Genomic DNA, 57671 nt, shown 5'->3' on the forward strand with positions numbered 1-57671 from the left:
GATCACCCGCGTGGTGCCGGTCATGGCCGCTCACCTCCTTCTCGGTGTTCCGTTGCCTCCAGTGAACCTGCGGTGGCGCGCCGGGGAGCCCTTGCTGATGGGGCCCTGATGTCCGATGCGCGCTTCTTGACGGGGCCTTGACGACGGGCATCGGGCGTCGGGCGTCGGGCGTCGGGGATCGGGTGTCGGGTGTCGGGCGTCGTGGGTCAGGGTCAGGGGTCGGGCGTCAACCGGGGCCGGGGACGAACCGCAGGAGCGGGTCGACGGCCTTGATGCCGAGGAAGGGCAGGATCAGCCCGCCCAGGCCGTAGGCACCCGACCAGTACCGCGCGCCGGACGGGCCGGGGCCGGTCCTTGACGGAAGCCCGGCGGGGACCGGCGCGGCGGCCGACGCAACCTTGGCGCGGAGCGGGGTGCGGCCGTCCGGGGCGGGGCGGGCCGCCTGCGGTGCGGCGTCAAGACCGCGTTCGGATCATGGTCGGCCGCGTCAGAGACCCGTCAAGACCGCGTCGCCCCGCCCGGTCCGGCGGTTTCCCTGGAAGCGGCTGAGAACCAGTCGAGAACCGGCAGTGCACCGCAGCGGCGTGAGGAAAAGGACATGAACGGCAACCACCGGAACGACGAGCGGACCCGGAACCGCGTGGTGGTCGGCGTCAGCGGCTCCCTGGGCAGCCTGGCCGCCCTCCACCGCGCCGTCGCCGTGGCCCACCGGACCGGGGCCGAGGTCGTTCCCGTGCTGGCCTGGCAGCCGCCGGGCGGCGAGTACGGCTACCGCCGCTCCCCCTGCCCGCCGCTGCTCGCGGCCGCCCGGGACGCGGCGGAGCTGCGCCTGCGCGATGCCCTGGACGCGGCCTTCGCCGGCGTCGACCCGGGCGTCCCGATGAACCCGCTGGTGGTGCGCGGCGAGACCGGCCCCGCGCTGGTCGGGAGCGCCGACCGCCCCGGGGACCTCCTCGTCGTGGGGCGCAGCGGAGGCCTGCTGCGCCGCCGCCTGCGCTCCTCGGTGACGGCGTACTGCGTGCGGAAGGCCGGCTGCCCCGTCCTCGCCGTTCCGAGGCCGGAGCTCCAGCACGACCTGGAGACCCTGCACCGGCGCATCCACTGGCACCTCCCGGTCGGACCCGCGCCCGAGCTGGTCCGCGCCGAGGGATAGCCCGCGCCGAGGGATGGTGCGCCGGGCGCCCGCGCCGCCGGGACGTATCGCGGCCGGCCCGGCCGGAGCGGGCCGTCGGAGCGTCGGCGCCAAAGGCGCGTCAGGGAGTCGTCAGGGGCCCGTCAGGGCCGGTGCGCCGGGCTTGCCCGGGCGTCGCGGGGTCGCGTTGGATGAGGGACATGAACCGCTCGACACGCCACCACGACCGCCCGCCGCATACGCGGCCGCCGGTCGTCGCTGTCGCGGTCACCGCCGCCGTCCGGTAGGTCCGAGCCTCCCCGCCCGGCCACCGGCCCGCGTGCCGCGCAGTGCCGTCCGCCTCCTCCGCCGCTTCGGGCGGGGGAGGCGCACGCGTCCTCCACCGTTCCGCCTTCCTCGCACCACCGGCCCCCCGCGGCGTGCTCCGGCACGCCGTGCGACACCCCGGTGGTGCCCGCCACCCTTGGATGGGTCATGTCCGACGCTGTTCTGTCCGCTCGCACCACCCTTGTCACCGGCGCCTCCTCCGGCATCGGCTGGGAGAGCGCCCGCCTGCTGGCCGGGCTCGGTGCCACCGTCCTGGTGCACGCCCGCACCGCCGCCGAGGCCGGGGGCGCCGTCGACCGGCTGGTCGCCGCCGGCGCCCGGCGCGACCAACTCGTCGAGCTGGCCGCCGACTTCACCCACCTCGCGGAGGTCGCGGCGCTGGCCGGCACGGTGGTCGGGCACTACCCGGCGCTGGACCTCCTGGTCAACAACGCGGCCGTGATGGCGCCCGAGCGCTGCACCCTCACCGACGACGGCAACGAGGTCTCGCTCCAGGTCAACTTCCTCGCCGCGCACCTGCTCGCCAAGCTGCTGCGCGCCCCGCTCTCGGCGGCCGGGGACGCTCGCATCATCAACGTCTCCTCGTCCCTGCACCGCACGGCCTCGATGAACTGGTCCGACCCGCACCGGGCGAAGCGGTACTCCCGGGTCGCGGCCTACGCCCAGTCGCAGCTGGCGCTCACCATGGCCACCGCCGACATGGCACCGGCCGGTTCGGGCATCACCGCGGTGAGCCTCAACCCGGGCCTGTGCGACACCGCGCTGCTCCCGCTGTACGGCCGGGTCGGCGGGCCGGCGGCCGAGGGTGCGGCCGCCGTGGTGCGGCTCTGCCTGCCGCAGGTCCCGCTGCTCAACGGCGAGTACTACGACGGCGGCGAGCTCGCCCCGACGGCGGCGGTCGCGCAGGAGGAGCGCTCGCAGAAGCGCCTCGCCAAGCTGGCCGACCAGCTCGTCGGCCAGGCCTGACCCACCCCGCACCGGCGGAACCGGCGTACCGGCGGAACTGCCAGAGAAGGAACGACATGTCCAAGCGTGCCCGCAAGAAGAAGACCCGGCGGAAGAAGAAGGCCAACCACGGCCGCAAGCCGAGCTGATGACCGGTGGCCCAACCCGATGACCCATGGCCGGGTGACCCGATGACCCACCCGGTGCCGCGTGCCACCGGCACCGGGTGAACCCCGACGGCCCCCGGAGGCCCTCGTCCGACTGTGGCGGACGGGCGGCCCCGGGGGCCTCGGCATGCCTCCCGGCCGAGGTCCGAGGTGTGAGGTCCGAGGTGTGAGGCCCGGGGGTCGGAGGGGGAGGGCCACGGCCGCAGCCAGGACGGGTCGATCCGCCGTGCGCCGCACGCTCGAAGCCGACCCGGCGCGGCCACGTCACCCGATCACCGAGTCCGGGGCCGGCTGCCGCCGCCGGCCCCGAATTCGGGCGCCAATGGTGCGTCAAGATCCCCGGGCGGGGCGTCAAGGAGGCGTCAGGAGCGGCCGGTCGCGGTGCCGCCGGGGCATAGCGTCAGCGGCGAGGAAACGGTTCGCCACCAGGGTTGACGACTGAACGGCGACCGTGCCGAAATCCCAGCCCCGACGGTTCCTTCGGGGCCGTTTCGGCGGCCAGTGAAAACAGGGTAGGGGGGCGCGCGGCGATGCCAACGGGTAGGTCGGGCCGATCGGTCGTCGTGGGGACGGGCTCGCCGGGGGTGGCGGGCTTCGAACCGGCCGTACCGACACCCGCGCCGCACGCCCCCCGTCACTGGACTCCTCGGGCGCGGGCCTCCCACGGCTGGCTCCGCCGGTCGTGGTGGAACACGCCGCGCCTGGTGCGCGGCCTCGCGGGGCTCTGCCTGGCGGCACTGGTCCTCGCCGGAGCGGTCGGCGCCACCGTCCTGGCCGGCGCCCGGGACGGCGCCGACGCGATCGGTCAGCACGCCGCCCCGCAGGTGGTGCGCTCGGCGGACCTCTCCTTCGCCCTGAACGACATGGACGCCCAGGCGGCCAATCTGCTGCTGTTCGGCGCCGATCCGGACTTCGCGGACGCCCGCGGGCAGGCCCTGGAAACGTACGAGCAGCGCCGTGCCCAGGCGGACACCGACCTTCAGCGGGTGGCCGAGGCGGTGGCGGGCGATCCGGCCGGGCAGCGGGCGGTGCAGACGGTGATCGGTGAACTCGGCCGCTACGAGGGCCGGGTGGCCCGGGCGCAGCTGCTGGAGGAGCAGGCCCACGCGCCGGCCGGCAAGCCGTCGGCGGAGGCGCTCACGGCGTACCGGGAGGCGACCGACCTGCTGCGGCAGCGGCTGCTGCCCGCGGTGGACGAGGTCACGGCGGCCAACGCGGCCACCGTGGAGCGGATCTACGCGGCGCAGCGGGGCGATCTGGGTGCCGGCCGGTGGTGGTTCCTGCTGACCGGCCTGCTCGCGCTCGTCGCTCTCGCCGCCTTGCAGCGTCTTCTGACGCTCCGTTACAAGCGGCTGGTGAACCTTCCGTTGGCCGTCGCCACCCTGCTGGCGCTGTTCGGCCTGCTCGCCGGAGCGGCCCTCGCCTCCCGGGCGGACCGCCAGTCGGTCGTCGCCAAGAGCAACTCCTACGACTCGGTGATCGCGCTCGGCCGGGCCCGGGCGGTGGCGTACGACCTGAACGCGGACGAGAGCCGCTACCTGACCGATCCGGCCCGGGCGGCCGCGTACGAGCAGAGCTTCTTCGACAGGACGCAGTCCTTCGCCCGCGTCGACGGCGCCACCCTTGCCACCTACAACGCGAAGCTCGCGGCCCTGGCGGACGCGCACCGGGCCGACCGCACCGGCGTCCCGTTCGGCGGGTTCCTGGGCGACGAGCTCCGCAACGTCACCTTCGCCGGCGAGCAGGACGCGGCGGAACGCGTGCTGACGGCGTTCCAGGCGTACCAGCGGGACGACCGCACGATCCGTGAACTGAACGCGCAGGGGCGGCTGAAGGAGGCGATCGGCTTCAACACCGGTCTCGCCGCCGGCCAGTCCAACGCCGATTTCGGCGTCCTGAGCGCGGCGCTCGACGACGTCCAGGCGATCAACCGGCGCGCGCTCGACCACGCGGTCGCGGCCACCGACGACGATCTCGACGCCGTCTGCGCCGCCGCCGGGGCGGTCACCCTGGCCCTGGCGGCGGCGCTGACCGTCCTGGGGGTCCGACCCCGGCTGCGGGAATTCGCCTGACGCGTCCGGTGGCGTACCCGGGCGGACCGGGGGCGCGCTGCCGGGGGTCGGCGCGGGGTTCGAAGTCCTTGTGAGGTCACGGGAGTTGCGTGGATCCGCCCGGCGCCGGACTCACCCGCCGAGGAGCACCACGACGAGTGCGGCGAGCACCATGACGCCGCCCAGCCCCAGGAAGGCGTACTCCAGCCGGCGGCGCTCGCGGCCGGCGACGAGGACCAGGCGAGGATCCGCCGGGTCGTAGCGGAGCGCGACGTAGGAGCCGTCGACGAGGGGCACCCGCCGGCTCGACGGCACCGGCGAGAACACCTCCACCACACGGCCGTCCTCGGTGGTGAACTGCAGCAGCGGACGGGAGACGGCCGAGCGGTCCTCCGGTGCGGGGAGGCGCTCGCGCACCAACGCCCGCACCGGCACGCCGACCCGGCGCAGCCGCTGGAGATCCCGCAGGCCCGCCACGCCGGCCAGGTGGGCGACGAGGCCGCCCAGCCCCGCGAACACCGCCAGGGCGGCGGCGATCCCGGTCGTCGTTCCCACGGTTCCTCCCGTCCCGGAACCCGTGCGCCGGATCCGCCGCTCGCGACCCTCCCAGTATCGCCGTCACGGAACGGGCCGGGCGTTACCCCGGCGTCAAGGTTCCGGCGGGAGGGCCGCGCCGCTCAGTGCCCGTCGACCCGCGCCGCTCAGTGCCCGTCGACCCGCGCCGCTCAGTGCCCGATGTCCGGGGGAGCGGGCACGGTGACGACCGGGCAGTGGGCGCGGTGCAGCAGCCCGTGCGGGACGGACCCGAGCCGCATGCCGGTGAACCCGCCGCGCCCGCGGCGCCCCACCACGACGCCGATCGCGTGCTCGGAGGCCCTGGCGAGCTCCTCGACGGGGTGGCCGAGGAGCACGGCACGGGTGAGCGTGAGGTCGGGGTACGCGGCCCGGCGGCCGGCCGTCGCCTCGTCCAGGAGTTGCCGCAGCTCCTCGTCGGCCGCGTCCTCGTCGACCTGGGCGCTCCGGCGCGACCGCCGGACCCGGACGGCGTGCAGCGCGGCCCGGTGCCGGGTGGCGAGGTCGAAGGCGAACTCCACCGCCGCCGCGGAGGACGGGCTGCCGTCCACGCCGACCACGACGTAGGGCTCCGCCGGCTCCTCCCGGGCGGCGTCCTCCGCTTCGCGGACCACCACCACCGGGCAGTGGGCCTGGGCGCTCACCGGGACGGTCACCGAGGAGGCGCTCAGCACCTCCTCCAGCCGGTTCAGCCCGCGCGAGCCCAGGACGACGAACGCGGCGTGCGCGGACTCCCGGCAGAGCGCCGGGGCGGCGACGTCCTCCGCGACGGCCGCGGTCACCGACAGGTCCGGGTGCCGTCGGAGGGCGAGGGCGGCGGCCTCGTCCAGCGCCCGCCGGCCGCGCTCGCGCAGCTCCTCGCGGTACTGCTCCGCCCCGAGCGCGCGCCGGTCCTGGGAGGTCGGCGGCAGGGCGTGGACCAGCCGCAGCGGCCGGCCGCCGAGGTCCGCCTCGTCGGCGGCCCAGGCCACCGGTGTGGCCCCCGGGGCGAGCGCGTCCACGCCGAGGACGATCGGACGGTTGCTGCTGGCGGACGTCATGGCTCCTCCACCGGATCCGGCGCCGGGGCTCAGCCCGGCACGACGGCGACCGCGCAACCGGCGTGCTGGACCACCGCCTGGCTGGTCGAGCCGAGCCTGCCGAGCGGTCCGCGCGGCTCGCCGTGCCGGCCGACGACGACCAGCCGCTGCGTCTGCGACCCGGCGACCAGCTCCCGGGCCGGGTTGGACCGGACCGAGGTCGCCGTGACGGTGACCTCCGGGTACCGTTCACGCCGGCCGGCCAGCACCTCGGCCAGCAGCCGCTCGTGCTCGTCGGCGATGTCCGCCTCCTCGTAGACCAGGGGGAGGTCGTGCGCGGGGCCGGCGACCAGCGGATAGGCCCAGGCGTGGACGGCGAGCAGCGGGAGGTTCCGCCGCCGCGCGGAGTCGAACGCGTAGTCCAGCACCTCGTCGTCGTGCCCCCTGCCCTGGACGCCCACCAGCACCCCGCCGGCTTCCGCCTTGGCGGGGTGCACCACGACGACCGGGCAGTCGGCGTGGGCGGCGGTCTGGAGGCCGGTCGAGCCGAGCAGCAGGCGCGGGAAGCCTCCCGAGCCGCGCGCGCCCAGGACCAGGAGCAGTGCGCCGCCGGAGGCCTCGGACAATGCCTGCCGCGGGTGGTCGTCCACCAGCTCGGTGGCGATGTCGAGGCCGGGGTGGCGGAGCAGCACCTGGGCACGTGCCGCGTCGAGCAGAACGGCGCCCGCCTCCTGGCTGAGCCGTGTCTCCTGGCCCGCGGGAGCGTGCGCCGCTTCACCGAACCAGGCGTGGACCAGGCGCAGCGGTGCCTCCCGCAGCCAGGCCTCGTCCGACGCCCAGTCCACGGCCTCCAGGCTCGACTGCGAAGCGGCGACACCCACGACGACGGGGTTTCTCATGGCCGGCTCCTCCTGACTGCGGGGCGGCATCGCGGGACGGCCCGGTGCTCGCACCGGGAACCGCGTCCGGGTCTGCGTCCAGGCCTGCGTCCAGGCTATGCCGCCACCCGCCCGACAGCAGGGCGAGCGGCCGGGCGCCCGGCTCGGGGCCGCGAACGCCGCCGGCCGGGGCCGGGACCGGAGCCGGGACCGGGGCCGGGTCAGGCGACGTTGAACGTGTCCGGGTCGGGGCCGATCCGGCCTCCTGCGTCGAGGGCGGCCACGGTCGCCAGGTCGTCGGCGTCCAGGGCGAAGGAGAACAGGTCGAGGTTCTCCCGCATCCGCTCGCGGGAGGCGGACTTCGGGATCACCACGTGGCCCTGCTGCACCTGCCAGCGGAGCACCACCTGCGCGGGGGACACGCCGTACTTGGCACCGATCGACGCGAAGGCGGGCTCGCGCAACAGGCCCTGGCCCCTGCCGAGCGGGCTCCACGCCTCGGTGACGATGCCGTGGGCCGCGTGGACGGCGCGCAGGGCGTGCTGCTGCAGCCGCGGGTGGAGCTCGACCTGGTTCACGGCGGGCACGGTACCGGTCGCCTCGAAGAGCCTGCGCAGGTGCGCGGGCTGGAAGTTGGACACGCCGACGGCGCGCGCCAGGCCGTCGGCGAGGATCCTCTCGAAGGCGCGCCAGGTGTCCACGTACCGGTCGAGGGCGGGGGCGGGCCAGTGGATCAGGTACAGGTCGACGTGGTCGAGCCCCAGCCTCGTCAGCGACGCGTCGAGGGCGCGCAGCGCGGGGTCGTACCCCTGGCTGTCGGTCCAGACCTTGGTGGTGACGAACAGCTCGCGGCGCGGCACCCCCGACGCCGCCAGGCCGCGCCCGACGCCGGACTCGTTGCCGTAGACACCGGCCGTGTCGACGCTCCGGTAGCCCGCCTCCAGGGCCGTCCCGACCACGGCCGCGGCGCTGCGGTCCGACACCTGCGACGTCCCGAAACCGACGGACGGCATGGTGACGCCGTTGTTGAGGGTGACGGTGGGAATCCTCGGCACGACTGATGGGTCCTCACGCTCGCTCCGGACGTCTTCGAGGGCTCAACGCGACGGGCTGGCAGGCGGGTTCCCGCGGCTGACCCCTATCTTCGGCCGGCCGAGGAGTGCCCTCGGGTAGGGGGTGTCCGGTCCGTGGTCGTCGCCGTTCCCGAGTCCATGATTCCCGCGAGCGCGGTGTCGGTGATGAGCACCGGCTATCACGCTCCGTCGTAGTGCGGACACGAAATTGACCTTGGTGGTCGGGTTGCGGCCTGGGTAACGTTTCGAACGCATGTGGTAACCGACTCGGATGGGGGATTCGAGTGACGAGCTGGGCCCGTGTGACGGTAGTCCCTGCGCGGAGAGAGTACGGGGCGGAGTACCGCCCGGCGGATCCGCCGGGCGAGGCCGAGGTGCCGGGGCTGGTCGCCCGTGAGCGGTCGAGCGCCGATCTGGCGGACCTCCTCGACCGGTCGTGCCGGGGCCGCGGCGGATTCGCCCTGGTCAGCGGCCCGGCGGGCAGCGGCAAATCGGCCCTGCTGCGCCAGGTCCTCGGCGAGGCCAGGGCGCGGGGCGCGCTGGTGCTGGAGGCCGCGGCGTGGTCCTTCGAGCGGGACCTCGACATGGGCGTGATGCGCCAGCTCTTCGCCCACCTGGTGCGCTCGCGCAGCGCCGAGGGCGTGCGCTGTCCGACGCAGGACGTCTCCGGGGCGGAGCTGGCTCATCGGCTCTGGTCCGACCTCCGGGAGCTCGCCGCCGAGCGGACGGTGGTCATCGCGGTGGACGACGTCCAGGACGCCGATCTCGCCTCGCTGCACTGCTTGTTGTACTTCGCCCGGCGCGCGGATTCGGCGCGGGTGACGGTGGTGCTGACGGAGGGGTACCACCCCCACTCGTCGCTGGGAGAACTGCGGGGCGAGCTGCCCCGGCTCCGGACGTTCCGCAGCATCGAGCTCAGAGCGCTGTCCCCGGCCGACGTCGAGCGGCTGCTGGCCGGGCGGGTCGGGGCGGAGCGGGCCCGGCAGCTCGTGACGGAGTGTCACGCCGCCACCGGTGGCAATCCGGCCCTGGTGAGGGCCGTGGCGGCGGACTGGGAGGCGCTCGACCCCGGCGCCGCCGCGCCGGGGCTCGGAGCGGCCTACCGCCGGGCCGCGGTCGGCGCCGTCCGGCGGAGCTGGCCCGGGGTCCTCCCCGTGGCGCGTGCGCTGGCCGTCCTGGGCGGTTCCCCCGCACCCGCCTCGCTCGCCCGGCTGGCGGGCGTGGACGAACGCACCGTCGCCCAGGCGCTGCGGACCCTGGAGGCGGCGGGGCTGACCGACGGCCGGGGCCTGCGCCGCGCCGAGGCGCGCGACGCGCTGCTGGACGACATGGACCCGGAGGAACGGGCGGACCTGCACTGCACGGCGGCCCAACTGCTCCACGAGGAGGGCGCGGAGGTCACCGCCGTCGCCGAGCACCTGCTGGAGGTGGGGGAGGGCTGCGGCGAAATGCTGCTGCGGCTGCTGGAGGAGGTGGTGGTGAAGGCGCTGGCGGCGGGTCGTACCGAGCTGGCGGCGGCCTGCCTGCGGCAGGCGGCCGCGGTCTGCCCCGATCCCGGCCGCAGGGCGCGGATCGTCTCCAAGCTGGCCCTGCTGGAATGGCGGCAGGATCCGGAGGTCGCCGCGCGCCACCTGCCGGCGCTCATCGCCGCCCAGGACCGGGGGCAGCTGGGCGGTAGGCACACCGCCCAGCTGCTCCGGGCGCTGCTGTGGCACGGCCGGTTCGAGCCGGTCGTCGAGATCCTCGGCGCGGCCCGACGGGCCGACGGAGGGGAGCCGGCACCGGAACTGCGGCTCGCCCGGCTCTGGTTGGCGCACTCCCACCCCTCGATGCAGGGGCAGCTGCCACCGGTCGAGCTGCACGACACGACCGCTCCCCCGATCGAGCGGGCCTCCGCCCTGCTGGTGGCGGTGCTGTCGGGCCGGGGCGACGAGGAGACCTGCGCCGCCGCCGAACGGCTGTTGGCCCTGTCGGTCGGCAGCGACGGGGAGCCGGAGGCGGCGCTCCGGGCCCTCCAGGTGCTCGTGTACCTGGAGCAGACGCCCAGGGCCCGGAACTGGGCGGCCCGGTTGACGGAGGTGCTCCCCGGCGTGTCCGGGCCCGTCGGGCGGGCGCTGGTGGCCGAGCTCCAGGCGGAGATCGCGCTGCGGTCGGGCGCGCTCGGCGCCGCCGGATCCTGCGCCCGGGCCGCGCTGGCCGCACTCCGGCCGGCCGCCTGGGGGATCGGGTACACCGTGCCGCTGGCCGTGCTGGTACGGGCCCTGACCGAGCGCGGGGAGTTGCTCCGGGCGGCGGAGCTGTTGGAGCTGCCGTTGCACCCGGCGAGCCTGCAGACCCGCTTCGGCCTCCCCTACCTGCACGCGCGCGGGCATCACCGCCTGGCCGGCGGGCACCCGCGCGAAGCCCTGGGCGACTTCCTGACCTGCGGTGAGCTGATGGTCGCCTGGGGCATCGACCACCCCGGGCTGGTGCCGTGGCGCAGCTCCGCGGCGCAGGCGTGCCTGGCGCTCGGGGATCCGTCCGCCGCCGCCCGCTACGCGGCCGGCCAGATCGCCCGGTGCGCGGACGGCCCCGCCCTGCGCCCGCGGGCGCTGGCGCTGCGGCTGCGCGCCGCGACGCTGCCGGCCGAGCAGCGCCTGCCGCTGCTGCGGGAGGCCGCAGAGCTGCTGCGCGACTGCGGGGACCGGCTGGAGCAGGCCCGCGCGGTGGCCGATCTCGCCGACGCGGAGCGGGCGACGGGCCACGGCGACCGTGCCGAGGCGTTCCGCCGCGAGGCGCTGGCGCTGGCCGAGGAGTGCGGTGCCGAACCCCTGGTGGCCCGGCTCGGGGCGGCGGAGCCGGTCGCCGGCGTCGTGTCCGGCGGTGCCGTGTCCGCTCCGGTCGGAACGGCTCCGGTCGCTACGGCTCCGGCCGCCCAGGCGGACGCGGACGCGCAGCTCAGCCGGGCCGAACAGCGGGTGGCGAGGCTGGCCGCCGAGGGCCGGTACAACCGCGAGATCGCGCTCGCCCTGAACGTCACCGTCAGCACGGTGGAGCAGCACCTCACGAGCGTCTACCGCAAGCTGCACGTCAAGCGTCGGGCTCAGCTCGCCGAGGTGCTCGACGCTCCCGGGCACCCCTAACGACCGGGTCGGGCGGACAGGTGACGCGGAGTCAACTCCCCTAGAAAAACAGGGGTTGTCGCCCCGAGCGGATCATTGTGAGACTGCTTGACGTCCGTCTGCGACGACGCGGTCGGCTTTCGGACGAGTGCGCGAGCCCGTGGGTGTGCCGGCGCACCGACCTCCGTCCCGATCCACTGCGGCCTTCGCCCGGTCGCGGTCGGTTCGGCCTGTCCACGCAAACCTCATGAGGGAGCACGGGTGCCCGAGACGAAGCGCCGGTGGGTCCGCCGGCGTGCCTGCGCTGCCGCGCGGCCACTGTTCTGTCCTCCCCGCGCCGGTGTCGGCGCCGAGCCGTACGACCGGCGGCGGGGAGCCGCCGTGTCGCAGCACGCACGGAGGGACCGGTGACGACGGTGCCCGCCACGACCCCGCCCGCCACGACCCCGCCCGCCGCCTGGGACGAGCCGATCGCCGTGATCGGGCTGAGCTGCCGCCTCCCCGGTGGCGCGAACGACCCGGCCGGGTTCTGGGAGTTGCTCGCCCGCGCCGGTGATGCCGTCGTCCCCGTGCCGGCCGGCCGTTGGGCGCCGGATGCCGGGCTCGCCGAGGCGAAGCGCCGCGCCGGACTGCTCGACGCGGTGGACGAGTACGACGCCGCGTTCATGGGTCTGTCACCCCGTGAGGCGGCGCTGGTCGACCCGCAGCAGCGGCTGGCCCTGGAACTGGCGTGGGAGGCCCTGGAGGACGCCGCGCTCGCGCCCGGCGGGCTGGCCGGTACCCGCGCCGGGGTCTTCGTCGGGGCGGTGGCCCCGGACCGCAAGGAGGCCGACGCCGCCGCGACCGACCCCGCCGCGACCGACCCCTACGCGGTCACCGGCGGTCTCACCGCGCTGACCGCCGGCCGGGTCGCCCACCTGCTCGGACTGGCGGGCCCCGCCCTGGTGGTGGACACGGCCTCGTCCTCCTCCCTGGTGGCGGTCCACCTCGCGTGCCAGAGCCTGCGGCTGGGCGAGAGCGCCGTCGCCCTCGCGGGCGGCGTGAACGTGCTGTCCTCCGGAGCCACCACCGCCGCCATGGACCGGCTCGGAACGCTGTCGCCGAACGGTCGGTGCAGGGCCTTCGACGAGTCCGCCGACGGCTACGTGCGGGGGGAGGGCGGCGGTTTCGTCGTCCTCAAGCGGCTCGGCGACGCGCGCCGTGACGGCGACCCGGTCCGGGCCCTGATCCGGGGCGGCGCCGTCAACCACGACGGCTCCGCCACCGGCCTGACCGCCCCGGACCCGGCGGCGCAACGGAGCCTCGTGCAGGACGCGTTGGCCGCCGCGCGGCTCCGGGCCGGCGAGCTCGACCACATCGAGGCGCACGGCACCGGCACCCCGGTCGGCGACCTCGCCGAGCTGACGGCGCTGAGCGCGGTCGTCGCGGACCGCCCGGCCGGTGCGGGCCCGCTGGTCCTGGGTTCGGTCAAGACCAACATCGGACACCTGGAGGCCGCCGCCGGAATCGCCGGGCTGATCAAGGTGGTGCTGTCGCTGGAGCACGAGCGGATTCCGCGCCACCTGCACCTGGCGTCCGCGCACCCCGCGCTCGCCGCGGCCGCCGGCCGGCTGGCGCTGCCGACCGAGGAACGGGCCTGGCCCCGGGGCGAGCGGGTGCGGCGCGCCGGGGTGAGCTCGTTCGGCCTCGCGGGCACCAACGCGCACCTGATCGTGGAGGAGGCCCCGCCGCCGGCGCCCACCCCCGGGCCGGGCGCCGGGACCCACCTGCTTCCGCTCTCCGCCCGCAGCCCGCAGGCCCTGGCCGAGTTGGCCGGCCGCCTTGCGCGGCGGTTGGCGGCCGCCCCCGAGCCCGCGCTCGCGGACGTCTGCCGTACCGCGGGGGAGGGCAGGACGCACTTCGCCCATCGCGCGGCCGTCCTGGCGGACTCCCCGGAGGACGCCCGCTTCCGGCTGCGCGCGCTCGCGGCGGGCCGGGCGGTGGACGACCTCCCCGGGTCGGCGCCGCAGCCGGGGGCGCCGCCCCGGGTGGCGGTGCTGTTCGGCGGGCAGGGGTCGCAGTACGCCGGGATGGGGCGCGGGCTGTACCTCACCGAGCCGGTCTTCCGGGCGGCGGTCGACGAGTGCGACGAACTGCTCGGCCCGCTGCCCGGGGGCCGGCGGCTGCGGTCGGTGCTCCACCCCGGGCCGGCGGAGACCGATGTGCTGGACCGGACGGAGGCGGCCCAGCCCGCGCTGTTCGCCGTCGAGTGGGCGCTGTGGCGGCTCTGGCACTCCTGGGGCCTGCGACCGGACGTGCTGCTCGGCCACGGGGTCGGGGAACTGGCCGCCGCCTGCGCGTCGGGGGCCATGACGCCCGGCGAGGGCATCCTGCTGGCCGCCGAACGCGGTCGGCTGATGCAGGCGCTCCCGCCCGGCGGGGCGATGCTCTCGGTGCGCGGGGAGCCCGCGCAGGTCGCCGCGGCCGGGGCCGCCGCGTCGGCGGGGGCGGTCGCCGTCGCGGCCCACCACCACGCGGGCGAGGTCGTGCTGTCGGGCCCGCGCGACGAGGTCGAACGGCTGGCCCGGACCCTGTCCGGCCGGGGGCTCGACTGCACCGCGCTGCCGGTCCCGCACGCCTTCCACTCGGCGCTCATGGAGCCGGCGCTGGACGCGATCGAGCAGGCCGCCGCCGCGATCGCGCCCGGTGTCCCGAGGACCACCATGGTCTCCACGCTGACCGGGGAGGTGGTCACGGCCCCGCTCGACGCCGCGTACTGGCGGCGGCAGGCCCGGGAGCCGGTCAGGTTCGCCGCCGCGCTGGGCACCGTCGAGCGGCTGGAGGCGACCGTGCTGCTGGAGGCGGGGCCGCACCCCGTCCTGCTCGACCTCGCCGCGCGGGCCGCGGACCGGCCCGAGCGGTTGCTGCGGCTGCCGAGCCTGCGCCGCGGGGCGTCCGACCGGGCCACCGCGCTGCGTGCGCTGGGCGGGCTGTACGCGGCGGGGGCGGAGATCGACTGGGCCCGGGTGGGTGCCGCGCACGGAGTCCGCCGCGGCGGACTCCCCGGCTACCCCTTCCGGCGCCGGCGCCCCGGGAGCGCGGCACCGGCCGACCCGGCGGCACCGGTGGAGCCGGTCGCCACGGCGCCGACGGCGGCCGCGCGGCCGATCGCCGCCGAGCCGGCGGGCCCGGCGGCACCGGTCGCCACCGAGCCACCCGGGCCGGAGCACCCCCTGCCCGACCCGGAGCACCCCCTGCTCGGGCTGGTGCGGAGCGAGGTCGCGGCGATGCTGGGCCACGCCCGGCCCGAGGCGATCGACCCCGGGCTCACCTTCAAGGAACTCGGCGTGGACTCGCTGATCGCCGTGGAACTCAGCCACCGCCTGTCCACCGCACTCGGGCGGCCGTTGCCCGCCACGCTCGTCTACGACCACCCGGTGCCGACGGCCCTGGCGCAGTGGCTGCACACCGAACCGGGCTCCCCCGACGGCACCGGCCTGCCCGGCCCGGAGCCGCAGGCCGACGTGGCGCCGCCGGCCGGCGTGGCGCCGCCCGAGGTCGGCTCCCACATCCTCGACGTCCTGCGCGCGGCCGACGCCGACGCGGTCTTCGCCTTCATCGACCACGAGTTCGGGCCGTCCGCGGGCTGAACGCCGCACCGCCCCCGTCCCTGCCGTGAGTGAGGTCTTCCGAATGGCTCAGCACGACGATCGGCTCCTCGACTACCTGAAGCGGGTCACCACCGATCTGCACAGCACCCGGCAGCGGCTGACCGCCGTGGAGGAGGGCCGGTCCGAACCGATCGCCATCGTCTCGATGGCCTGCCGGCTGCCCGGCGGCGCCGACACCCCCGAGGAGCTGTGGCGCCTCGTCGCCGAGGGGCGGGACGTCATCGCGGGCTATCCCGCGGACCGCGGCCACGACCGGGACCGCCACTTCCACCCCGACCCGGAGCACGAGGGCACCAGCTACGCCGCCGACGGCGGGTTCCTGGGCGATCCGTTCGGCTTCGACGCGGCGTTCTTCGGGATCAGCCCGCGCGAGGCGGCGGCCATGGACCCGCAGCAGCGGCTGCTGCTGGAGACCGCCTGGGAGGCGCTGGAGCGCGCGGCGATCGCGCCGCAGTCGCTCCGCGGCACCCGGACCGGGGTCTTCGCCGGTGTCATGAACTACGACCCCGCCGTCCGGATGGACGACGCCCCGACGGACCTGGGCGGCTACCTGCTCACCGGCACCGCCGCGAGCGTCGCCTCCGGCCGGATCGCCTACACGCTGGGTCTGGAGGGGCCGGCGATCACGGTCGACACCGCCTGCTCCTCCTCGCTGGTCGCCGTCCACCTCGCCTGCCAGGCGCTGCGCCAGGGCGAGTGCACGCTGGCCCTGGCCGGCGGCGCGACCGTGCTCGCCACCCCCGGTCCGCTGGTCGAGTTCAGCAGGCAGCGGGCGCTCTCCCCGGACGGCCGCTCCCGCGCCTTCGGTGCCGGGGCGAACGGCTTCGGCATGGCGGAGGGCGCCGGGCTGCTGCTCCTGGAGCGGCTGTCGGACGCGCGGCGGCACGGACACCCGGTGCTCGCGGTGATCCGGGGCAGCGCGGTCAACCAGGACGGCGCCAGCAACGGGCTGACCGCGCCCAACGGCCCGTCCCAGCAGCGGGTGATCCGGCAGGCCCTGGAGAACGCCGGACTGGCCGCCGCCGACGTGGACGCGGTCGAGGCGCACGGCACCGGCACCGCACTCGGCGACCCGATCGAGGCCCAGGCGCTGCAGGAGGTCTACGGCCGGGGGAGGTCCGCCGACGCACCGCTGTGGCTCGGGTCGCTGAAGTCCAACCTCGGCCACACCCAGGCGGCGGCCGGCGTGGCCGGAATCATCAAGCTGGTCATGGCACTGCGCGCCGAGCGGCTGCCGCGCACCCTGCACGTCGAGCAGCCCTCCCCGCACATCGACTGGTCGCGGGGCGCGGTGGCGCTGCTGGCCGACGAGGTCGCCTGGCGGCGCACCGAGGACCGGCCGCGCCGCGCCGCCGTCTCCGCGTTCGGGATCAGCGGCACCAACGCGCACGCCGTGCTGGAGGAGTCGCCCGCCGAACCGCCGTCCGCGTCGGCCGGGTCGCCCGCCGGTCCGGTGGCGGCGTCGGTGACCGGCGCGGGGCCGACCGCCTGGCCGGTCAGCGCCCGCAGCGCCGAGGCGCTGCGGGCCCAGGCCGGGCGGCTGCACCGGCGGCTGTCGGCCGCGCCCGGGTACGCGCCGGAGGAGGTGGCCCGCACGCTGGCCCTCGGCCGCGCCCACTTCGAGCACCGCGCGGTCGTCCTCGGCACCGGGCCGGCCGAGCTGCTGGCCGGGCTGGAGGCGCTGGAGCGCGGCCTCCCGTCCGACCGGCTGCTCCAGGGAGTGGTCGATCCCGCGCGGCCGGCGGACCCGGCCGGTGCGGCCGCGGCGCCGGCCGGGGAGCCGCTGCGGGCGCTCGCCGAGCGGTACGTCCGGGGCGCCGAGGTGAGCTGGCCGGGGGCGCCGGGCCCGGTGCCGCCGGTCGACCTGCCGACGTACGCCTTCCAGCGCGAGCGGTTCCAACCCCGCCCGCCCGCCCGGGAGTCCGCGTCCGCGACGCGTCCCGCCGCGGTCGACGCCGAGTTCTGGGAGGCGGTCGGCCGGGGTGACGTGGACGCCCTGGCCGGTGCGCTGGACGTCCGCGGGGACAGCACGCTCGGCGAGCTGCTCCCGGCGCTCTCCGCGTGGCAGCGCGGCCGGGAGTCCCGGGCGGTCATCGACGGGTGGCGCTACCGGGTCGCCTGGCGGCCGGTGGCGCCGCCCCCGGGCGACGCCCGTCTCGACGGCGTGTGGCTGGTGGTGCTGCCGTTCGGCGCGAGCGCCGTCCCGACCACCGGGGCGGCGGCCGACGCGGTGCGGGCGCTGACCGGGCACGGGGCCCGCGTCGTGCCCGTCGCGGTCGGCGCCGACACCGGGCGGGCCGCGGTCGCGGAGCGGCTGCGGGCGGCGTCGGCCGGTCCGGAGCACGGTCCCGTCGTGGGCGTGCTGTCCCTGCTGGCGCTCACCGGCGACGACGGCGACGACGGCGACGAGGCCCGCGACGGCGGCCCGGCCGAGGCCGGGGAGCCCGCCGCCACGGCCGGCACGCTGGCCCTGCTCCAGGCACTCGGGGACCTCGACCAGCAGGCACCCCTGTGGTGCGCGACCGGGGGCGCCGTCCAGGTCGGCCGCTCGGACGCGGTGACCCGGCCCGACCGGGCGCGGCTCTGGGGCCTGGGCCGGGTCGCGGCCCTGGAGCACCCGGGCCGCTGGGGCGGACTGGTCGACCTGCCCGCCGCGTCCGACGAGCGCGGCCGGGCCCGGCTCGCGGCCGTGCTGGCGGGGGCGACCGGTGAGGACCAGGTGGCCCTGCGCGCCGACGGGGTGTTCGCCCGCCGGCTGGTGCCCGCGCCGACCGCCGGGCCGGGGCCCGAACGCCCCTGGCGGTTCGACGGCACCGTCCTGATCACCGGCGGGACCGGCGCGGTCGGCGGGCAGCTCGCCCGTCGGCTCGCGGCCGGTGGCACCCGCCGGCTGGTGCTGGCCGGCCGGCGTGGCCCGGCCGCGCCTGGTGCGGCCGAACTCACCGCCGAACTCGCCGCCCTGGGCGCCGAGGCGACCGTCGCCGCCTGCGACGTCGCGGACCGCGCCGCGCTCGCCGCGCTGGTGGCCTCGCTGGAGGCGCGGGGCACCCCGGTGCGGGCCGTCTTCCACGCCGCCGGGGTCGGCGGCACCGTCCCGCTGGCGGACGCGACGCCGGAGCAGCTGGCCGCCACCCTGGACGCCAAGGCGCGCGGGGCCGTCCACCTGGACGAACTCTTCGGCGCCGAGCGGCCGCTGGACGCCTTCGTGGTGTTCTCCTCCGGCGCCGGAATCTGGGGCGGGCGGCGCCAGGGCCTCTACGCGGCCGCCAACGCCCACCTCGACGCCCTGGTGGAACGGCGCAGGTCGCGCGGTCTGCCGGGCACCGCCGTCGCCTGGGGCTTCTGGGCGGGGGAGGGCATGGTCACCGAGGTCGGCGCCGAGCAGCTGGGCCGTCAGGGCCTCGCGCCGATGGCACCCGAGCTCGCCCTCACCGCGCTCCAGCAGGCGGTCGCCGCGGACGAGGGCTGTCTGGTCGTCGCGGACGTCGACTGGCAGCGGTTCGCCCCGGTCTTCACCGCCGCGCGCCCCGGCCCGCTGCTCGCCGAGCTGCCGTGGACGCCGGCCGCCGCCGGGCCGGCGCCCGACGGCGGCCTCGGGGAGCGGCTGGCCGCGCTGTCCGCCACCGAGCGCGACGCGCTGCTGCTGGAACTGGTCCGGGCCGAGGCCGCGGCCGTCCTGCGGCACGGCGGTCCGGACGCGATCGATCCCGCGCGGGCCTTCGACGAGCTCGGCTTCGACTCGCTCACCGTCGTCGAGCTGAGCGACCGGCTGGTGCGGGCGACCGGACTCCGGCTGCCCACCACGGTGGTCTTCGACCACCCCTCGGCGGGCGCGCTGGCCCGGCACCTGGCGGCCGAGTTCGCCGGGGAGCAGCCGGCCGGTGCCACGGCGCCGCCGGAGCGCCGCTCGCAGGAGCCGGACGATCCGATCGCGATCGTGGCGATGAGCTGCCGCTACCCGGGCGGGGTGGAGGACCCGGAGGGCCTGTGGCGGCTGGTCGACACCGGTACCGACGCCGTCACCGGATTCCCGCAGGACCGCGGCTGGGACCTGGACGCGCTCTACGACCCGGACCCGGACCACGCGGGCACGAGCTACGTCAGGCACGGCGGCTTCCTCGCCGACGCGACGCGGTTCGACGCCGGCTTCTTCGGCCTGAGCCCCCGCGAGGCGGCGACGGTGGACCCGCAGCAGCGCCTCGTCCTGGAGACCGCCTGGGAGGCCTTCGAGCGGGCCGGCATCGACCCCCGGTCACTGCGCGGCAGCCGCACGGCCGTCTTCACCGGCGTGGCCGGGCAGGACTACGACGAGCGGCTGCGGGCGACCGACGGCGGCGCCGAGGGCTACCGCCTGACCGGGGTGTCCGCCTCGGTGGTCTCCGGACGGGTGGCCTACACGCTCGGCCTGGAGGGCCCCGCCGTCACGGTCGACACCGCCTGTTCCTCCTCGCTGGTGGCCCTGCACCTGGCCTGCCAGTCGCTGCGGCGGGGCGAGAGCACGCTGGCGCTGGCCGGCGGTGTCACGGTGATGTCGATGCCCACGCTGTTCCTGGAGTTCAGCAGGCAGCGCGGGCTGGCCGCGGACGGCCGCTGCCGCTCGTTCTCCGCCGAGGCCGACGGCACGGGCTGGGCCGAGGGCGCCGGGATGCTGCTGCTGGAGCGGCTGTCGGACGCGCGCCGCAACGGCCACCCGGTGCTCGCGGTGGTCCGCGGCAGCGCCGTCAACCAGGACGGCGCCAGCAACGGGCTCTCCGCCCCGAACGGCCGGTCCCAGCAGCGGGTCATCCGGGAGGCGCTCGCCGGGGCCGGGCTGCGCGCCGGCGACGTCGACGCGGTCGAGGCGCACGGCACCGCCACCCGGCTCGGCGACCCCGTCGAGGCGCAGGCGCTGCTGGCCGTCTACGGACGCGAACGCGCCGCGGACCGCCCGCTCTGGCTGGGCACCCTCAAGTCGAACATCGGTCACACCCAGGCCGCCGCCGGCGTGGCGGGCGTCATCAAGATGGTGCAGGCGATGCGCCACGAGGTGCTTCCGCGGACCCTGCACGCGCAACGGCCCACCCCGCACGTCGACTGGTCGGCCGGCGCCGTCCGGCTGCTCACCGAGCCCCGGCCCTGGCCGCGCGCCGACCGGCCGCGCCGCGCCGGAGTCTCCGGCTTCGGGATCAGCGGCACCAACGCCCATGTGCTGCTGGAGGAGCCCCCGCGGGCCACGACGGCCCCTGAGCCCCCGGCGGCGCCGTCGCCCGCCGAGCGGACCCGGGCCGCCTTCCCGGTCTCCGGGCGCGGCGAGGCCGCCCTCCAGGCGCAGGCCCGCCGGCTGCGCGACCACCTGGTAGCCCGCCCCGGGCTCGACCCGGCGGACGTGGCGTACACCCTGGCGAGCGCGCGCACGAGCTTCGAGCAGCGGGCGGTGGTGCTCGCCGACGACCGGGAGGCGCTGCTGCGCGGCCTGGCCGCCCTGGCCGACGGCGAGTCCGACCCCGGCCTGCTGCGGGGGACGGCCGCCCGGACCCCCAGGACGGCGGTGCTCTTCAGCGGACAGGGCAGCCAGCGGCTCGGCATGGGCGCCGGGCTGGCCGCGAGCCACCCGGTGTTCGCCGAGGCGCTGGACGCCGCCTGCGCCCAGCTGGACCGGCACCTCGACCGTCCGCTGCGCGAGGTGATGTTCGCGGGGCCCGGTACGGACGAGGCCCGGCTGCTGGACCGGACGGTCTACACCCAGGCGGCCCTGTTCGCCTTCGAGACCGCGCTGTTCCGGCTGCTGGAGAGCTGGGGGCTGGCACCGGACCACCTGATCGGCCACTCCGTCGGGGAGCTCGTCGCGGCCCACGCCGCAGGGGTCCTCTCGCTGCCCGACGCGGCCGCGCTGGTCGCGGCGCGCGGCCGCCTGATGCAGCAGCAGCCCGCCGGCGGCGTGATGGTCGCGGTCGAGGCCTCCGAGGCGGAGCTCGCGCCGACCCTGGCCGGCCGCGCCGGGCAGGTGTGCATCGCGGCGGTGAACGGCCCCCGGGCCGTGGTGCTCGCGGGCGACGAGGAGGCGGTGTTCGAGGCGGCCCGGCCGTGGCGCGAACTCGGACGGCGCACGACCCGGCTGCGGGTCAGCCACGCGTTCCACTCCCCGCACATGGAGGGGATGCTCGCCGAGTTCACCGAGGTGGCCCGCGGGCTCACCTGGTCGCCGCCGAGGATCCCGATCGTCTCCAACCTGACCGGCGGCCCGGTGACCGCGGCCGAGATCTGCTCCCCCGCGTACTGGGCGCGCCACGTCCGCGAGGCGGTGCGCTTCGCCGACGGCATGCGGTGGCTGGGCGAGCAGGGCGTGACGGCCTTCCTGGAGATCGGCCCGGACGGCGCCCTCACGGTGCTCGGCCGGGACTGCCTGCCGGAGAACAGCGGCGACCGGGCGCCCGTCCTGGTGCCGGCCGTGCGCGGACCGGTCGGCGAGGCCGCGGCGCTGGCCTCGGCCGTGGCCGAGCTGCACGTGCACGGCGTCGGCTGGGACTGGGCCTCGGTGCTCGGTGCCACCGGCGGGCGCGTCGTCGAGCTGCCGACCTACCCGTTCCAGCGGCAGCGGCACTGGGCCGAGGCCCGGCCGGTCGCCGCACCCGCCGCCGCAGCCGCGGGCGACGGCGCGGGGGCACTCGGCCTCGACCCGGCGGACCACCCGATGATGGGGCTCGCCGTCGAGGTCGTGGGCGGCGAGGGCTGGATGTTCACCAGCCGGCTCTCCCGGGCGGACCACCCCTGGCTCGCCGACCACGTGATCATGGAGACCGTGGTCGTGCCCGGCCTGGCGCTGCTGGAGCTGGCCCTGCGGGCCGGCCGGCAGATCGGCTGCGACCGGGTGGACGACCTCACCTTCGAGACGCCGGTGGAACTGCCCGAGCAGGGCGCCGTCTCCGTACAGGTCTGGGTCGGGGCAGCGGACCAGGAGGGCCGCCGGCAGCTCACCATCCACTCCCGCCGCGACACCGGGGCCGGCAGCCGCGCCACCGCCTGGACCCGCAACGCCAGCGGGGTCCTGGCCTCGGGCCCGGAGGAGCGCCCCGAGCTGCCCGACCTCGGCGTCTGGCCCCCGCGGGGCGCCGTCCCGGTCGACGTCGACGAGCTCTACACCCGGCTGTACCGGCGCGGCTACCACTTCGGCCCGGCCTTCCGCAGCCTGCGCCGGGCCTGGCGGCTGGGCGACGACTGGCTCACCGAGGTGCACCTCCCGGAGGAGTACCGCGCCGAGGCGGAACGCTTCGAGATCCACCCCGCCATGCTGGACTCGGCCGTGCACCGGCAACTGCTGGCGTTCGGCGAGGGCGAGAACGGCGACTCCGAGCACGCACCGATCCTGTTCTCGCTGGCCGGGGTCCGGAAGTTCACCCCGGGGCCGGGATCGCTGCGGGTCCGCCTCTCGCCGATCTCACCGGACGAGGTCACGCTCACCATCGCCGACCAGAGCGGGCGCCTCGCGCTGCGGGTGGAGTCCTTCGTCATGAAGGCCGTCTCCTCCGCACAGCTGCGCGCCACCAGCTCCGGCACCCGGGACGCCGCCCTGCACGTCGACTGGGTGCCGCTGCCCCGGCCGGGGGCCGAGCACGGACCGGACGCCGAGCCGCCGGTCCTGATCGGAGCGGACCAGGGCGCCGCCGCCGGGGGAGTCACGGCGCGGCGGTACGCCGACCTGGCCGGCCTCGCCGCCTCGCTGCCGCCGGGCGCGCCCGGGCCGCGGACGGTGCTCGCCGTGCTGGGCACCGCGACACCGGGCGCCGCCGAGGTCGACGACGTCCACACGGCCACCCGGCACGCCCTGGCCCTGCTCCAGGGGTGGCTGGCCGACGAGCGGTTCGCCGACTCGCGGCTGGTGCTGCTCACCCGGGGGGCCGTGGCGGCGGGCGGCGCCCCGACCGACCTCGCCCACGCCCCGGTCTGGGGACTGGTCAGGTCGGCCCAGACGGAGAACCCCGACCGGTTCGTCCTGGTGGACGTCGACGGGCACCCCGAGTCCTGGCGGGCGCTGCCCGCCGCCCTGGCCGCCGGCGAGCCGCAGCTGGCGCTGCGGGCCGGCGGGCTGCTCGTGCCGCGACTGGCCGGGGCGCCCCGGGCCCGACAGGCGGTCCGCGAGCCCGATCCCGCCGGAACGGTCCTGCTGACCGGCGCCACCGGCGGCCTGGGCCGGCTGCTGGCCCGGCACCTGGTGACCCGGCACGGCGCCCGCCACCTGCTGCTGGTCAGCCGGAGCGGGGCCCGGGCCCGGGGCGCCGACGAGCTGGTCGCCGAACTGGCGGCACTCGGCGCGACGGCCTCCGTCGAGGCCTGCGACGTCGCGGACCGCGCGGCACTGGCCGCCCTGCTGGACCGGATCCCCGCTGCGCGCCCGCTGACGGCGGTGGTGCACGCCGCCGGCGTCCTGGACGACGGCGTGATCACCGAGCTGACCCCGGACCGGCTGGCGGCGGTGCTGCGCCCCAAGGTGGACGCGGCGACCCACCTGCACGAACTGACGCAGGGCCTGGACCTCGCCGAGTTCGTCCTGTTCTCCTCGACCGCCGCCACCCTCGGCGGCCCCGGGCAGGGCAACTACGCCGCCGCCAACGCCTACCTGGACGCCCTGGCGGCGCACCGCAGGGCCTCGGGGCTGCCGGCCCTGTCGCTGGCCTGGGGGCCGTGGGCCGCGGCGGAGAGCATGACCGGCCACCTGGACGAGCTCGACCTGCGCCGGCTGCGCCGGATGGGCCTCGCCCCGCTCTCCGAGGAGCAGGGCCTGGCCCTGTTCGACGCGGCCCGCGAGAGCGAGCCCGCCGCACCCGTCCTGGCCCGGCTGGACACCGGTGAACTCCGCTCCGACCAGGGCGCGGACGTGCCGCCGCTGTACCGCAGCCTGGTGCGCACGAAGGGGGCGCCCGCCCGTCCCGCGGCGGCGCCGCGCCTTCGCGAGCGCCTCGGCGAGACGGGCGCCGGGGACCGCGAGCAGGCGGCGCTGGAGCTGGTCCGCGCCGAGGTGGCGACCGTGCTCGGCCACCCGTCACCGGACGTGGCCGACCCCGCGCACCCGTTCCTGGACCTCGGCTTCACCTCGCTGCTGGCCATCGAGCTGCGCAACCGGCTCAACACGGTGACCGGCCTGCGGCTGCCCGCGACGCTGGTGTTCGAGCACGCCACCCCGGCCGACCTGGCCCGGCACCTCAGCACCCGGCTCGCCCCCGAGAGCCCGGCGGAGCCGGCCGGCCCCTCGGCCCCCTCGGCCCCGGCGGGCCCTGCCGACCCCCGGCACCCCGAGCCCCCGGCAGGGGCCGTGCCCCCGGAGGCTTCCGGCCCTGCCCCCGCCGCCCGGCGGGACCGTCGACCGCTTCTCGAGCTGGAGCTGCTGCCATGACCGCCCGCCACGATCCAAGGGAGCACGATCCTGTGGAACTCGGGAACTTCCGGACCCGGATAGGCCCGGACGACGCCCTCGTCCGGGACCACCGCCTGCACGGCGTGCCGGCCATGCCCGCGGTGAGCGCCCTGGACGCGGTCCTCCGGGCCGCCGAACTGCGCGGCATCGCACCGGACCGGCTGGAGCTGCGCGAGGTGACCCTCGAACCCTCCCTCGCCCTCCCGGACGGTGCGGAGCGCCGGCTGGACTTCCGCACCGGGGCGGGGCCGCGGGGCGCCGTGCTGTCGGCGGTCGCGACCGGCGGCGCCGACCGCGCCGGGCGACCCGTCGTCCGCTGCACCCTCGTACCGGGTGAGGGGGGCACCGAACCGGAGCCGCTGGACCTCGCCGCGGTCCGCCGGGCCCTGGGCGGCGAGTCCGCGACGGCGGTCGACGCCGACTACGAGGCCGCGGACCGGGCCGGCGCCGAGTACACCGGTTCGCTGCGCGCGCAGGGGGTCGCGGCCCGGCTGGCGGACGGTGTGGTCGCCGAGCTCACGCTCGCCGCCGAGGCACGCGCCGACGCCGAGGACTTCCTGGTCCACCCGGCCTTCCTGGTCGCCGCCACGGTGATCGCCACCGGCCGGCTCGGCCACCCCGCGGCCGGGGCCCGCCTGACGGTCCGCCGGGTGCGTGCCCGGCGCGGCTGCGGCACGACGGTGCTGCTGGCGGCCCGGCCCGCGGCCGACGGCGCGGCCGTGGACGTGGTGCTCCACGACGGCGAGGGCAGGCCGGTGGTGGCCCTGGAGGGGCTGGCCGTCGAGCGCGAACCCGCCGTGGTGGCGCAGCCGCCCGCCCGCCGCCGTCCGGCCCGCCCGCTGGAGATCGCGGTGGTCGGCATGAGCGGCCGCTACCCGGGCGCGGCCGACCTCGACACCTTCTGGACCAACCTCCGGGAGGGCCGCGACGCGGTGACCGAGGTCCCCGCCGAGCGCTGGCGGCCGGGGGAGTACCCGGACGGCGGCCGGCCGACGGGCCGCTTCGGCGCCTTCCTGGACGAGGTCGACGCCTTCGACCCGATGTTCTTCCGGATCCCGCCCAGCCTGGCGCCGGTGCTGGACCCGCAGGAGCGGCTCTTCCTGCAGACCGCGTACGCGGCCGTCGAGCACGCCGGGTACCAGCCCGCCGACTTCGCCGCACCGCACGACCGGGTGGGTGTCTTCGCCGGCAGCACCTGGGCCGACTACCGCCTCCTCGGTGCGGAGGCCGCCCGCCGGGGCGAGGCCGTCACCGTCGCCTCGGTGCCCGCGTTCATCGCCAACCGGGTCTCCTACTACTTCGGCTTCACCGGGCCGAGCATGACGGTGGACACCGCCTGCTCCGCCTCGCTCACCGCACTCCACCTGGCCTGCCGCAGCCTTGCCGAGGGGGAGTGCGACGCGGCGCTCGTCGGCGGCGTCAACCTCATCCTGCACCCGGACAAGTTCCTGCTGCTCAACTACCTGAACATGGCCTCCAGCGACGGCCGGTGCCGCTCGTTCGGGGCCGGCGGCGACGGCTACGTCCCGGGGGAGGGGGTGGGCGCGCTCTTCCTCAAGCCCAGGGAGCAGGCGCTCGCCGACGGCGACACCGTCCACGGGGTGATCCTCGGGACGGCGGTGAGCCACGGCGGACGGGCCGCCGGCTTCACCGTCCCCAACCCCAACGCCCAGGCCGACGCGATCGGGCGGGCCCTGGAGCAGGCGGGCGTCGACCCGGACTCCATCGGCTACGTCGAGGGGCACGGAACCGGCACCGCGCTCGGCGACCCGGTGGAACTGGTCGGGCTGCACCAGGCGTTCGCGGGCCGCACCGAGCCGTGCGCGCTGGGTTCGGTGAAGTCCAACGTGGGCCACCTGGAGGCGGCGGCGGGCGTGGCGGCCGTCAGCAAGGTGCTCCTGCAACTGCGCCACGGCGCCATCCCCCGGTCACTGCACTCGACCGAGCTCAACCCCGAGATCGACTTCGCCGCCTCCCCGTTCCGGGTGCCGCAGGAGACGGAGCCGTGGCCCCGGCCCGGCGGCCCGGCGGGCGAGCTGCCGCGCCGGGCCGGCGTGAGCTCCTTCGGCGCCGGCGGCTCCAACGCGCACGTGGTGCTCCAGGAGCACGTCGAGCAGGAGCCCCCGACCGCCGCCGACGGGCCGGAGCTGCTGCCGCTGTCCGCCCGAACCCCCGAGCGGCTGCGGGCGTACGCGAACCGGATCGCCGAGCACCTGAGGGCGGACCGGCCGGGGCGCTTCCGGCACACGGCGCGGACGCTCCAGGCGGGCCGCCAGCCCTTCGAGGCCCGGCTGGCCCTGGTCGCGGCGAGCGCGGCCGAGGCGGTCGAGCAGCTCGACGCCTACCTGGCCGGCGGGAGCGCCGGCGCGCGGGTGCTGACCGGGACGGCCGGTCCGGCGCGGGACGCCGGAGCACTGACCGAGCGCTACCGCGCCGGTGACCTGCACGGTGCGGCCGAGCTCTGGGTCGCCGGCGCCACGCCCGACTGGACCGAGGTCAACGGCGGGCCCGAGCGGCGCGTGCCGCTGCCGGGATACCCGTTCGAACGCAAGCGATTCTGGATCGAGGAGCCTCCCGTGCACGAGACCCCGCCCCCGTCACCCGGCACGGCCCGGGCCGACTTCGATCCGGCGCCGACGCCGGTCGCCGACGAACTGGAGGACTTCTACCCGGACCTCGACCGCTTCGCGGCGGTCGGGGCGCTGCACCGGTTCCGCGACATGGGGCTGCCGGCCGCCGGCGGGTCCGAGCCGGAGCTGATCGCCCGGATGGGCGTGCTGCCCGGCTTCGCGCGGTTCGTCCGCGCGGCGTTCGCCGCCGTCGAGCGCCACGGCGGCATCCGCTCGGAGTCGGGTGTGCTCCGGGTCGTCGAGGAGGAGGCACAGACCCCCGGCGAGCTGCGCTCCCGGCTGCTGGAGCGCTTTCCCCAGGCCACGCCCTTCGTCCGGCTGGTCGACGTCTGCCTGGACGCCTACCCCCGGGTGCTGCGGGGCGAGCGCTCCGCGGCCGAGGTGCTGTTCCCCGGCGCGAGCATGGAGTTGATGGCGGGCATCTACCACGGGAACCGCGCCTACGACTTCTACAGCGACCTGCTCGCCCGCTGCGTCGACGCGTCGGTGGCGCGGCTGGAGCACGGCCGGGACCGGCCGGTGCGCGTGCTGGAGATCGGCGCCGGCACCGGCGGCACCTCCCGCGTCGTGCTGGAGCGGCTGGCCCGCAACGGCCGTCGGGTGGAGTTCCACTACACCGACGTCGGCGGCAGTTTCCTGGCCCACGGGCGCCGGGCCCTCGCCCGGGAGTTCCCGTTCGTCTCGTTCCGGCCCTTCGACCTGGAGCGCGACCCGGTCGCGCAGGGGTACGAGGCGGGGAGCCTGGACATCGTCCTCGCCGCGAACGCCGTGCACACCGTGAGCGACGTCGCCGCGGCCCTGGAGCGGATCCGGCTGCTGCTGGCCCCGACCGGGCGCCTGGTGCTGAGCGAGGCGACGGAGCTCCAGGCGGTGCTGGACCTGACGCTCGGTCTGCTCGACGGCTGGCACCGGTACCAGGACCCGGAGCGCCGCCTCCCCAACGCCCCGCTGCTCTCCGCCGAGGGCTGGCGGACGCAGCTCGAACGGGCGGGCTTCACGGGCGTGCGCGCCCACGGCCCCGGTCTGACCGCGGACCCGGCGCCGCGCCACCGGGTGATCGTCGCCGAGCCGGCGCCCGCGGGGCGTCCGCGGGCCGTGCCCGCAGCGGCCGCGCCGGGCACCACCGCCGCCGTCGCGGCAGCGCCCGCCCCGACGGCCGAGGCGGATGCGACGGCGCTCGAACGGCAGGTGCTGGAGATCGTCGCGGACGGCCTCGGCGCACTGCCGCAGGAGATCCGGGCGACGGCGTCCTTCGCCGAGTACGGCGTCGACTCGATCCTGGCCGTGCGGATGACCGACCAGGTCAACCGGCTGTTCGGGACCGACCTGCGGCCGACGGTGCTGTTCGACCACCCCTCCGTACGGGGGCTGACGGAGCATCTGATCTCCCTCGGTGCCCGCCCGACCACGCCGTCGCCGGTGGTGGCGGCCGCACCGGAAAGCACCCCGGCGGCCACTCCGGAGGCAGGCGCCCAGACCGATGCACGGACCGATGCGCAGACCGGCGCGCAGGCCGGGCCGGACCCCGCCGGGCGGCCCGCCGCCGCGCCGACGGCGCAGCGGGGACGGCCGGTCGACATCGCCGTGATCGGCATGTCCGGGCGCTTCCCCGGCGCCGACGACTACCGCGCGCTGTGGCGCAACCTGGCGGCCGGCCGCAACGCCGTGGGCGAGGTGCCCGCGGAGCGCTGGGACGTCGGGCGGCACTACCAGCCCTGGCCGCCCGCGCCCGACCGGACGTACTCCCGCTGGGGCGGCTACCTCGACGGCGTGGACCGCTTCGACCCGCTGTTCTTCAACATCGTCCCGGCCGAGGCGGACTTCATGGACCCGCAGCACCGGCTGTTCCTGGAGGAGAGCTGGAAGGCGGTGGAGGACGCCGGCATCGACGCCGCGACGCTGCGCCGCTCCCGGACCGGCGTCTTCGTCGGGGCGCCGTGGTCCGACTACCTCAACCTGATCCGCGAGCGCGGGCAGGCGGGCTCGCACCACGTCTTCACCGGCAACAGCCCGGCCATCCTGCCGGCCCGGGTCGCCTACCACCTCGACCTGACCGGCCCGAGCGTCGGCATCGACACCGCCTGCTCGTCGGCCCTGGTCGCACTGCAGCAGGCCTGCCGCAGCCTCGCGGCCGGTGAGTGCGAGCTGGCGGTGGCCGGTGGCGTGGCCGTCTTCGTCACCCCCGAGTACCACCGGCTGGCCTCCTCGCTCGGCATGCTCTCGCCGCAGGGGCAGTGCCGCGCCTTCGACCGGGACGCGGACGGCTTCGTGATCGCCGAGGGCGTCGGCGCCGTGGTGCTCAAGCCGCTGGACCGCGCGCTGGCCGACGGGGACCCGATCCACGGTGTGATCAAGGCCATCGGGGTCAACCAGGACGGGCGCACCAACGGCATCACCGCGCCCAGCGCCCGCTCGCAGACCGAACTGGAGCTGGAGGTCTACGCGTCGGCCGGCATCGACCCGGCCACCATCGGCTACGTCGAGACCCACGGGACCGGCACCAAGCTGGGCGACCCGATCGAGATCGAGGCGCTCACCGCCGCGTTCCGGCACCACGGCGTCCCGAACGGCAGGGTCGCGATCGGCTCGGTGAAGAGCAACCTCGGCCACACCTCGCACGCCGCCGGGATGGCGGGGCTGTTCAAGGTGCTGCTGGCGCTGGGGGAGCGGAGCATCCCGCCGTCGCTGCACTTCGACGCGCCCAACCCGCTGATCGGTCTCGCGGACACCCCGTTCTTCGTCAACACCGAGCTGCGCGAGTGGCGGGGCGCCGGGCGCCGGGCGGCGCTCAGCTCCTTCGGGTTCAGCGGTACCAACGCCCACCTGGTGGTCGAGGAGCACCCGGACACCCGGCCCGGGACCCGCACCCGTTCGCCGCGGGCGCTGATCGTCCTGTCCGCCCGCACGGAGGACAGCCTGCGCCGCCAGGCCTCCGAGCTGGCCGCCTTCCTGGCGGCGCGGCCCGGGACGAGCCCGCACGACGTCGCGGCCACGCTCCAGCTCGGACGCACCGCCTTCGAGCACCGGCTCGCGTTCACCGTCGGCTCGCCCGCGGAACTCGCCGAGCGGCTCGGCGCGATCGCTGCGGGCGGTCCGGTGCCCGCCCTGTACCGGGGGCAGGCCGACCCCGACGCGCGGCCGGCCGCACCGCTGCGGGCCGAGCCGGGATCGGACCTGGAGGGGCTGGCCACGGCCTGGACCTCCGGCGCCGCGGTGGACTTCTCGGGGCTGTACGAGGGCGGCGCGGTCCGACGGATCAACCTGCCCGGCTACGCGTTCGCCCGTGACCGCCACTGGCTGCCCGAGGTCGAGCCGGCCGAGCCGGCTCCGGCGGGGCCGACGGCGGCCCGGGAGGGCGCCGCGGACCGCCTCCGCGAGGTGGTGCGCGAGCAGGCCCGCGAGGCGGTGCGCGGCGCGGTGGCCGAGCAGCTCGGGGTGTCCGGTCCGGACGTCGACCCGGCGCTCGACCCGCTGGCCCTCGGCCTGGACCGGGTCGCCAGGGACCGCGCGGTCGCGGCCGTCAACCGCTCCCTCGGCATCGACCTCTCGACCGACGCCTTCGGCGTCCGCACCTCCGTCGCGTCGCTCGCCCGGCTGGCCGCCGAGGCGGCTCCGGTCTCCGCGCCGACTCCCGAGCCCGCGCCGGTCGCCGAGCCCGTCCTCGCGCCCGAGGCCGAGCCCGCGCCCGTCCTCGCGCCCGCGCCCGTCCCGGAGCCGATCGGCGACCTGCGGCAGCGGGCCGAGGAGTACCTGATCGGGCTGTTCGTCCAGGAGGCCCGGCTGCCCGCCGACCGGGTCCGCACCCGGGCGCCCTTCCAGGACTTCGGCATCGACTCGGTGCTGATCGCCAGGCTCAACTCCCGGCTGGAGGAGGACTTCGGAACGCTGCCGGCCACCGTCTTCTTCGAGTACCGGACGATCCGTGAACTGGCCGGCTTCCTGGCCGGCGAACGTGCCGAGCAGCTTGCCGCGCTGGCCGCCGAGCCGCTGCCCGCTCCCGAGCCGGTGCCCGCTCCCGAGCCGCGGCCCGCCCCCGAGTCGCCGGCCGCCCCCGAAGCGGTACCCGCCGTCGTCGCGCGGCCCTCGACGGTCGCCCGGCCCGCGGCGGCCGGGTCCGTCCCGCCCGCCGAGCGCGCGAGGGACCGGGACATCGCCGTCATCGGCATGTCCGGCCGGTACCCGATGGCCAACGACAACGACGAGTTCTGGGCCAACCTGGTCGCGGGCCGTGACTGCATCGTCGAGGTCCCCGCCGATCGCTGGGACCACAGCGCCTACCTCAGCGACGACCCCGACCTCCCCGGCACCACCTACGCCAAGTGGGGCGGATTCATCGACGACGTCGACAAGTTCGACGCCCGGTTCTTCAACATCCCGCCGGTCGAGGCGGAGGGCATGGACCCGCAGCAGCGGCTGTTCCTGGAGGCGGCCTGGGCCGCCCTGGAGGACGGCGGCTACACCCCCGAGCGGGCCCGGGCCGGTGCCCGGCGCCGCCGGACCAAGGACGTCGGCGTCTTCGCCGGGGTCAACTACGCGGAGTACCAACTCCTGGTGGACGTGCCGATCGCACCGTACTGGGCCGTGGCGAACCGGGTCTCCTACCACCTGGGGTTCAACGGCCCGAGCTTCGCGGTCGACACGGCCTGCTCCGCCTCGCTGACGGCCATCCACCTCGCCTGCCAGAGCCTGCGCAACGGCGAGTGCGGCTACGCCATCGCCGGCGGCGTCAACATCTCCATCCACCCGGGCAAGTTCCTGATGCTCGGCTCGGGGCGCTGGGCCTCGACCGACGGCCGCTGCCGCACCTTCGGCGCGGGCGGGGACGGCTACGTCCCGGGCGAGGGCGTGGTGGCGCTGGTGCTCAAGCCGCTGGCCGACGCCCGGGCGGACGGCGACCGGATCTACGGGGTGATCCGCTCCAGCGAGATCAACCACGACGGCCGCACCAACGGCTTCAGCGTGCCCAATCCGAACGCCCAGGCCGAGCTGATCCTCGAGGCGCTGGACAGCGCCGGAGTCGACGCCCGCCGGCTGAGCTACGTCGAGGCCCACGGCACCGGCACCTCGCTCGGCGACCCGATCGAGATCACCGGTCTGACCAAGGCGTACCGGCGGTTCACACCGGACCGCGGGTACTGCACGATCGGTTCGGCCAAGGGCAGCGTCGGCCACCTGGAGGCCGCCGCCGGGGCGGCCGGGCTGGTCAAGACCCTGCTGCAGCTGCAGCACGGGACGATCGCGCCGTCCCCGCACTCGGACCCGCCCAACCCCAACATCGACTTCGAGAACAGCCCGTTCCGGGTGGCCCGCGAGGCCATGCCCTGGGTGCGGCCCGCCGGTGCACCGCCCCGGCTGGCGGCGGTGAGCTCCTTCGGCGCGGGCGGCTCGAACGCCCATGTGATCGTGGAGGAGGAGGACGCCCCCCGGGCCGGCGCGGAGCGCGGCCCGGCCGGGCCGGAACTGGTCCTGCTGTCGGCGCGGCGTGCCGACCGGCTGGAGGAGCAGGCACGGCGGCTGCTCGGATTCCTGCGCTCGGAGCGCGGTGCGGGCGTCCCGCTGTCCGACGTGGCGTGGACCCTCCAGGTCGGGCGCGAGGTGTTCGAGCACCGGCTGGCGGTCGTGGCGTCCTCCACCGACGAACTCGCCCGCCGGCTGGAGGACTTCCTCGCCGGGAACGGCGGCGCCGGCCTGGTCGGCGGTACCGTCCGGACCCACGAGGTCGCGGGCGGTGAGTCGGAGTCCGACCGCGAGTACCTGGACCTGCTCCACCGGCGCGGCGACCTGGGCCGGGTCGCCGAGCTGTGGGCGGGCGGCTGGCTCGTCGACTGGGAGGCGCTGCGCGGTACGCGGCGCGGGCAGGTCGTCAGCCTGCCGGGCTACCCCTTCTCCCGCGACCGGCACTGGATCGTCCCCGAGGAGTACCGCCGGCCGCAGCCGGCCGTACCGGCGCCGGTCGCGGCCGCGTCGAGGCCGGTCGAGGTCCTGGCGGTCCCGGCGGCCCTGGCGGCTCCGGCGCCCGCCGTCCCCGCGGTGAGCGGCACCGACGAGGCGCGCGCCGCCGAGCTGGAGGAGGCGGTGCAGCGGATCTTCGCCGACCTCACCAAGCTGCCGGTCGAGGAGCTCGACGTCGAAGCCGACTTCCTGGACTTCGGATTCGACTCGGTGACCACCGTGCGGATGCTCAACCGGCTGATGAAGCAGTACGGCGTGCGCATCCCGGCCACCGCCGTCGACGACTACAACACGATCCGCGACTTCTCCCGGCACCTGCTGGAGAGCGGGCTGATCACCTCGACGGACCCGGCCGCCGCGTCGGCCGACGCGGCCCTGCCCACGCTCACCTCGGCCTCGTCCTCGGTGACGCTGAACCGGGTGCTCACCGAACCGGCCCGCGCCCCGCACAAGTTCACCCGCGACGAGCCCTTCCCCGCCGAGTCGGTGTTCATCACCGGCGCGACCGGCGTCCTCGGCGGCAAGCTGCTGCACGACCTGCTGAAGACCACCGGGGCGCGGATCACCTGCCTGGTCCGCGGCGGGGACACCGCCCAGGCGGCCAAGCGCCTGCGCCACTTCGTCGAGGTGTACGACCCGGAGGGCCGGCTCGCCGAGGAGTTCGACCGCCGTGTGACGCCGGTGCTGGGAGACGTGGGCGAGGACCGGTTCGGCCTCGACGAGGCCACCTGGTCCAGGCTGGCCGCGGAGACCGACGTCACGATCCACAACGCGGCCGTGACCGCGCTGGTGACCTTCTACGAGTCGCTGGCCCCGGTCAACGTCGACGGCACCGCCCGGGCCATCGACTTCGCCCTGGCGAGCCGGCACAAGTACCTGGTCTACGTGTCCAGCTTCGCGGCCCTTGGCGACTACCTGCTGGGCGATAACGTGCCCTACACCGAGCACGACCTCGAACTCGGCCAGGAGTACGACCACTTGCCCTACCAGGAGACCAAGTACCACTCCGAGAAGCTGGTGCGCGCCGCCTCCGAGCGGGGGCTGGTGTGGAACATCTTCCGGCCCGGCGACATCATGGGCGAGAGCGGAACCGGCCGCTACCCCTTCGCCGAGGTCAGCGTGAAGGGGGCGTTCTACGACTTCTTCAAGACCTTCATCGAGAGCGGCACCGGCCTGCTCACCCCGATCAACTGGGACATCACCCCGGTCGACTACGTCAGCGCCGGCATGCTCCACCTCGCGCTGAAGCGGCCCAGCTACGGCGAGACCTACCACCTGACCAACCCCGATCACCGCAGCCTGTTCGAGGCCCAGGACTACATCCGGGACTTCGGCTACGACATCCGCTTCGCCTCGATCGACGAGTTCGGCCGGATGGCGAGGGAGCGGGCGTTCCGCCACCGGGGGACGGACGAGCCGTACCGGAGCCAGACGCTGGAGATGATCCAGTACGCGATGGAGGTCTGGGGCAAGGAGCACTACGAGCTCAGCACCCACCCGGACTGCGCCTACACCCGCGCCATCCTGGCCGAGGCCGGCATCGACTGCCCGCCCATCGCCGAACTGATGCCGGTCTACCTGCGGCACTGCATCGAGGTCGGGTACCTCCGGGCGCCGGACCGGCCGGCCCGCGCCGCCGGCGGCACGGCGGCCGGGAGCGAGGTGGCCCGATGACCGTGGACGCCGTGGTCTTCCCCGGCCAGGGCGCGCAGCGCGCCGGCATGGGCGCCGACCTCCACCGGCGCTGGGAGGTGGCCCGGCGCACCTTCGAGGAGGCCTCGGACGCGGTGGGGGAGGACCTCGCCCGGATCTGCTTCGAGAAGGACGAGCGGCTCCACCTCACGGAGTTCACCCAGCCCTGCATCCTGACCGTGGAGACGGCTGCCTACCGGGTCGCGGCCGGGGAGTTCGGCTTCGCGCCCGGCCTCTTCGGCGGCCACAGCCTCGGCGAGTACACCGCGCTGGTGGCGGCCGGGGTCCTCCCCTTCGCGGACGCGGTGTCCCTGGTCCGCACCCGGGGCGCCCTGATGCAGCAGGCCGTGCCGCCCGGGACCGGCGCCATGGCGGCGCTGATCCTGACCGGCATCGAGGACGGCCCGGCGCCCGGCCTGGTCCGGGAGGCGGGCGCGGAGGTGGTGAACCACAACTCCCCGCACCAGGTGGTGATCGGGGGCACCGCCGAGAGCGTCGAGCGCGCCGGGGCGGTGCTGGCGCAGGCCCTGCCGGACCTCACGTTCGTCCGGCTCCGGGTCAGCGCGCCGTTCCACTCCAGCCTGATGCGCGGGGCGCAGGAGCGGTTCGCCGAGCCGCTCGCGCGGTGCGCCGTGCGGCTGCGGCCCGAACGCGCGACGTCGGTCACCTCCAACTACACCGGCGGCTTCCACCGGCCGGAGCTGCTCGTCGACCACCTGCGCAGGCAGGTGGCGGGGGCCGTGCGCTGGTCGGACAACATGCGGGCGCTGGCCGAGCGGGCGGACCGGATCTTCGAGATCGGCCCGGGCGCCCCGCTGACCAAGTTCTTCGCCGCGCTCGGGCACCCGGTGACCCCGCTGACCACCGCGGCCCACCTGGAGCAGCGGCTGCCGGGCCCCGCGCCGGTGGCGCCGGTACCGGTGGCGCCGGTACCGGTACCGGTACCAGTACCGCTGCCGACGCCGGTTCCGGCTGCCGAGCCGGCCCGCGCGGTCGCCGAGGCCCCGGCCGACGGGGCCGCCCGGCTGGGCGACCCCGCCTTCCTGCGGGACCGCGGGGTGCGCCTCGCCTACGCCGTGGGCGGGCTCCCCGAGGGCATCACCGGCCCCGAGCTGGTGATCGCCCTGGGCCGGGCCGGGCTGCTGGGCCACCTCGGCCTCGGCGGGCTCCGGCCCGACCGGGCGGCGCAGGACCTCCGCCGGGTGCGGGCCGCGCTCCCCGCCGGTGCCCCGTGGGGAGCCACGCTCACCCGCGATCCGGACCGGGACCGCACCGCGGAGTGGGTCGAGCTGCTCCTGACCCACGACGTCCCCGGGGTCGAGGCGATCGGGTTCACCACCCCCGAACCCGCGTTGGTCCGGCTGCGGCTGACCGGCCTGCGCCCGGGGCCGGACGGCAGCCCGGTGCCGGCCCGCCGGCTCCTGGTCCCGGTCTCCCACCCCGACACCGCGCGGCAGTTCATGGCGCCGGCCCCCGAGCCCGTGGTCCGGGCGCTGCGGGCGCAGGGCCTGATCACCGACGAGGAGGCCCGGCTCTCGGCGCGGCTGCCGATGGCGGACGACCTCTACGCGCTCCCGGAGCCGGCGGCGCCCCTGGGACTGCTCGGCCTGCTGCCCGCGCTGCGCCGCGTCCGGGCCGAGACCGCCGCCGGCCGGCCCGGCCTGCCGCGGGTCCGCCTCGGCGCGGCGGGCGGCCTCGGCACCGCCGAAGCCGTGGCGGCGGCCTTCGCCCTGGGCGCGGACTTCGTGCTGACCAGGTCCGTCAACCAGGCGACCGTCGAGGCCGCCACCAGCGCGCTGGTGAAGGACCTGCTGACCGCCGCCGAGGTCGGGGACTTCGCCACCGCCCCCGCCGAGGAGGCGCTGGACCAGGGCGGCCGGGTCACCGTGCTGCGCCGGGGCGGGTTCTTCGCGGCCCGCAGCGCCCGGCTCTACGAGCTGCTCCTGCACGGCGAGGGGATCGACGGCCTCGACCCGGCGGAGCGGGAGGTGCTGGAGAAGCAGTACTTCGGCCAGGGCCTCGACGACGTGTGGGCGCAGATCCGGTCGGACCCGGCGCGCTGGGGCGCGGCCGCGATCGCCCGCGCGGAACGGGACGCGGGGGAGCGGCCGGTCCTGCTGGTCCGCTGGTACCTGGCGGACACGCTCCGGCGGGCGATCGCGGGCGACCCGGCCGAGCGGCTCAACTTCCAGATCCGCAGCGGTCCGGCGGTCGCCGCCTTCAACCGCGAGGCGGCCGGCACCCCGCTGGAGCACTGGCACGGCCGTCGGGTCGACGCCGTGGCGCAGCGTCTGATGACCGGCGCGGCACGGGTGCTGTCGCAGCAGCAGTGGTACGGGGACCGGGCGTCCGCCCCGGCCTCCGCGACGGAGAAGGGAACGGATCCATGGCAGTGATCTCGAACGCCCTGGTGGTCGGGGCCGGCCCGGCCGGGCTGGCCGCCGCGGTGGCGCTGAGGCAGCGCGGCATCGCGGTGGACGTGGCCGAGTTGACGAGGGACCGCTCGGTGCCGGGCTCGGAGCTGCTCCTCAGCAGCCCGGCCCTGCGGGCCCTCGACAGCCTGGGCGTGGCCGACCGGGTGGCCGCGACGGGCGCGCCCATCAGCTCGGCGCGCACCTACGCCCCGGACGGCACCCTGGTGGCGGACATCGAGCTGCCCAGGGTCACCCGCCCGAGCCTGCCGCCCGCGGTCGGCATCGCCCGCCGGGCGCTCCACGACGCCCTCTACGACCGGGCCGTCGCGCTGGGCGCCGTGATCCGGCACGGCCGCACCGTGACGACGCTCGTCGAGGGCGCCGACGGCGTCGTCGCGTCGCTGTCCGACGGGACGGTGACCGAGTACGGGCTGGTGGTCGGCGCGGACGGCGTGCAGTCCAGGGTCCGCTCGCTGATCCTGCCGCAGGTGCAGCCGGAGTACACGGGGGAGATGGTCTGGCGGGCGCGGATCCCGCGCCGGGGCGAGGCGGTGCTGGAGGGCTACGCCGGCCCGCGCAACCACGCCGGCTACCTGACGGTCTCCGAGGACACCGCGTACGTCTTCTGCCTGGTGCCGGACGAGGACGCGGTCCGGCTGCCCGGCGACCGCTTCCCCGAGCTCCTGGCCGAGCAGCTGGCCGGGTTCACCGGAAGCATCGGCTGGGCCAGGGAGCGGCTCGGCGGACCGGAGTCCATCCACTACGCGCCGATCATGTCGCTGCTGCTGCCCGGACCGTGGCACGTCGGCCGGGTGCTGCTGATCGGGGACGCCGCGCACGCCACCCCGCCGCACATCGGTTACGGAGCCGGGCTTGCGATCGAGGACGGCGTGGTGCTCGCCGAGAGCCTGGACGGGCAGGCGACGGCGGAGGGCGGGCTCAAGGCGTTCACCGAGCGGCGGGCCGAGCGCTGCCGGACGGTGGTGGAGGCGGCCCTCACGATCTGCCGGTGGCAGCTCGGCCGGGAGCCGATGGGCGACTACAAGGGCACCCTGCTGAGGACCTGGGCCGCGCTCAACGAGCCCGTGTAGCACCGCGTACACCGGTCGTGGTCCGGCGCCGGCACCCGAGCCGGCGCCGGGCCGCACCGCGCGGGCACGGGGCACGGGGCACGGGGTACCGGGCACGGGACCGGGCCAACCGCGTGCGGGACCGGCTCAGGCCGAGCGGAGCACCGCCGACAGCTCCGAGTCCCGCTCCGCGACCTTGGCGAGCAAGCCGCAGAGGTGCTCCAGCTCGTCCTGGGTCAGCGCGTCGAAGGAGGACGGCGGCTCCCACAGCGACACCTGCACCCGGCCGAGCAGCTCGCGCCCCTCGGCGGTCAGGGCCACGGTCTTGACCCGCCGGTCGGTCGGGTGCGGTTCGCGCCGGGCCGCCCCGCGCCGCTCCAGCACGTCGATCACGCCGGTGAGGAACGAGGGGTTCCAGCGGAAGGTGTCCGCGAGCCCGCGCATGGTCTGGGGCCCGGCGGACAGCAGGAGCAGCGCCTTGAGGCCGGTGGGGGTCAGATCGAACTTCGCGCAGACGTCGTGGAGCCGGTCCCGACCCTCGCCGGCGATCATCAGCGTCAGGAGGGTGCGCCATGCCGTTTCTGCCGCAGAGTTCATGGACAAAGCGTATCGTACAGAATAGTTCAGTTCAGTGAATGATGTATTTGACAGAAGGAAAGTGTCTGCCCCAGGATGAGGCCCGTTGTGACCGGTGACTCCTAAGGAGCGGACCTTGACGGTCGATCAGCGGGACCGAAGCAATCCGTGGCTCGTCCTGGTGGTGCTGTGCCTCGGCTTCTTCATGATCATGCTCGACACGACGATCGTGAACGTCGCGCTGCCCTCGCTGGCGGGCGGGCTGGACACGTCGCTCGACCAGATCGTGTGGGTGGTCAACGCCTACCTGCTCGCCTACGCCACGCTGCTGATCCCGGCCGGACGGCTCGGCGACCTGTGGGGGCCGCGCAGCCTGTTCACGGCCGGCCTGGTGGTGTTCACCCTGGCCTCGGCGGCCTGCGGGCTGGCGCAGACCAGCACCGAACTCATCGCGGCCCGGGTGGCCCAGGGCGTCGGCGCGGCGCTGCTGACGCCGCAGACCCTCACCATCATCGCGACGGTCTTCCCGCCCGAGCGGCGCGGCCGGGCGATGGGGGTCTGGGGCAGCATCGTCGGCCTGGCCACGGTGGCCGGCCCGACCCTGGGCGGCCTGATGGTCCAGGTGGCGAGCTGGCGGTGGATCTTCTTCATCAACCTGCCGCTCGGGGTGCTCGCCCTGGTCGGGACCTTCCGCTACGTGCCGGACCTGCGGCCGGGGCGCAAGCACCGGTTCGACCTGATCGGCGTGGCCCTGTCGGCCGCGGGGCTCTTCCTGCTGGTCTTCGGGCTGCTGGAGGGGCAGCGCTACGACTGGGGCGCCTTCTGGGGGCCGATCACCATCACCGAGGTGCTCGGGCTCGGCGTGGCCCTGCTGATCGCGCTGGTGCTCTGGGAGCGGGTGCCGGACGAGCCGCTGGTGCCGCTCTCCCTCTTCCGGACCCGCAACTACTCGCTGATGGTCTGGATCAACGGGATCATCGCCTTCGGCATGCTCTCGCTCTACCTGCCGATCGTCCTCGCCCTGCAGTCCGGCGCCGGCATGAGTGCGCTCTCGGTCGGTCTCACCCTGGCCCCGATGTCCGTCGCGGCCTCTGCGATGGCGCCCTTCTCGGGCGGGCTGGCCGACCGCTACGGCCCCAAGTACATCGTCACCATCGGGCTGTGCCTGTTCACCGGCGGCCTCGGGCTGCTCTGGGTGGCCGTCGCCAACAACGCCGGCTGGGTCGGCTTCCTGGTGCCGACCGTCGTGGCCGGCCTCGGGCTGGGCACCAGCATGGCGCCGGTGGCCGGTGAGGCGATGCGCTCCGTCCAGCCCCAGCAGGCGGGCGCCGCGTCCGGCATGCTCAACACCGCGCGCCAGGTCGGTGGCCTGGTCGGCACCGCCGTGGTCGGGGCCGTGCTGCAGAGCCGCATCGCGGACGCCCTGGTGGACGAGGCCAACCGGACGGCGCCCGGGCTGGCCCTGCCGCAGCCGGTGCGGGACCAGTTCGTCCAGGCGTTCGTCGACTCCGGCGCCAAGGCGGGCCTGAACGTGACCCCCGGTCAGAACGGCGGGGTGAAGATCCCCTCCGGCCTGACGGCGGACCAGGTGGACACCTTCCGCGGCGCCGCCCACGACGTCTTCGTCCACGGCCTGGTCAACGCCGCCGGGCCGACCCTCGCCGTCCCCATCGGGGTGGTGCTCGTGGGTCTGATCAGCAGCTTCTTCACCACGGCCAAGAAGCCCGCCGCCGCCGCACCGGTCGTGGCGGTGCAGCCGGCAGCGCAGCGGGCCTCGTCCTGACCGGACCGCGCCCGCGCCGGCGGGCGTGACGGCGGCGGGCCGGCCGGCCCGCCGGGGGCACAGAGCCCCCGGCGTCCCGGCCGCCGCCGCGCGTCCCGGCGGGGTCGCGCGGTCGTTCCGCCGTTGTCCCGCTGCGGCCCCGTGGCCGTCAGCGGGTGCCGAAGTCGGCGTTCCAGGAGGCCGTTCCCGTCCGGGCCAGGCCGACCTCGGTGTAGTCGCCGAGCATGATGTTCAGGTGTCCGGACGACCTGATCCAGCCGTCGACGGCGGCGTCGATGTCGGTGGGCCCGTAGAAGGCGATCTCACCGAACGCCCGCCAGGCGTAGCCGAAGCCCCGCGCGATGTTCCCCGAGTCGCAGAAGTGGCCCGAGACGCGGCGCTGGTTCATCTGGTCGGCGTTGCACCTGGCGGCCTGGGCGAGCGTCTGGTTGAGCCGCACGGCCGGCTTGCCGTGCTGGGCGCGCACGGCGTTGAGCCGGTCCAGGAAGCGCTGCTCCACGGAGCTGCCCGTGCCCGTGCCGGGCCCGATCAGGTCGAACCGCTGGGACATGCTGCCGTCACAGTTCTCGACGGTGACCTCCCGGTCGAGGCCGTGGTACGTCAGGCAGCGGTTGTCGCGGGCGTTGTGGAGGTAGGTGCCGCCCTCGGCGGCGGACTCCAGGGTCCACTGCTGGTTGTCGCCCGCCCACCAGTGGATGAACTGGGTGGACCGGCCGTCGTTGGTGTCCATCTCCAGGACGCGCTCGGTGCCGTTGACGTTGCGGGCGAAGTCCACCCGGCCGCCCGGCTTGTTGGAGATCCAGAACGAGGTGGAGGCGTCCCGGTAGTTGCGGGCGATGATCCGGGAGGCCTCGCCGTCGGAGCTGGCCAGTGCGTGGTGGTTCTGGTGGTCCTGGATCGTGATCATCTGCTCGACCACGTCCGCCGTCGCGGCGTTCGCCGGCGCGGCGAGCAGCGTGAGGCCGCCCACGGATATCGCGGAGACGGCGAGCGCCAGCGCCGCGGTGCGGGTGCGGGCGCGGGCGCGGGGGTTCCGGGTGGAGGGGTGGGACACGGTGGTCTCCTGCTGTCGATTGCTGTCGGTGGACCGCGGCGCGGTTGCGGCTGCGGGTGACGGCAGGACACCAGGAGCGTGTCGACGATCGATCAGCAAGGCGTTGACGGCCGTGGTGCGGGCACCCGCCGGGTGTCGGGCCGCCCTCGTGCCGGGCGTCGTGGGCCGCCGACGCCGACGCCGACGGCCCGGCACCACGCGGGTGCCGGGCCGTCGGGAGGGCGCGACTTACTTGGGCATCTCGTTCCAGAGCTGCTGGGCGCTCTTGCCGGTGAGCTGGACCCAGATCCGGTCGTCGTAGTTCGTGGTGTTCAGCAGGTGCGCCAGGTCGGGCTTGCGATAGGTCTTCGAGACGTGGTCGATGAACCGGGCGGTCGCCTGGTAGCCGCTGTCGTAGCTGATGTCCGAGCCGAAGTGCTGGGCGCCGGTGCCCGGCTGGAAGTTGTAGTCGCGCACCCAGTCCGCCAGGCCCTCGCCCAGCCAGCCCGGGCGGGAGGTCGGGTTGCCCCAGACCGCGACGTGCACGGCCTCGTGCACCAGGAAGCCGGTGTCGCCCTTGTTGCTCCGGGTGTAGTCGATGTTGACGTGAATCTCCTTCACGCCGTCGTTGCGGACCGTGGTGTAGGCGGGGTTGAGCTTCAGGGTCGGGTCAAAGATGATCTTGAAGTAGGTGGGGGCGGCGAAGGCCCCCTTGGTGATCAGGTTCGAGATCGTCGGGTAGTAGTCCGCGACGGTCTGCTTCTGCTGCTCCAGCCACTGGCGGAGGTCCGGGGCCTGCGAGTAGTCCAGGTCGATGGTCGGGCGGCCGGCGCTCGGCGGGGTGGTGCCGGTGGCGCGGTCGAGGTTCCAGGACTGCGCCGGGTCCCCGGCGTCGCAGGAGGCGACCTTGGCGTTCAGGTCCGCGCCGCGGGCCAGGCAGAGGTTGCCGTCCGAGACGCTGTGCAGCAGCCAGGCCCGGCCGTTGCCCATCGAGGTGTTCTCCAGCCACCACTTCTGGTTGTCCGCGCCGATGTAGTTCCAGGCGCCGACGGTGTTCTTGCCCCGGTCGCGGTCGACCGCGTTGTTGGTGCCGGGCACCTTGACCGACCAGGCGCCGTTGCCCTCGTCCTTGACCGACCAGACCTGCTGGGCGGAGGACTCGTTCCAGTCGCGGACCACCACGTTGGAGCCGCTGTTCAGGCCGTCCCACTGGAGGGCGCCGCCCGCGTGGCTGGAGATCCGGTAGTCGGTGCCGCTGGACGGCAGCGGCTCGGCCGCGTTCGCGGTCCCGGCGCCGAAGGTCATCCCGGACACGACGGTCGCGGCGGACAGGGCGACGGCGGCGGCCGTACGACGGGTGATCATCTCGAAGGTCTCCTCTCGGGCGGCTCCCCCTGGAACCGGCCTGCCGCACATGCCACCGGGCGGCGGTGTACACGGCGTCGACGGGTCGTCAACGCGGGCGTCGAGGGGCCGTCGGCCGCACGCGCCCCGGGGGAGTGGCGGCCCGGCGGGCCCGGTAGCGTTCGGCAAGTCAGCGTTTATTCGCAGGTGAGAGGGTCGTGGACGCGACCGAGGGCCCGACCGGGGCCCGTGGCGGCGGGCGCGACGGCGAACGGGGTCGGGGAGGATCATGCGTGGCACCACGCTCGGGGACCGCTACCGGTTGGACGAGTGGCTCGGCGGTGGCTCGATGGGCGATGTCTGGCTCGCCGAGGACGAGGTGCTCGGCCGCCGGGTGGCCGTCAAGGTCCTGAAACCCGCGCTGCTGGACGAACCCGGCTTCGCGGAGCGCTTCCACGAGGAGGCCCGGGTGATGGCCCGGCTGCGGCACCCGGGCATCGTCGGCGTGCACGACTTCGGCTCCGGCCGCACGGACGGCGGCCAGTCCTGGACCACGGCCTGGGGGAACACCGGCCGCCCGATCGCGTACCTGGTCATGGAGCTGATCGACGGCGAGCCGCTGAGCAAGATCCTGGAACGGCGAGGTCTGCTCACCACCGAGGAGACGCTCGGGATGGCCCTCCAGGTGCTGGCGGCGCTCGACGCGGCGCACGGCGCCGGCGTCGTCCACCGGGACATCAAGCCGGCCAACCTGATGGTCCGCGAGGAGCACGTGGTCATCGCCGACTTCGGCATCGCCCGGCCCGGCTGCGACACCCGCCTCACCGTGCCCGGGATGGTGCTGGGCACCGCCGCGTACCAGGCGCCGGAGCAGGCGTCCACCGGCACCGTCGGCGCCTCGGCCGACCTGTACGCGCTCGGCGTCGTCCTCTACGAGTGCCTGTCCGGGCGGCTGCCGTTCCACGGGCAGACCGCGCTGGAGGTGATCCTCAAGCACCTGACCGAGCCCGCGCCACCACTGCCCGCGGACGTCCCGGCCCCGGTCCGGGCCCTGGTCGAACGGGCGATGGCGAAGGACCCGGCCGAGCGCTGGCCGGACGCCGCCACCATGGCGGCGGCCACCCGGGCGGCCCTCGACGGCGAACCGGTCGAGGGCCCGGCGGCGGGCACCGGGGGGCGTGCGGTGATCGTGGCCGCGGCGCGCCCGGTGGTCGTCACCGGGGCGACCGCGGTCACGCCCCGCCCCCCGGGCCGGTGGCGCGCGGCCCTCGGCGGCCGCCGTCGACGGACCCTGCTCGCGGCGGGGGCGGTGCTGCTCTGCTGCGTGATCACCGCCGGCGCGGCCACCGCGCTGCGCCTCCACGGGGACGGCGCCGCCGACGACGGCGGGTCGGCCGCCGGCGAGGCGCCGAAGCCCGTGCCCGGCCTGGCCGTCCCGCTCTCCGCCACGGCCGGTCAGGCCCCCGAGTCGGGCACGCCGTCCTCGCCCGGCGCCACGGCCTCCGGGTCGCCCGCACCGACCGCGCCGGGCGCCCCGGGCGTCCCGGTGGGCCCGGGCCAGAGCCCGGGCGCGGGTCCGGTGGTCGGACCCGGGGTCGGTGCCGGGGGCAGTACCGGGGGCGGGGTGCCGGGCACCCCCGACGCCCAGGGCGGCGCGTCGAACGCCCCCGGCCGACCGTCGACCGGCGCGCCGCCGCCCGGGGCGGCCTCGCCGTCGCCCGGCGACCCGGCCCCCGCCCCGGCCTACACGGCGGCTCCCCCGCCGACGCTCCCGCCCGCCTACCGCACGACACCGCCGCCGTCGTTCTCGCCCGCCCCGACCTACACGGCGGCTCCCCCGCCGATCTACACCGCTCCGCCGAAGTACACCACTCCGCCCTTCAAGCCGCCGACCGAGCCCGTCGCCCCGCTGCCGTCGCGCGCCAGGCTGAGCAACGGCGGGTCGGTGCTGTACGACCAGGGGGCGCTCAACCAGGACGGCAACCCCGTCGTCATGGCCCGCGACGACGGCAGCCCCGCCGCCGTCTGGACGCTGGGAGCGACCCAGAGCGGCGGGCGCTTCCTGTCCAACGGCGCCGCCCAGGACACCAGGGTGCTGACCCTCGACGAGACGACCTCCCGCGTGCAGCTGTGGCGCTCGCCGCCCTACGACCCGAACCAGATCTGGTCGCTCGTGCCGGTGGCCGGGGGCTACATGATCTACATCTCCAAGGACTCGTCGCGCTGCCTGTTCGCCGCAGGCTCCGCCGGGCCCGCCGCTGTCCGCCCCTGCGACGGCTCGCCCGAGCAGATCTGGACGGTCACCGCCGCCTGAGCGCCGACCCCTGGTCCCGACCCCCGACCCCCGGTCCCGGTCCCGGTCCCGGTCCCGTGACCGGGGGTCGGCCGTCGGCTCAGGCCGGGAGCCAGGAGGGCCAGCGCTGCGGGGGCGGGCCGGCGGGGTGGTCGCCGCCGAGCAGGGGCAGCAGGCGCTCGGCCTCGGGCGAGCCGATCGGGGCCAGGATGCCGTGCGCCTCCGCCCAGCAGGAGCGGGCCCGGGCCAGGTCCCCGGTCGGGCCCGGACCGCCGAAGCGGCGGTCCGCGAGGGCGTCGCCGAGCGCGGCCAGGGCCAGGCCGCGGCCGCGGTGGTCGCCGTCCAGGGTCAGCGCGTCGACCGCGCGGCCCGCCGCCTCGACCGCCTCCGCACCGCGCCCGGCCGCGCGCAGCGACTCGCCGAGCCCCAGCAGGACGCGGCCGGTCCGGCGGTGGTCGTACGGGTCGGTCAGGGCGAGCGCGGCCCGCTGGTGGGCGACCGCCTGGTCGTGGTCGCCGCGGTCGTGGGCGATCGTCCCGAGCGAGTCCCGGGCGCGTGCCTCCAGTTCACGGTCGGCCAGTTCATGGCTGACCAGCAACGACTGGTCGACCACCCGGTTCGCCGCGTCGAAGCGGCCCTGCCGGGCGAACGCCCCTGCCAGGTTGAGGAGTTCGGCGGCCAGTGCGCGCCGGTCGCCGACCCGCTCCCAGACCGAGACGGCGGCCGAGAAGCCGGTCACCGCCTCGTCGGGGCGGCCGATCTGGACGAAGCAGGCGGCCAGCGAGCCGTGGGCGAGGGCGAGCAGCGGCTGCGGGAGCCCGTGCGTGGTGCACAGGTCCCGGGCCCGGAGCAGCTCGGCGAGCGCCGAGGGCGCGGAGCCGACCTCGGTCAGCAGTCGGCCGAGCACCAGGCGGGCCCGGGCCTCCACCGTCCGGTCGCCCTGCTCCAGGGCGGCGTGCAGCAGGGCGTTGGCGGCGTGGCCGAGCGGGCGGGTGGCATGGCCGGAGTCGGCCAGCAGGCAGCAGCCGAGCAGCAGTTCGGCGAGCCGGTCGAGGGCCCCGGCGGTGGCGCCGACGGTGTGGGCGGCGGTGTGGGCGGCGGTGTGGGCGCCGGCGCCGGCGGGTCCGCCCGGCAGCTTGGCGCACTGGCTCACCAGCGCACCGACGCCCAGGTACTCCCCGACGGCGAGTCCGGACCGCGCCGCCGACGCCCCGAGCGCGGCCGAGACCCGCGCGTGGTAGTGGTCCGCCAGCCGGGTCAGGGCGCCCGCCGTTTCGTCGGTCCAGGCCGTCGCTCCGTCGGTCCCGGCCGCCGTTCCGTCGGTCCCGGCCGTCGCTCCGTCGGTCCCGGCCGTTGTTCCGTCGGTCCCGGCCGTCGGGTCGGCGTCCCCGCCGCCGTCCTGGCCGACCCGCTGGGCGAAGGCCCGCAGCAGGTCGTGGTAGCGGTAGTGGTCGGGGTGCGCCGAGATCTCCAGCATCGAGCAGTCCACCAGGCCCTCGGCGAGTTCCACGGCGGCCGGTTCGGGCAGGTCGAGCACGGCGGCGACCGCCGCCGGCGACAGGTCGGGCACCTCCGGGACGGCCAGCAGCCGGAAGGCGCGGGCCTGTGCGGAGTCCAGCTGGTCGTAGCCGAACCGGAAGGATGACTCGACGGCGAGGTCCCCGCTGCGCAGCGCGTCCAGCCGGTACCGGTCGCCGGTGAGCTTCGCCAGCAGCCGGGCGATGGTCCAGCCCGGGCGGCAGGCCAGCCGGGCGGCGAGGATCCGCACCGCCAGCGGCAACTGGCCACAGAGCCGGACGAGTTCGCGGGCCGCCTCCTCCTCGGCCGCCACCCGCTCGGCGCCGACCACCCGGGTGAGCAGGGTGACCGCCTCCTCGGCCGGGAGGACCGCGAGTTCGGCGAAGCGGGCGTTGGGCAGCGCTCCGAGCCGGGTCCGGCTGGTGACCAGGACGGAGCAACCCGCACTGCCCGGCAGCAGGGGCCGGATCTGCTCGGCGTCGCGCGCGTTGTCGAGCAGGACGAGGACGCGGCGGCCGGAGAGCAGCGAGCGGTAGCGGGCCGACCGCTCGGCCAGGCCCGCCGGGATCGCCTCCCCGACGACGCCGAAGGAGCGCAGGAAGACCGCCAGCGCCTCCTCCGGGCGGGTCGGGCGGCCGTCCGCGCCGTGCAGGTCGAGGTAGAGCTGGCCGTCCGGGAACTCGGCGGCGAGGCTGTGCGCGACATGGACGGCGAGCGCGGTCTTGCCGACCCCGCCCATGCCCGCGAGCGCCGCCACGGGCACACTGCCCGGCTCCCGCAGGGCGGCGCGCAGCGCCTCGGCCTCCGCCTGCCGGCCGGTGAAGTCCGCTGTGCTCGCCGGGAGTTGGGCCGGGACGAGGGTGGAGGCCGGGTCCGGCCCGGCCGGCGGATCGGCTGGCTCCGCGGGTGCCGGGAGGAGCGCCGGCCCGGTCGGTGCCGTCAGGGTGTCGTCCGCCGCGAGGATCCTGCCGTGCAGGTCGCGCAGGCCGGGGCCGGCGCCGACGCCCAGCTCGGCGCGGAGCCGGCGGTCCGCCGCCCGGAACGCCGCGAGCGCCTCGGCCTGCCGGCCGGAGCGGAAGAGCGCGAGCATCAGCAACTCGGAGAGCCGCTCGCGCAGCGGGTGCTCCTCGACGGCCGCGCTCAGCTCGGCGACCGCCTCGGCCCACCGGCCGCCGTCGACCTCCGCCTCCAGGCACGACTCGGTGACGGCGAGCCGCCGTTCGTCCCACTCCCGGCGCTGGCGCTGCGCGTAGGGGCCGGGCAGCCCGGACATCGGCTCACCGCGCCAGAGCGCCAGCGCCGCCCGAAGGGTGGCGGCGGCCTCGGGGTGGCGCCCGTCCGCGCGCCGGGCCCGGGCCTCGGCCAGCAGCGCCTCGCACCGCGCGGTGTCGAGGCCGCCGCCGCCCGTGAACAGGTACCCGCCGCTGACCGAGGTCAGCGCCTGCGCCCCGATGACCCGCCGCAGCCGGTGCACGTACGTCCGGACGACGCCGGTGGCCCTGGCCGGCGGCTCGTCGCCCCACAGGTCGTCGATCAGCTGGGCCCCCGAGACGTGCCGGCCCGACCGGAACAGCAGCGCGAGCAGCAGGCTCTGCTGCTGCGGCGAACCGAGCGACAGCTCCTCCTCGCCCCGCCATCCGCGCACCGGCCCGAGCACCGCGAACCGCAGCCCGTCCGATGCCTCGCCCTCGCCTGCCACGTCTTCCCCCTTCACCCGACGAAATACCCCCACCGGCATGATACCGACCGACGTTTCCCCTGCTCAGGCTACGTGCGGCAGCCCGGGGCCCGGTCTCCCGCCCGACCGGGCCGGAGGGTCAGCCGTGCTCCGCCGAGCCGGTGAGCCGGAGCTTGCGCTGAGCCCGCTGGTAGAAGGTGGTGCGGCCGAGCCGCACGACGCGTGCGGCGGCGGGCAGCATGGTCACCGCGACGACGTCGCCCGGTGAGACGTGGCCGACCAGCAGGCCGTCGGCCTCGACGGCGAGGTCCCCGCTGTGCGGCAGGACCTCCAGGTCGAGCCGCTCCCCGCTGGAGAGGAACACGGAGCGGTTGAACGCGGCGTGCGGGGCCACGGGCGTGATCAGCAGCCCCTCCGCGTTGGGGGAGACGATCGGGCCGCCGGCGGAGAAGCTGTACGCGGTGGAGCCGGTCGGTGTGGCGGCGACGACGGCGTCGGCGGTGTAGTCCACGAAGGGCTCGCCCTGGACCCGTACGGCGACCGCTGCGGACTTGTGCCCTGGGCTGCGCAGGAGCACGACGTCATTGAGCGCCGTCTGCTCGGTGGCCCCGAAGCGGGCGTGGACGCCCGAGCGGACCTCCACGGTGAAGCGCTGGGCGTCGATGGCGTCCAGCGCGGCGGGGAGTTCCGGGATGTCGACCTCGGCCAGGAAGCCCAGGCGCCCGACGTTGACGCCCAGGACGGGCGCGTGGCCCCCGGTCGCGAGCCGCATGGCGCGCAGCATGGTGCCGTCCCCGCCGAGGCTGATCAGCAGGTCGGCGTTGGCCGTCATCTCCTCGGCCTCGACCGGAACGGCCTGGCAGCCGATTCGTGCCACCTCGGCCGCCAGCCCCAGGACCTTCGTGCCCCGGGCCCGGCTCCACCGGACGACGGCGTCGACGGTGGGCGCGCAGGTGCGCTCGGGGTGGAGTACCAGCCCCACCGTGCCGATGAATCCCATCCGGGGCACCTCGATGTCGACCGGGTCGTTGTTCGCTCCCTCCAGTCATGCACATCCCGGGCCGGAACGCCTGGGCTGAGGGGTCCGACGGCGGCTCGGCGCGGGCTCTGCGCACGGGCCGGACGGTCGGGACCGGACGGTCGGTGTCTCCACCTTGTCGGCTTTTGTCATCCCAAAGCCCAGATCACGGCCTTGAGACAGCAGTGAGACGGTCTGGGTGGGCTTCGCCTTGGAATTGAAGGCCGTTCACGCGTCCTACGGTTGGAATCGCGCCGGACAAGCGATCCGGCGGTTGCACACGGTACGCGAGAACTCGGTGAACGCACGATGAAGCTGAACACGAAGTCAGTACTGCGCAAGGGCGCGGCCACCACGGTGGCGGCCTTCCTGCTGGTCGGGATCGGGGCCTCGACGGCGAGCGCGAAGCCCGGACTGCGGAACGTCTCCTACGGGGACCGCACCGCGGCCGCGACCTGCATCCAGCTGGCGCTCAACAACTACAACTCCCAGCGGTCCTTCCCGCACCCCGAGATGGCCCTGGACGTCGACGGTCAGTTCGGCGACGACACGCTGCGGGTCCTGAAGGCCTTTCAGCGGGCGAACGGCGTGGCCGCCGACGGGATCGTCGGCCCCATGACCGGCCACCTCCTCTACTGGGGCTACCTCAGCACCACCGACCCGTACTGCTGGTCGGTCCTCCCGACCAGGAACTGAGCCGGGCGCGCTCCTCGGCGGGCCGGTCACCACGGTGGCGCCCGGCCGGCCGAGGAGCGCCTCGGGGTCCGGCGGGGCCGGAGCAGCGTGCGACCGCGAGTCTCGGCGGCGGCATCTGGTGTTTTGGCAGAGAGGCACTAACATGAGTCACCCTCATGTTCTGGGCCGCCCATTGCCATCGCCACTGCCATTGCCACTGCCATCGCCATCGCCATCGCGAGCAAGGAGCACGCCGTGCCGAACCGACTCGACCTGCCGGCGGGGTTCCGCTGGGGTGTTTCCACCGCCGCCTACCAGATCGAGGGCGCGGTGACCGAGGACGGCCGCGGCCCGTCCGTCTGGGACGTCTTCGCCGCCCGCCCGGGCACCGTCCGGGACGGGCACACGGGAGCGGTGGCCTGCGACCACTACCACCGGTACCCCGAGGACATCGCCCTGATGAAGGGCCTCGGGCTGGACGGCTACCGCTTCTCGATCGCCTGGCCCCGCGTGCAGCCCACCGGCGCCGGCCCGGTCAACCCGCCCGGACTCGCCTTCTACGACCGCCTGGTGGACGCCCTGCTGGAAGCCGGCATCACCCCGCTGCCCACGCTCTTCCACTGGGACCTGCCGCAGGCCCTGGAAGACGCCGGCGGCTGGCTGAACCGCGACACCGCGTACCGCTTCGCCGAGTACGCCGCCGTCGTCGCCGACCGCCTGGGCGACCGGATCCCCGCCTGGATCACCCTCAACGAGCCCTTCGTGCACATGGTCTACGGCTACGCGCTGGGCATCCATGCCCCCGGCCGGACCCTCATGATGGACGCGCTGCCGGCCGCCCATCACCAGCTCCTCGCCCACGGACTGGCCGCCGCCGCCCTGCGGGAGCGCGGCCTGGAGGTGATGATCGCCAACAACCTCACCCCGGTGTGGCCCGCCTCCTCCTCGGACGCCGACCTCGCCGCCGCCGAGGCCTACGACGCCCTGCACAACCGCCTGTTCACCGACCCGGTCCTCCTCGGCCGCTACCCCGACCTCGCCGCCTACGGCGTCGGACCCGACCTCGGCGGCTGCGTCCACGACGGTGACCTCAAGCTGATCGCCGCCACCCCGCTCGACGGCCTCGGCGTCAACTACTACAACCCCACCCGCATCGCCGCCCCCACCGACCCCGGTCTCCCGTTCACCTTCGTCGACATCCCCGACGTCCCCCACACCGCCTTCGGCTGGCCCGTCGTCCCCGACGGCCTCCGCGAACTCCTCACCGGCCTCCGCGACCACTACGGCGCCGCCCTCCCACCCATCACCATCACCGAGAACGGCTGCTCGACGACCGAGACCAGCGAGGACCAGCCCCGCATCGACTACCTGTCCGCCCACCTCGACGCCCTCGCCGAGGCCGTCGCCCAAGGCGTCGACGTCCGCGGCTACTTCACCTGGTCACTGATGGACAACTTCGAGTGGGCCGAGGGTTACCACCAGCGCTTCGGCCTGGTGCACGTCGACTTCGAGACGCAGAAGCGCACCCCGAAGGCCTCCTACGCCTGGTACCGCGACCTCATCGCCGCCCACCGGGCTTACCTTTCAAGGTAGTTGGTTGCCTGGCCGCTGCGGGATGAGTTGGCCGTCCGGCACGGCCGAGAGGCCATCGGGATGGCGCGGCCCGCAGCAGCTGCGCCCCGGGCACAGCCCAAAGACAGGGTGTTCGACAAGTCCGCAGCCCATCGCCAGTGGTTCGGCCATGCTCCGGTACTGGCTTGGACGTCCACGCGAATCCGGGGACGCTCACCACCACGCTTCCGAACGACTGGAGTTGTGCGGAGCGGCTTCCGCTGCGTGAGGGTCTGAGTAGTGGGGCGCCTGGTCGTCGTGCCGACCAGCAGGGCAGGGTGGGGGCCATGGCAAGTGGGGCCAATCCTGCGGCGTGGCACTCGGTACGCAAAGGCGGCCTTGCCGCAAGTACCTCCGGAGCGTGGAGGCGTCACGCTTTCGGTCCTGGGTACCCGTTTGGTCCTGCTGTACCGGATTGATGAGGCCGAGCATCGCCGGCGGCAGGCGGTCGGCGCCGAGCGGCCGGACAGCATCCTCGTGTTGGAGTGCCTGCTCGGTCTCCCAGTCGACCTTCCCGTTCCGGTGGGTGCCCTCTCCGGGCGGGCCGAGGTTCGTCACCGTTCTCGTGGAGCGGTCGAGTGGGACACGAAGCTGGTGACGCGCCGTGCGGTCCGGCCGCTCGTCGTTGACCTCGCGGTGCCTCTACCAGACGTCGTCGCCCGGTTCCGACATATGGCGGGCGACGATCTTGGAGGCCCTTGCGCGAAGGCCGTTTCTCAGCGCGGTGTCCCGGGCCAGTTCGGTGAGGAGTGCAAGACCGATTTCGCGGTGGCCCTCGACTGTCAAGAGGCCCTCCGCCGCGTCGACCCGGACCCCCGCGCTCATCCCGGTCAGGTCGGCGCAGCGGGCGAACTCGGTGAGCAGGGCCACGGCCTTGCTCCGGTATTCCTCGATGTCTGTCAGTACACCGACGGCCATCAGCTGCATGTCGGCCTCGTGGGTGTTCGGGGAGGCCGAACGCGCTCGGTCATCGGTGTCGTTCAGGGCCTCATTCACGTCGACGCCGAAGCCTTCCCTGGCGAAGTGCAACAGCAGTTCTGCTCCGGTTGTCTGGTGGACGTCCAGCCCGGCGAGTGCCTCAGCAGCCTGGACGCGAGTGAATCCGTCGATGGACGTGTCACGGGCGAACTCGCCCAACAGCCGGGCACCGTGGTCTCGATGCCGTTCGAGGCGGCTGAGGAAGGTCGCCGCTTCAACAGCAGGCGGCCCATGGGCCGCAGGGTGTTCCGCGAATAGGCGGAGCAGGACCGCAGCCTCATCCTCGTGTCCGTCCAGCCCGGAAAGCGTCCCGGCCGCGCGGACCTGACGTGGAGCTCTGATCGTGTTGTCCTTCGCGAGCCGGAGGAGGAGCGCGGCTCCCTCGTTCCGGTAATCGTCCATCGCCGCGAGCGACTCTGCCGCCTGCGTGCGACTCCCGGCAACGAGTTCCGTGTCGAGGGCGATGCGGTGGAGTTCCCGAGCAGCGGTATCGCGGTGGCAGTGCCCGGACCGGAGATAGCGGAACGCGGCGATCGAGGAAATACCGCTCGGGCTCCTCCCTACCGCCAACTGTCCCAGAATGGCGACGCCTTGCTTGTGGTATCCGTCCGCCTCGGTGAGGAGGAATGCCGCCCAGGCTCGGTCGGCGCCATCGAGGGTCCCGTCCTGGGCAAGGTTCAGGAGGAGGTTACAGGCCTCGGTGGCCTGCCCGGGAAGGGTGGCCAGCGCCTGGGCGGCCCGTACCCTTTCGCGTGCGTCCACCGTGCTGCTCCGAGCCAGTTGTGCCAACCCGCGTGCGGTGCTCGTGTGCGGCAGCACCGTACGTAGCAGTGCCTGTTCGATCAGGAAGTATCCGAGCTCCCGCAGGCTCTCCCATTTGATGGCCCGCTCGACAGCGGTCTCGATGCACTGGACTCCCGCCTCGGCGTACACGTCCTGCTCGGTCAGCAATTCGTCGACGAGGAAGCCCAGGTACGACGGCTCGGCGACCCGTGCGTCCGGCAGCATGTCGTTCCCGAACAGCTCCACGAGCAGAGCAGCGCGTGCTGTGTCGTCGCGTGTGGCGTGTCGCGCGGCGCAGTGCTCCAACACGGTCTGGTGCAGGAAGTGAAAGTCCCCGCCCTGCTGAACCAGTATGCCCGTCGGCCGCAGTAGGTCGGCGAGGAAGGCGTGCCAGTGTTCCTGGGAGATGCTGCGTGGGCGGGCGAGGTCGGAGTGGGCGGCGAGGAGCTCGATGGCGGGTGTGGGATCGCCGGTGATGCGCTTGTACGCGAGCTCGTTGATGAGGTCGGGCAGGGTGTCGCGGACGTGCTCGGCGAGCGCCTCGGCGGCTCGGACGTCGCGCGGAGTCTGGTAACGGGTGGCGAGGTTGCGAACCGCCTCCGAGTGGGTGTGGGCGATCCGTTTATGGGTGTTCTGGTGGTAGAGCAGCTCGAGGAAGGAGCGGTATACCTCGGACCGCCCGGTGGGCAGTTGGCGGTCCGGGGCGGCTTGATGGAGATGACAGAGCATCGCGGCCATCAGTGGTGTCCGGGCGAGGGCGTCGAGTCCGGAATCCCACAAGGCGGAGATGAACGCTTCGATGTGACGCTCAGGGTCGTCCGTTCCGCGGAAGCAGTGCCTCGCGTACGCCGCGACGTCGGCTGCCTCGAAGGGCTGGAGTTCGAACCGGGGGACCCCGCTACCCAGCATGCCGACGTCCGAGTCGGGCAGTGGTCTCGTCGCCACGACGAAGCTCCACGGTGCGGTCGCCGAACGGGTCGCCGTGGCGATCAGATTGAGCACCCGGCCCCGCGCCGAGCTGTTGGCGACCTCGTCCAGCCCGTCGACGAGGACGAGCCATCGGCCGCCGGGCAGCGGAGGTTGGCGGAACAGTTCCGCAGTGGGCTGGTCGAGTAGGGCGTACGGCGCGAGATCGTCAGCGACGGCGTCGGCGATGGCCTGAGGCAGCACCGCCGTGCCGGTAAGCGCGGCGGCGTTCACCAGCACCGGGACGGTTTCCGGTCCGACCTCCTCCTCCAGGAGGTGGGTCGCGGCTTCGATGAGGTGGTGGCGCAGCAGGGTCGACTTGCCGCCGCCCGGTCCGCTCTGGAGGACGCAGATCCTGCTGTCCGCGTCGAAGACCACCTCGGCGGGCGTGGCCTGCGCAGCCTCAGCCGCACCGCTCAGGCCATGTACCTGCTGACGGACGTACAGCTCGCTGACAGGCGGCACGGCGAGCAGCTCGTCTTGGTAGGGCGACCTGGCGGCCGCGGCGCACACAGCGGTCAGGTAGTCCCGTATTTGCGCAGGGAATTCGGGTTTTGCGGCCGCCGGGAGAGCCGCCACCTTGGCGGCGCGCCACACCTGAGCCCAGACCGCCTGCGTCGCGAGGATATGTTCCTTCGGCCGGCGGTCCGGAACCTTGGCATTCCATGCGAGTAGGACCGAGACCACGTCCCACAGATCGGCGAAGTCATTTGCCGGGCGTCCCTTGGTGAACCACTCCGAGACGGTCGAGGTGGATAGCGGGGCTCCGCTCGGCCTTCGGCGGTTGGCCTCCTCGATGGCCGCCTTGCGTGACCTGCCCGGGGCCCGAACCGCGTCCTCCAGCGTGCGCAACCGGTCCCGCAGCGCCGCGCGTTCGGCTGTCATCCGCTCCGCTCGACCTCTCTCCACGGGTCAAACCTATCCGATCGCATCCGACGGATCCGTCCGGGTGCTCGCTCGGACCCCGGTTGCCTCTGTGCTGACCTCGCGAAACGCTGCCGAAGCGACTGCCGGGCGCCCACCGGGTCCGACCAGTCCGATATCCGTACCGCCGAGCGTGGCCACCCGGCTGACATGGGGTCCGCAACTTCGTCCGAGGTAGGGAGTCATCCACAATGGACCCGCTCATCCTGGCTGCTGCGACACCCGTCGCCGGCCTGCTGATTGCCACCGTGGCCGCCGTCGTGCTCACGGTCGTCGCCCTGCGCGGCACCCCCGCCCGGGAGCGCGCCCCGATTATCAAGGCGTTGGCTGACCTGGTTCGCGCGCTCCGAGGCGGTGGCCGCCGCCCGAGGTGACGTGGCGCATGACCGGCCGGATGCGGGGCGGAATCCGAGTCAGTTTTGCCGAGATCGGTGAGAACGGCAGGGGTACCCCCCTCGTTCGTCCCGGCTGATCCCGGGCAAGCGTAGTCGGGATGCCATGGCAGGAAAGGGCGTTCGGCGGATCAGGAACCCGGCGACCTCCCAGGCAGGGCACACCTGCGGTCAGCCCGGCCGGCCCTGTCACAGCCTCACTCCTGTGCTCGTGGCCGGGCAACGGATGGTTCCAGCAGGCTACGTCCACGGGGCTGTGGCCCTGGTCGGGCTGCCTCAGCAAGGGGGGCGGACCGGCTGGTCGGAGTGGGGCGTCCGTCCTCTGTAGTTGTCCTGAAGGCAAGGTGATACACGATGGAGAACGGGGTGCCGGGTAGAATGACTGCCCGTTCGATGGGCCGAGGGGTACGAGCAGCGCTTCGGGCTCGTGCACGTGGACTTCGAGACGCAGGTGCGCACGCCGAAGGCGTCGTACGCGTGGTACCGCGACCTGATCGCGGCCCATCAGGCCCGGCACCGACGCTGAGGCTGTGAGCCGTACAGGTACAGCTGGCTTGGGGGCGGGCCGCGCAGGCTCAGGGGTGTTGGACCGATATGCCGCGCGCGGAACTGAAACCGCCATCCGCGCCATCTCCCGGCCGCTCTCGTCCTCCACGAGCACCACCGCTACGGCCTGGCGTGGTACGGCCGTCGTGATCCTCATGTGCACGGTCTCACCCTCGGGGATGCGCACGCCGCCGCCCAGGGCGCGATTCCCAGCGGCGTGGGCGGTCAGCACACGGTAGGTCCGACCGGGATTCAGACCGGTCAGTACCACGGGAATTTCGGTCCCCCATGCGTGCGGGACCATCTGCCCCTCGCGGGTCACGGCGACATGATGCTGTGGTTCCGTTGGCCACGGCCCGAGCCAGACCGTGGTAGTGATCGCCGCGGCCACGGCAGCCGGTCCCAGCAGCCCGTTGCGCACGACAGAGGACCGTTTTCGAGACCGGCGCAGACTCGGTAGGGCTTGAGGTCGCAGTCTCGCGCGCGGCCGGTCGTTCAGCGGGGCAGGATGCGCAGTACTGCCTCGCGATTGCCGCTGAGCTGCAGGCCTTGCTGTACCGCGGCGCTCAGATCGAGGTCGCCGAGCAGGGTCGCGGCCAGCAGGTGCGGTGGTCCGGTCAGGGACGCGGTGGGGTGGTCGACCCGGCCGGCGTGGGTGTGCACCGAGCCGTCCTTGACTTCGATGACCAGGTCTTCGTTGCCGTCGGCGTGCAGTTGCAGGGCGATTGCCGGCTGGTCGGGACGGTGGTCGGTCAGTGCCCGGGCGGGCATGTCCAGCCAGTGGGTGCGGAAGGTGTCGCTGCCGGCCGGCTCGCGCAACAGCGGAATTCCCCATCGGCTCAGTTCCTGCAGCACCGGCTCCAGCGCGCGGCCACGCTCGGTGAGGGAGAACAGGGTGGTGGCCACCGGCGGCGGGGCGGCCTTGCGGTGGATCAGGCCGGCTTCCTCCAGTTCGCGGAGCCGGTCGACCAGCAGATTACTGGCGATCCCGGGCAGCCCGTTGCGCAGGTCGGTGTGCCGGCACGGACCCAGGGCGAGCAGTTCACGGACGATCAGCAGGGTCCACCGGTCGCCGATGGTGTCCAGTGCTTTCGCGATGCCGCAGTACTGCCCGTAGGTGCGCATGCCACCACCCTACCTTGCGGCGTTGAGATTCAGAACTCTCTTGTTGACTTTCTCAACAACGGCGGTCTAGCGTCGCTGCCCATGACCACCACCCTTTCCGTGCGTCGGCTGGCCTGGGCCGGCGTCGAGATCCGTCTCGGCGACACCCGCCTGCTGATCGACCCGCTTGAGAACGTCGCTCCGCTGGCGCCGGTGATGGGGCCGCCGCACCGGCCGGTCGACCCGGTCGACACCCCGCCCGGCACCCACGCCCTCATCACCCACCTGCACCCCGACCACTACGACCACGACCTGATCGCCCGGATCGCGGCCACCGGCACGATCGGCTGCCACACCCCGAGCGCGGCGGCGCTGCAAGAGGCGGGC

At 75.2% G+C, this 57671-nt stretch carries 27 protein-coding genes and 1 pseudogene (2 of these 28 running past the window's edge); 16 read left to right on the forward strand and 12 right to left on the reverse strand.

The features are described from left to right. On the reverse strand, nucleotides 1-24 hold the beginning of the coding sequence (locus ACWDRR_RS22995) for a universal stress protein (protein ID WP_449774062.1). Its footprint begins 495 nt before the window's first position; 24 of the gene's 519 nt are visible here — the first part of the coding sequence; its start codon is at nucleotides 22-24; its stop codon lies beyond the left edge, outside the window. A gap of 574 nt (nucleotides 25-598) precedes the next feature. On the opposite strand from ACWDRR_RS22995, the gene ACWDRR_RS23000 reads away from it, so the two are divergent. From ACWDRR_RS23000 to ACWDRR_RS23010, 3 genes are all read left to right on the forward strand, one after another. Then, nucleotides 599-1153, forward strand: a complete 555-nt coding sequence (locus ACWDRR_RS23000) for a universal stress protein (protein WP_449774063.1) — start codon at nucleotides 599-601, stop codon at nucleotides 1151-1153. Nucleotides 1154-1606: 453 nt separating this feature from the next. Beyond that, nucleotides 1607-2425, forward strand: a complete 819-nt coding sequence (locus tag ACWDRR_RS23005) for an SDR family NAD(P)-dependent oxidoreductase (protein WP_449774064.1) — start codon at nucleotides 1607-1609, stop codon at nucleotides 2423-2425. Between the two features lie 850 nt (nucleotides 2426-3275). Continuing rightward, the gene (locus ACWDRR_RS23010) at nucleotides 3276-4643 is read left to right on the forward strand and encodes a hypothetical protein (RefSeq protein WP_449774065.1); all 1368 of its coding nucleotides are present in this window, start codon (nucleotides 3276-3278) and stop codon (nucleotides 4641-4643) included. 111 nt (nucleotides 4644-4754) lie between these two features. Here ACWDRR_RS23010 and ACWDRR_RS23015 read toward each other — a convergent pair whose 3' ends face one another. The 4 genes from ACWDRR_RS23015 to ACWDRR_RS23030 form a co-directional block, all read right to left on the reverse strand. Further along, on the reverse strand, nucleotides 4755-5177 hold the full coding sequence (locus ACWDRR_RS23015) for a DUF3592 domain-containing protein (RefSeq protein ID WP_449774066.1): 423 nt from the start codon (nucleotides 5175-5177) through the stop codon (nucleotides 4755-4757). Between the two features lie 170 nt (nucleotides 5178-5347). Further along, a complete protein-coding gene (locus ACWDRR_RS23020; protein ID WP_449774067.1) occupies nucleotides 5348-6235 on the reverse strand; it encodes a universal stress protein in 888 nt (295 codons plus the stop codon). 29 nt (nucleotides 6236-6264) lie between these two features. After that, on the reverse strand, nucleotides 6265-7113 hold the full coding sequence (locus tag ACWDRR_RS23025) for a universal stress protein (protein WP_449774068.1): 849 nt from the start codon (nucleotides 7111-7113) through the stop codon (nucleotides 6265-6267). A gap of 200 nt (nucleotides 7114-7313) precedes the next feature. Then, nucleotides 7314-8105: an aldo/keto reductase gene (locus ACWDRR_RS23030; RefSeq protein ID WP_449774092.1), complete on the reverse strand. Its 792-nt coding sequence runs from the start codon at nucleotides 8103-8105 to the stop codon at nucleotides 7314-7316. A 362-nt stretch (nucleotides 8106-8467) separates the two neighbouring features. Here ACWDRR_RS23030 and ACWDRR_RS23035 point away from each other — a divergent pair, with 362 nt between their 5' ends. The 6 genes from ACWDRR_RS23035 to ACWDRR_RS23060 all read left to right on the forward strand — a co-directional run bounded on the left by ACWDRR_RS23035 (nucleotide 8468) and on the right by ACWDRR_RS23060 (nucleotide 38083). Then, nucleotides 8468-11287 carry an AAA family ATPase gene (locus tag ACWDRR_RS23035; protein WP_449774069.1) on the forward strand — a complete coding sequence of 940 codons (2820 nt, stop codon included), beginning with the start codon at nucleotides 8468-8470 and terminating at the stop codon, nucleotides 11285-11287. A gap of 386 nt (nucleotides 11288-11673) precedes the next feature. Beyond that, nucleotides 11674-14895, forward strand: a complete 3222-nt coding sequence (locus ACWDRR_RS23040) for a type I polyketide synthase (RefSeq protein WP_449774070.1) — start codon at nucleotides 11674-11676, stop codon at nucleotides 14893-14895. A 43-nt stretch (nucleotides 14896-14938) separates the two neighbouring features. Continuing rightward, entirely contained in the window at nucleotides 14939-24283 is a 9345-nt protein-coding gene (locus tag ACWDRR_RS23045; RefSeq protein ID WP_449774071.1) for a type I polyketide synthase, read from the forward strand. 32 nt (nucleotides 24284-24315) lie between these two features. Continuing rightward, nucleotides 24316-34560 carry a thioester reductase domain-containing protein gene (locus ACWDRR_RS23050; protein WP_449774072.1) on the forward strand — a complete coding sequence of 3415 codons (10245 nt, stop codon included), beginning with the start codon at nucleotides 24316-24318 and terminating at the stop codon, nucleotides 34558-34560. After that, nucleotides 34557-36974, forward strand: coding sequence for an acyltransferase domain-containing protein (locus ACWDRR_RS23055; RefSeq protein ID WP_449774073.1), 2418 nt, complete (start codon nucleotides 34557-34559; stop codon nucleotides 36972-36974). The genes ACWDRR_RS23050 and ACWDRR_RS23055 overlap by 4 nt, the downstream gene beginning before the upstream one ends. Beyond that, a complete protein-coding gene (locus ACWDRR_RS23060) occupies nucleotides 36965-38083 on the forward strand; it encodes an FAD-dependent monooxygenase (RefSeq protein ID WP_449774074.1) in 1119 nt (372 codons plus the stop codon). The genes ACWDRR_RS23055 and ACWDRR_RS23060 overlap by 10 nt, the downstream gene beginning before the upstream one ends. 126 nt (nucleotides 38084-38209) lie before the next feature. Here ACWDRR_RS23060 and ACWDRR_RS23065 read toward each other — a convergent pair whose 3' ends face one another. Next, nucleotides 38210-38659: a MarR family winged helix-turn-helix transcriptional regulator gene (locus ACWDRR_RS23065; protein ID WP_449774075.1), complete on the reverse strand. Its 450-nt coding sequence runs from the start codon at nucleotides 38657-38659 to the stop codon at nucleotides 38210-38212. A 115-nt stretch (nucleotides 38660-38774) separates the two neighbouring features. On the opposite strand from ACWDRR_RS23065, the gene ACWDRR_RS23070 reads away from it, so the two are divergent. After that, nucleotides 38775-40421: a DHA2 family efflux MFS transporter permease subunit gene (locus ACWDRR_RS23070; protein WP_449774076.1), complete on the forward strand. Its 1647-nt coding sequence runs from the start codon at nucleotides 38775-38777 to the stop codon at nucleotides 40419-40421. A 148-nt stretch (nucleotides 40422-40569) separates the two neighbouring features. Here ACWDRR_RS23070 and ACWDRR_RS23075 read toward each other — a convergent pair whose 3' ends face one another. Then, nucleotides 40570-41475, reverse strand: a complete 906-nt coding sequence (locus ACWDRR_RS23075) for a CAP domain-containing protein (protein ID WP_449774077.1) — start codon at nucleotides 41473-41475, stop codon at nucleotides 40570-40572. A 228-nt stretch (nucleotides 41476-41703) separates the two neighbouring features. Next, the gene (locus ACWDRR_RS23080) at nucleotides 41704-42819 is read right to left on the reverse strand and encodes a basic secretory protein-like protein (RefSeq protein WP_449774078.1); all 1116 of its coding nucleotides are present in this window, start codon (nucleotides 42817-42819) and stop codon (nucleotides 41704-41706) included. Nucleotides 42820-43087: 268 nt separating this feature from the next. Between ACWDRR_RS23080 and ACWDRR_RS23085 the strand changes: the two genes are divergently transcribed. Continuing rightward, nucleotides 43088-45112, forward strand: coding sequence for a protein kinase domain-containing protein (locus ACWDRR_RS23085; protein ID WP_449774079.1), 2025 nt, complete (start codon nucleotides 43088-43090; stop codon nucleotides 45110-45112). A 79-nt stretch (nucleotides 45113-45191) separates the two neighbouring features. On the opposite strand, the gene ACWDRR_RS23090 is transcribed toward ACWDRR_RS23085, so the two are convergent. Further along, nucleotides 45192-48308 (reverse strand): AfsR/SARP family transcriptional regulator, encoded by a 3117-nt coding sequence (locus tag ACWDRR_RS23090; protein ID WP_449774080.1) that lies wholly within the window; start codon nucleotides 48306-48308, stop codon nucleotides 45192-45194. 118 nt (nucleotides 48309-48426) lie between these two features. Next, on the reverse strand, nucleotides 48427-49287 hold the full coding sequence (locus ACWDRR_RS23095; protein WP_449774081.1) for an NAD(+)/NADH kinase: 861 nt from the start codon (nucleotides 49285-49287) through the stop codon (nucleotides 48427-48429). A gap of 327 nt (nucleotides 49288-49614) precedes the next feature. Here ACWDRR_RS23095 and ACWDRR_RS23100 point away from each other — a divergent pair, with 327 nt between their 5' ends. Beyond that, nucleotides 49615-50001, forward strand: coding sequence for a peptidoglycan-binding domain-containing protein (locus ACWDRR_RS23100; RefSeq protein WP_449774082.1), 387 nt, complete (start codon nucleotides 49615-49617; stop codon nucleotides 49999-50001). A gap of 234 nt (nucleotides 50002-50235) precedes the next feature. Further along, nucleotides 50236-51573: a GH1 family beta-glucosidase gene (locus ACWDRR_RS23105; protein WP_449774083.1), complete on the forward strand. Its 1338-nt coding sequence runs from the start codon at nucleotides 50236-50238 to the stop codon at nucleotides 51571-51573. A 660-nt stretch (nucleotides 51574-52233) separates the two neighbouring features. Here ACWDRR_RS23105 and ACWDRR_RS23110 read toward each other — a convergent pair. Further along, nucleotides 52234-55203 (reverse strand): NACHT domain-containing protein, encoded by a 2970-nt coding sequence (locus tag ACWDRR_RS23110; RefSeq protein ID WP_449774084.1) that lies wholly within the window; start codon nucleotides 55201-55203, stop codon nucleotides 52234-52236. Between the two features lie 230 nt (nucleotides 55204-55433). Between ACWDRR_RS23110 and ACWDRR_RS23115 the strand changes: the two genes are divergently transcribed. Then, nucleotides 55434-55616 (forward strand): hypothetical protein, encoded by a 183-nt coding sequence (locus ACWDRR_RS23115; protein ID WP_449774085.1) that lies wholly within the window; start codon nucleotides 55434-55436, stop codon nucleotides 55614-55616. 412 nt (nucleotides 55617-56028) lie between these two features. Beyond that, a pseudogene (locus tag ACWDRR_RS23120) lies at nucleotides 56029-56160 on the forward strand (family 1 glycosylhydrolase); the annotation flags it as partial. 515 nt (nucleotides 56161-56675) lie between these two features. On the opposite strand, the gene ACWDRR_RS23125 reads toward ACWDRR_RS23120, so the two are convergent. Beyond that, a complete protein-coding gene (locus ACWDRR_RS23125) occupies nucleotides 56676-57305 on the reverse strand; it encodes a winged helix-turn-helix transcriptional regulator (protein WP_380342642.1) in 630 nt (209 codons plus the stop codon). A gap of 81 nt (nucleotides 57306-57386) precedes the next feature. Here ACWDRR_RS23125 and ACWDRR_RS23130 point away from each other — a divergent pair, with 81 nt between their 5' ends. Continuing rightward, nucleotides 57387-57671, forward strand: partial view of an MBL fold metallo-hydrolase gene (locus tag ACWDRR_RS23130; RefSeq protein ID WP_375946412.1) — the beginning only. The gene runs 468 nt beyond the window's last position; 285 of the gene's 753 nt are visible here — the first part of the coding sequence; its start codon is at nucleotides 57387-57389; the stop codon falls past the right edge of the window.

Source organism: Kitasatospora sp. NPDC003701 (genome assembly GCF_053587085.1).

Coding starts and splice junctions, on each gene's coding strand:
- ACWDRR_RS23000 (WP_449774063.1), top strand. CDS start 599: ATGAACGGCAACCACCGGAACGACGAGCGGACCCGGAACCGCGTGGTG.
- ACWDRR_RS23005 (WP_449774064.1), top strand. CDS start 1,607: ATGTCCGACGCTGTTCTGTCCGCTCGCACCACCCTTGTCACCGGCGCC.
- ACWDRR_RS23020 (WP_449774067.1), bottom strand. CDS start 6,235: ATGACGTCCGCCAGCAGCAACCGTCCGATCGTCCTCGGCGTGGACGCG.
- ACWDRR_RS23025 (WP_449774068.1), bottom strand. CDS start 7,113: ATGAGAAACCCCGTCGTCGTGGGTGTCGCCGCTTCGCAGTCGAGCCTG.
- ACWDRR_RS23030 (WP_449774092.1), bottom strand. CDS start 8,105: ATGCCGTCCGTCGGTTTCGGGACGTCGCAGGTGTCGGACCGCAGCGCC.
- ACWDRR_RS23045 (WP_449774071.1), top strand. CDS start 14,939: ATGGCTCAGCACGACGATCGGCTCCTCGACTACCTGAAGCGGGTCACC.
- ACWDRR_RS23055 (WP_449774073.1), top strand. CDS start 34,557: ATGACCGTGGACGCCGTGGTCTTCCCCGGCCAGGGCGCGCAGCGCGCC.
- ACWDRR_RS23060 (WP_449774074.1), top strand. CDS start 36,965: ATGGCAGTGATCTCGAACGCCCTGGTGGTCGGGGCCGGCCCGGCCGGG.
- ACWDRR_RS23065 (WP_449774075.1), bottom strand. CDS start 38,659: ATGAACTCTGCGGCAGAAACGGCATGGCGCACCCTCCTGACGCTGATG.
- ACWDRR_RS23080 (WP_449774078.1), bottom strand. CDS start 42,819: ATGATCACCCGTCGTACGGCCGCCGCCGTCGCCCTGTCCGCCGCGACC.
- ACWDRR_RS23085 (WP_449774079.1), top strand. CDS start 43,088: ATGCGTGGCACCACGCTCGGGGACCGCTACCGGTTGGACGAGTGGCTC.
- ACWDRR_RS23095 (WP_449774081.1), bottom strand. CDS start 49,287: ATGGGATTCATCGGCACGGTGGGGCTGGTACTCCACCCCGAGCGCACC.
- ACWDRR_RS23100 (WP_449774082.1), top strand. CDS start 49,615: ATGAAGCTGAACACGAAGTCAGTACTGCGCAAGGGCGCGGCCACCACG.
- ACWDRR_RS23110 (WP_449774084.1), bottom strand. CDS start 55,203: ATGACAGCCGAACGCGCGGCGCTGCGGGACCGGTTGCGCACGCTGGAG.
- ACWDRR_RS23115 (WP_449774085.1), top strand. CDS start 55,434: ATGGACCCGCTCATCCTGGCTGCTGCGACACCCGTCGCCGGCCTGCTG.
- ACWDRR_RS23125 (WP_380342642.1), bottom strand. CDS start 57,305: ATGCGCACCTACGGGCAGTACTGCGGCATCGCGAAAGCACTGGACACC.